Origin of the sequence: Clostridium sp. (assembly GCF_026168755.1) — a bacterium.
Lineage (GTDB): Bacteria > Bacillota > Clostridia > Clostridiales > Clostridiaceae > Clostridium.
Genome location: NZ_JAPFDR010000016.1, coordinates 1 through 57,671 on the forward strand (window position 1 = coordinate 1; position 57,671 = coordinate 57,671).

At 28.3% G+C, this 57,671-nt stretch carries 30 protein-coding genes, 1 other RNA gene and 1 pseudogene (1 of these 32 running past the window's edge); 25 read left to right on the forward strand and 7 right to left on the reverse strand.

From position 1 onward, the window contains the following. The first annotated feature begins 278 nt into the window (after positions 1 to 278). Complete coding sequence (gene smpB / locus Q0Y03_RS07905; RefSeq protein WP_297713295.1) at positions 279 to 749, forward strand: SsrA-binding protein SmpB; 471 nt, start codon at positions 279 to 281, stop codon at positions 747 to 749. A gap of 79 nt (positions 750 to 828) precedes the next feature. Here the strand turns inward: smpB and Q0Y03_RS07910 are convergent, their stop codons facing one another. Then, complete coding sequence (locus tag Q0Y03_RS07910; protein WP_297713296.1) at positions 829 to 1,740, reverse strand: hypothetical protein; 912 nt, start codon at positions 1,738 to 1,740, stop codon at positions 829 to 831. A 371-nt stretch (positions 1,741 to 2,111) separates the two neighbouring features. Here Q0Y03_RS07910 and Q0Y03_RS07915 point away from each other — a divergent pair, with 371 nt between their 5' ends. The 8 genes and pseudogenes from Q0Y03_RS07915 to mgtE all read left to right on the forward strand — a co-directional run bounded on the left by Q0Y03_RS07915 (position 2,112) and on the right by mgtE (position 16,726). Continuing rightward, on the forward strand, positions 2,112 to 3,107 hold the full coding sequence (locus Q0Y03_RS07915) for a LacI family DNA-binding transcriptional regulator (protein ID WP_297713297.1): 996 nt from the start codon (positions 2,112 to 2,114) through the stop codon (positions 3,105 to 3,107). Positions 3,108 to 3,234: 127 nt separating this feature from the next. Continuing rightward, on the forward strand, positions 3,235 to 3,912 hold the full coding sequence (locus Q0Y03_RS07920; protein ID WP_297713298.1) for a MarR family transcriptional regulator: 678 nt from the start codon (positions 3,235 to 3,237) through the stop codon (positions 3,910 to 3,912). 217 nt (positions 3,913 to 4,129) lie between these two features. Beyond that, entirely contained in the window at positions 4,130 to 5,101 is a 972-nt protein-coding gene (locus tag Q0Y03_RS07925) for a carbohydrate kinase (RefSeq protein ID WP_297713299.1), read from the forward strand. A gap of 2 nt (positions 5,102 to 5,103) precedes the next feature. Further along, positions 5,104 to 6,531, forward strand: a complete 1,428-nt coding sequence (locus Q0Y03_RS07930) for a glycoside hydrolase family 32 protein (RefSeq protein WP_297713300.1) — start codon at positions 5,104 to 5,106, stop codon at positions 6,529 to 6,531. A 360-nt stretch (positions 6,532 to 6,891) separates the two neighbouring features. Beyond that, entirely contained in the window at positions 6,892 to 12,912 is a 6,021-nt protein-coding gene (locus tag Q0Y03_RS07935) for a M60 family metallopeptidase (protein WP_297713301.1), read from the forward strand. An 80-nt stretch (positions 12,913 to 12,992) separates the two neighbouring features. Further along, positions 12,993 to 15,581: an immunoglobulin-like domain-containing protein gene (locus Q0Y03_RS07940; protein WP_297713302.1), complete on the forward strand. Its 2,589-nt coding sequence runs from the start codon at positions 12,993 to 12,995 to the stop codon at positions 15,579 to 15,581. Positions 15,582 to 15,991: 410 nt separating this feature from the next. Then, positions 15,992 to 16,132 (forward strand): annotated as a pseudogene (locus Q0Y03_RS07945) (magnesium transporter); the annotation flags it as partial. A 3-nt stretch (positions 16,133 to 16,135) separates the two neighbouring features. Next, positions 16,136 to 16,726, forward strand: a complete 591-nt coding sequence (gene mgtE, locus Q0Y03_RS07950) for a magnesium transporter (protein ID WP_297713328.1) — start codon at positions 16,136 to 16,138, stop codon at positions 16,724 to 16,726. A 35-nt stretch (positions 16,727 to 16,761) separates the two neighbouring features. On the opposite strand, the gene Q0Y03_RS07955 is transcribed toward mgtE, so the two are convergent. The 3 genes from Q0Y03_RS07955 to Q0Y03_RS07965 all read right to left on the reverse strand — a co-directional run bounded on the left by Q0Y03_RS07955 (position 16,762) and on the right by Q0Y03_RS07965 (position 19,824). Further along, entirely contained in the window at positions 16,762 to 17,562 is an 801-nt protein-coding gene (locus tag Q0Y03_RS07955) for a MurR/RpiR family transcriptional regulator (protein ID WP_297713303.1), read from the reverse strand. Positions 17,563 to 17,669: 107 nt separating this feature from the next. After that, a complete protein-coding gene (locus Q0Y03_RS07960) occupies positions 17,670 to 18,314 on the reverse strand; it encodes an N-acetylmannosamine-6-phosphate 2-epimerase (RefSeq protein WP_297713304.1) in 645 nt (214 codons plus the stop codon). A gap of 19 nt (positions 18,315 to 18,333) precedes the next feature. Next, positions 18,334 to 19,824: a PTS transporter subunit EIIC gene (locus Q0Y03_RS07965; RefSeq protein ID WP_297713305.1), complete on the reverse strand. Its 1,491-nt coding sequence runs from the start codon at positions 19,822 to 19,824 to the stop codon at positions 18,334 to 18,336. Between the two features lie 239 nt (positions 19,825 to 20,063). Here Q0Y03_RS07965 and Q0Y03_RS07970 point away from each other — a divergent pair, with 239 nt between their 5' ends. The 3 genes from Q0Y03_RS07970 (at position 20,064) to ssrA (ending at position 22,943) form a co-directional block, all read left to right on the forward strand. Beyond that, positions 20,064 to 20,741, forward strand: coding sequence for a response regulator transcription factor (locus Q0Y03_RS07970; protein ID WP_297713306.1), 678 nt, complete (start codon positions 20,064 to 20,066; stop codon positions 20,739 to 20,741). Beyond that, positions 20,731 to 22,140 (forward strand): HAMP domain-containing sensor histidine kinase, encoded by a 1,410-nt coding sequence (locus tag Q0Y03_RS07975; protein ID WP_297713307.1) that lies wholly within the window; start codon positions 20,731 to 20,733, stop codon positions 22,138 to 22,140. Before Q0Y03_RS07970 ends, Q0Y03_RS07975 begins: the two co-directional genes overlap by 11 nt. A gap of 469 nt (positions 22,141 to 22,609) precedes the next feature. Next, positions 22,610 to 22,943, forward strand: a transfer-messenger RNA (tmRNA) gene (ssrA, locus tag Q0Y03_RS07980). Between the two features lie 312 nt (positions 22,944 to 23,255). On the opposite strand, the gene Q0Y03_RS07985 is transcribed toward ssrA, so the two are convergent. Both Q0Y03_RS07985 and Q0Y03_RS07990 read right to left on the reverse strand, forming a co-directional pair. Beyond that, positions 23,256 to 23,666, reverse strand: a complete 411-nt coding sequence (locus tag Q0Y03_RS07985) for a hypothetical protein (RefSeq protein ID WP_297713308.1) — start codon at positions 23,664 to 23,666, stop codon at positions 23,256 to 23,258. 139 nt (positions 23,667 to 23,805) lie between these two features. Beyond that, the gene (locus Q0Y03_RS07990; RefSeq protein WP_297713309.1) at positions 23,806 to 24,078 is read right to left on the reverse strand and encodes a hypothetical protein; all 273 of its coding nucleotides are present in this window, start codon (positions 24,076 to 24,078) and stop codon (positions 23,806 to 23,808) included. Between the two features lie 44 nt (positions 24,079 to 24,122). Here Q0Y03_RS07990 and Q0Y03_RS07995 point away from each other — a divergent pair, with 44 nt between their 5' ends. Then, entirely contained in the window at positions 24,123 to 26,063 is a 1,941-nt protein-coding gene (locus tag Q0Y03_RS07995; protein WP_297713310.1) for an immunoglobulin-like domain-containing protein, read from the forward strand. 492 nt (positions 26,064 to 26,555) lie between these two features. Then, positions 26,556 to 36,497: an immunoglobulin-like domain-containing protein gene (locus Q0Y03_RS08000; protein WP_297713311.1), complete on the forward strand. Its 9,942-nt coding sequence runs from the start codon at positions 26,556 to 26,558 to the stop codon at positions 36,495 to 36,497. 331 nt (positions 36,498 to 36,828) lie between these two features. Here Q0Y03_RS08000 and Q0Y03_RS08005 read toward each other — a convergent pair whose 3' ends face one another. After that, positions 36,829 to 36,978 (reverse strand): hypothetical protein, encoded by a 150-nt coding sequence (locus tag Q0Y03_RS08005; RefSeq protein WP_297713313.1) that lies wholly within the window; start codon positions 36,976 to 36,978, stop codon positions 36,829 to 36,831. Between the two features lie 1,018 nt (positions 36,979 to 37,996). Here Q0Y03_RS08005 and Q0Y03_RS08010 point away from each other — a divergent pair. The 11 genes from Q0Y03_RS08010 to Q0Y03_RS08060 form a co-directional block, all read left to right on the forward strand. Beyond that, a complete protein-coding gene (locus tag Q0Y03_RS08010; protein WP_297713314.1) occupies positions 37,997 to 38,710 on the forward strand; it encodes a LytTR family DNA-binding domain-containing protein in 714 nt (237 codons plus the stop codon). 31 nt (positions 38,711 to 38,741) lie between these two features. Next, entirely contained in the window at positions 38,742 to 40,022 is a 1,281-nt protein-coding gene (locus tag Q0Y03_RS08015; RefSeq protein ID WP_297713315.1) for a sensor histidine kinase, read from the forward strand. A 390-nt stretch (positions 40,023 to 40,412) separates the two neighbouring features. Beyond that, complete coding sequence (locus Q0Y03_RS08020) at positions 40,413 to 41,030, forward strand: hypothetical protein (RefSeq protein WP_297713317.1); 618 nt, start codon at positions 40,413 to 40,415, stop codon at positions 41,028 to 41,030. Positions 41,031 to 41,135: 105 nt separating this feature from the next. Next, positions 41,136 to 41,660 carry a hypothetical protein gene (locus Q0Y03_RS08025; RefSeq protein WP_297713319.1) on the forward strand — a complete coding sequence of 175 codons (525 nt, stop codon included), beginning with the start codon at positions 41,136 to 41,138 and terminating at the stop codon, positions 41,658 to 41,660. Positions 41,661 to 41,701: 41 nt separating this feature from the next. Next, entirely contained in the window at positions 41,702 to 43,669 is a 1,968-nt protein-coding gene (locus Q0Y03_RS08030; RefSeq protein ID WP_297713320.1) for a hypothetical protein, read from the forward strand. 123 nt (positions 43,670 to 43,792) lie between these two features. Next, positions 43,793 to 45,982 carry a hypothetical protein gene (locus Q0Y03_RS08035; protein ID WP_297713321.1) on the forward strand — a complete coding sequence of 730 codons (2,190 nt, stop codon included), beginning with the start codon at positions 43,793 to 43,795 and terminating at the stop codon, positions 45,980 to 45,982. 49 nt (positions 45,983 to 46,031) lie between these two features. Then, positions 46,032 to 46,547 carry a hypothetical protein gene (locus Q0Y03_RS08040; protein WP_297713322.1) on the forward strand — a complete coding sequence of 172 codons (516 nt, stop codon included), beginning with the start codon at positions 46,032 to 46,034 and terminating at the stop codon, positions 46,545 to 46,547. Between the two features lie 25 nt (positions 46,548 to 46,572). Continuing rightward, entirely contained in the window at positions 46,573 to 47,487 is a 915-nt protein-coding gene (locus Q0Y03_RS08045; protein ID WP_297713324.1) for a hypothetical protein, read from the forward strand. A gap of 370 nt (positions 47,488 to 47,857) precedes the next feature. Further along, entirely contained in the window at positions 47,858 to 48,313 is a 456-nt protein-coding gene (locus Q0Y03_RS08050) for a hypothetical protein (protein ID WP_297713325.1), read from the forward strand. Positions 48,314 to 48,463: 150 nt separating this feature from the next. Beyond that, the gene (locus Q0Y03_RS08055; protein ID WP_297713326.1) at positions 48,464 to 54,484 is read left to right on the forward strand and encodes a M60 family metallopeptidase; all 6,021 of its coding nucleotides are present in this window, start codon (positions 48,464 to 48,466) and stop codon (positions 54,482 to 54,484) included. A 19-nt stretch (positions 54,485 to 54,503) separates the two neighbouring features. Beyond that, on the forward strand, positions 54,504 to 57,671 hold part of the coding region annotated (locus tag Q0Y03_RS08060) for an immunoglobulin-like domain-containing protein (RefSeq protein ID WP_297713327.1) (this coding region is incomplete at its 3' end). The annotated region continues 273 nt past the right edge of the window; 3,168 of 3,441 annotated nt are visible.

Genomic DNA, 57,671 nt, shown 5'->3' on the forward strand with positions numbered 1-57,671 from the left:
GAAGGAATATTGTAATTAAGTTTTAGAATTTAATTGTTTTTGGAAGAAAAAGAGCGTTAAGAAGCTGAGGGAACGAAGTGACTTTCGAAGCTTTAGCTCTTTTTCTGGAAAAAACAATATAAATTCTTAACGAAAATTACATAATTCATGGAGATAATATCATTAATTTTCGTCATCACGGCATTCAAGCTCTAACGAACAATTTAGTGATGTTGTGATTTTGAGGGGTTCTTGTTATAATTAAGAAAAATACGTAAATAAAAAGAGTGGGTGAGAATATGGCAAGAGTTAAAAATAGTAATTCTTTAGCTGAAAATAGAAAAGCTCGTCATGATTACTTTGTTGAAGAAACAATAGAGGCGGGAATTGCTTTAGTAGGAACGGAAGTTAAATCTATTAGAGGTGGTAAATGTAATCTAAAAGATTGTTATGCTGATATAAAAAATGGAGAGATATTCATTTTAAATATGCATATTAGCCCTTATGAACAAGGAAATATATTCAATGTTGATCCATTGAGAGAAAGAAAACTTTTACTTCACAAGGAGCAAATCGGTAGACTTGCAGGTTTAGTATCTAGAGATGGATATACACTAGTTCCATTATCTTTATACTTAAAAAATGGAAGAGTTAAGGTAGCTCTTGGAATATGTAAAGGTAAAAAGAACTATGATAAGAGAGATTCAATGTTAGAAAAGGCTCATAAGAGAGATATTGAACGACAAATGAAAGAAAGAAACCGTTATTAGTAAGAAATGACAAATTTAAAATGGCAAACTAAAACTAAAATTTAAAGTTAATTTACCATTAATAATTTGTCATTTTTGGTTAATAAGAAATTTTTATATTTTTTTCTTTCCATCCTAAATCAAATGGCATATTTGAAATATTAAATAAATTACTATCTATTAAAGGATAGCCATTTGAGTCAAATCCAGATATTATAGATTTGTGATCTGTAAAGAATGATTTATCAAATCTAATAATGTCATCTTTTTTATAGTTATTAGATACTTCATGGTCAGGGTTTAGTCTTTTAGTATAAGGCAAAAGTGTTTCTGATAATGTAAAGATATAGTCGTCTAAGTCATCGTTAAATATATCAGAATAATAATCCTTATCTATGTAAAAAGAGTTATTGGAATTATCATTAGTAGAATAAAGTGTTAATATATGAGGTATTGTTAGAGTAAACTTATTTACCGCAAATTGTTTATTATGAATATAGTTAAAAGTGTAATGTTCATCTAAATCAACAATTATTTTATTATTATTTTTAATAATCTTATTTATAATTACTATTGAATTAATAGAAGTAAAAATTATAGCTCTTTCTAAAGACCAATCACGTAAGTAAGAAATTCTTCTAAATTCATATCCCAATGAATATTCACTATTTGATGAAGAAGTATTATAATAATCATAAAGTTTAGAAACTTTTCCGCTTAAAAAACCATCATTTCTTGTATTAAAAGCAGAGGTTATAAATGTATTTAACTCATCTTCATATGGAGTTATAGAATTTTCGGTTATATCGTTATTATCAAAGTTACCAACGCTAGTACTTATATTAATATTATTTAACAAATAACTTTTAGAAACATAATCGTTTTTGGGAACTTTACCTATACAATAGAAAAAGTAAGCGAACAAACTTATTATTAATGTACAATAAACCATATTAAATATAATGTTTTTAATGCCTATCTTAGAATTGTCATATTTATCGTTTGTAATCATATCGTTACTCCTTTAATTGAAATTCCGTAAGTAAAATAGTTAAATTAATTCATAACTATTAAATAATAAATTCAAAACAAGTTATATTATAGAAAAAGTACTATATATAGTATTAACTATTTCTTTAGAATTATTTAGCAAAATTAGAATAATAGTTGTTTTAATATAAAAATATGATGGTAAATATTCTTATATAACTAAAAATTCAAATTTAAATTTGTTTAGTTTATGTTATAAATTCAATGTTTAGGGGAATGTGTATTACTAAATGATACATAAAAAATATTAAGAATTAACTGTGAAAATATTTAAAAAATGATAAAATAAAATAGGTAATTGATTTGGAAAAGCAATGGAGGGAGAAAGAGCTAATGGCATTAAACATAATTGATATAGCAAAGTTAGCAGGGGTGTCAAAATCTACTGTTTCTAGATACTTAAATAATGGATATGTTAGTGTTGAAGCTAGGGAAAAAATAAAAAAGGTGCTTGATGAAACTGGATTTACACCACAAAGGCAAGCAAAAGGTATGAGAACAAAAAAGACAAATTTAATAGGAGTGATAGTTCCTAAGATAAGTAGTGAGACTCCATCAAGAGTAGTTGAGGGTATTACAGAGGTTTTATCTCCTAATGGATATGATATTTTAATAGCAAATACAAATTTATCTATAGAAAAAGAATTAGAGTATCTTAATATATTTAAATCAAATCAAGTTGATGGCATAATATTTATGGCAACTAAGGTAATAGATGAACATATAGAAGTTATAAAAAACTTAGAGGTTCCAATGGTTGTTGTTGCACAAGATGTTAAAGGGTGTTCATCTGTATATTTTAATGAACTCCAAGCAACAGAAGATATAACTAATTATTTAATTAAAAAAGGTCATAAGAAAATTGGATATATTGGAGTTTATGAAGAAGATAAGGCTGTAGGACTTTATAGAAAGGAAGCTTATATAAATACATTAAAAAAGAATAATATTGAGATAAATTATGAGAATATCAAGATTGGTAATTTTGAAGAGAAAAGTGGTTATATATTAACTAAGGAGATAATGAAGGGGGGAGATATTCCAACTGCAATTGTTGCTGTAACTGATAATTTAGCTTTAGGAGCAATAGAATATTTGATGGAAAATAAATATAGAGTTCCGGAAGATATAGCAGTAGTTGGAATGGGAGATTCAAGGATAGCTAGAGTAATAACTCCAAAACTTACAACAATACATTATCATTATAAAACTGCAGGAAGAAAATCAGCAGAAATAATTTTAAGTAAATTAGAAAATGAAAAAAAAGAAGAGAAAATGGTGGAAAAAGTAAAATTGAATTGTTTACTGGTTGAAAGAAATAGTGTATAAATATGAAGAGGAAAGTGTGTGAAAGCAGTTTCTTCTTTTTTTATATTTTTTATTAGGTACCTTGATAATATTAAATTAATAATGTAAAATAACATGGTACCTAACTAAAATTAAGGAGAAGATAATTATGAATAATAAAGTTAAATATGAACAATGTCCATTGTGTGGAAAAAATTGCAGTATAAATGAAGTTAAATGTTGTAGAGGAAAAAAGTTTGTAAGGTTATTAAATGAGGGAGAAATTACAGAAGAGAAAATAATTGAATTAAAAGAGCAAGCAAGAAAGCGTGAAGAATTTAAGAGTTTACCTCAAGAAGAGCGTCTTATGATAATGCTAGGAAAGTGTGGAATCATATTAAATAATAAGCATTGTGGTCATCATGGAAGAGACCGTATATTGAAGATACTTTTAGAAAAGGGAACAATTACTCAAAGCGAATTACAAGATATAATTGATATTCGCTCAGGGTCTTTAAGTGAAATTCTAAGTAAAATGGAAGATAAAGAATTAATAATAAGACAAAAAGATGAAAATGATAAGAGAAAAGTAAGAATTGAGATAACCGAAAAGGGAAAAGAATCTATTGTATTAAAGGAGGAAGAGCATAAGAATAAGGCAAAAGAATTATTTAATGTAATAAATGAAGAAGAGCAAAAGCAGTTAGAATTAATATTATCAAAATTAATTAAGTCTTGGAAAATAAATCATACTCATCATCATGGACATATGAAAGGTCATGGTAAATGTACGCATAAAAAGTATATGACAGAGCATAGTATTGATAAAAAGAAAGACTGTGAATAATAATTTTAAATCTAACTCTAAGTATAAAATTGAGAAATAAAAAGCAGGATATTATAATAAAAAATATAGACTAACAAAGGATAAATGATATAATAAATTCATAAGCATAAATATTTTTATTTATGAAATTGTAAAGCGGGATAGTAATTCATTTTTGAAATATATTTTTTCAGGTATGAGGGAATATTCCCACAAATGGACTTAAGGAGGAGAAAATATGAAAAAGGTAATTTCAATTGGAGAAGCATTAATTGATTTCATTCCACATGAAAAGGGTGCAGCATTAAAAGATGTAAGTAATTTTTTAAGAGTTGCAGGTGGAGCGCCACTTAATGTTGCAGCAGCTGTTTCAAAGTTAGGTGGTAAATCTCAAATGCTTACTAAATTAGGGGTAGACGGATTTGGAGACCATATTTTAGAGGAAGTTAAGCCTTTAGGTGTAGATGTTTCAAAAGTATTAAGAACTAAAGAAGCAAATACTGCATTAGCATTTGTATCATTAAAGGAAGATGGGGAAAGAGATTTTTCATTCTATAGAAATCCAAGTGCAGATATGCTATTAAATGCATCAGAAATAGAAGAAGAAGTTTTTTCAGAGGGTGGAATATTACACTTCTGTTCAGTTAGCTTAATAGATGCTCCTATAAAGGATGCTCATAGAAAGGCTATAGAATTTGCTAAAAAACATAATTGCTTAATAAGCTTTGACCCAAATGTTAGATTACCATTATGGGAAACACCAGAAGCTTGTAGAGAAGCAATTTTAGAATTCTTACCTTTTGCAAACATAGTGAAAATAAGTGATGAAGAGTTAGAGTTTATAACTGGAATTGCAGATGAAACTGAAGCATTAAACTTCTTATTACAAGGAGATGTTGAAGTTATAATATACACTAAGGGAACTAATGGTGCAGAATTTATAACTAAGGAAAGAAAAGTATTCTCTCCATCATTTAAAGTGCAGGCTCAAGATACAACTGGAGCTGGAGATTCGTTTATAGGGTCATTCTTATACCAAGTTGCTGAAGGAGATAATACTTTAGAAAGTTTAGTTAATTTACCAGAAGAAAAGGTAAAGGAAATATTAACTTTTTCAAATGCAACAGCAGCTTTAACAGTATGCAAAAGAGGAGCTATAGGAGCTTTACCAACTAAAGATGAAGTTTTAGATTTAGCACAAGGGAGATAACTATGTCAAAAATTGATTTCGATAAGCAAATAAATGAATGTATGAACAAAAATTTAGATGCTGTGAATAGTGATAAATGGAGAAATAAATATCATATAATGGCTCCTATAGGATGGATAAATGACCCTAATGGATTATGTGAATTTAATGGAGAATATCATTGTTACTATCAATACTCACCATTAACGCCGATGGGAGGGTTAAAGTTTTGGGGACATGCTGTATCTAAAGATTTAGCTAACTGGGAGGATAAAGGTGTAGCTCTTTACCCGGATATAGCTGAAGATAAGGATGGAGTATATTCTGGATCAGCTTTTGTTAAAGATGATACTATATATTTCTTCTATACAGGTAATGTAAAACATCAAGGAAAACATGATTATATATTAACAGGAAGAGAGCAAAATGTTATTTTAGTAACTAGCAAAGACGGTATAAACTTCTCAGAAAAGAAGGTGCTTTTAAGAAATACAGACTTCCCAGAAGATATGTCTCTACATGTTAGAGATCCTAAAGTTTGGGAAGAAGATGGAGTTTATTATATGGTTCTAGGTGCTAGAACTACTGATGATAAGGGTTGTATTTTATTATATAAGTCAAGTGACCTTTATAATTGGGAATTCCATTCAGTACCGGCAGGTAAGCTAAATAATATGGGTTATATGTGGGAATGTCCAGATACATTTAAGTTAGGTAACAAGGATGTATTAATGTTTTCACCACAAGGGATGAAAGCTGAAGGATATAAGTATAATAATGTATATCAATGTGGATATGCAGTAGGAAACTTTGTTAATGATAAGAAAGAACTTAAACTTGGAGAGTTTGTTGAAATAGATAGAGGATTTGATTTCTATGCACCACAAACCTTTGAGGATTCTAAAGGTAGAAGAATAGTTATAGGTTGGATGGGAGTACCTGATGCAATAGACCATAAGAATCCAACTATAGATAATTTCTGGCAGCATCAATTAACAATTCCTAGAGAATTAATTCTAAAAAATAATAAGGTATATCAAGTACCTGTTGTTGAATTAGAAAAGCTAAGAAAAGGTAGCTCAATTAAAAAGGAAGTATCTTTAAATAAAGAGGCTACTTTAGATATATTTGAAAGTAATACTTTTGAATTAAATATGAGCTTCAAAGAATCTAATGAATTTGAAATTGAATTAAGAGAAGATTGTAAGCTTTCATTTAAGAATGAATTATTTAAATTAGAACTTGGAAAGTCAGGTTATGGAAGAGATATGAGAGCTGTTGAGATTGAAGCTGTTGATTCAATAAGAATATTCTCTGATAATTCTTCTTTAGAAATTTTCTTAAATAATGGTGAAGAGGTATTTACTACTAGAATTTACAATGATTCTATAGGCACTTTATTAAAGTTAAGAGGAAATGGAACTGCCATAATAGAAAAATGGAATTTATAAAATTAATTGTTGATACTACTAAATTAACATGTATAATTGAAATAAGGGAATTCTGAACTATTTTAGACTTTTACCACCATAGAAGTTTATTTGGGGATTCTTTAACATTTTCAACAATAATGAATAATATTAAAGATGGTAAGACTTATGAGGACATAGGTCTTATCATTTTTTATTTAATTATAAGATAGAGGATATAAAATTAATATTTTTGTCAAAAAACAAAGAAAAAATATTTCAAAATTATATTAAATTCATAAAAAAATAAAAATATATTTAATGATATTTAATAATTGTTGAAAAATAAAATAAAAATGTGCTATATTTTAGAGAGAAGAAGTATATATAAGGAGGATAAATATGAATCGAAGAAAAATATCAGCTATGTTAGCAGTAGCTTTGATTACAAGTCAAGTACAAGGTATTACATTTGCAGAAACTAAAGCTAGTAGTCAAGAGATTGATAAAGTTGTTTTGGAAAATTTAGATGATAATAATTCTGATTCAATAGTAGATGAAAAAACAGACACTCAAGAAGGTATATCTGAAGAAAATAGTGAGTCTATTACTGATGATTTTAGTAATGAAGAGAATGGTGAAATTTCTCAGGGTGATGTTATAAATGAAGAAGAAAAAGCTATCGAAAATGAATCGAACAAAAACGTTGAAACAACAGAAACAGAAAAGGAAAATATTGATGAATCACAACAAGGTTCAGAACAATATAAAGTAACGGGGAAATTAGAATTAGATATTAATTTCGATAGCCCTATAAAAGTTGCAAATTCAGAAAAAACAGATATATCTGTAAAAATAATTAAAGATGGAAAAAGTAATACTGTTAAGTTAGGTTCAAATGTTACAAGTGGAAAGTTAGATAATAGTAATATAACTTATAATTTAGAAGCTTTAGATTATAGTAGAAATAAATTAGCAGAAGGTGAAACAGAGTTAGATTTTTATCATTTAACTTTTGAAAATCTTGAATTAGGAACATACTCAGTTGAAATATCTGGCAAGGGATATCAAACTGCAACTATGAACAATATAGAAATCCAAAATTCATCTAAAAGAATTTTATTAGGTACTGATGAAAAGAGAATAGAATTAGAGGATGGTAGTGTTGAACATTATCCAGGTGTTCTAATATCAGGAGATTTTGATTCAGATGGTTCAGTAACTAAAGATGATTATGAAATTCTAAAGAATGCTATAAAAAGCAAATCTTCAGATGATAAATTTGATTTAAATAGAGATGGTAAAGTAGACATAACTGACTTAATCTATGTTCATCAAAATATAAATAAAACTAAGAATACCCCAATTATAGTTGACACAGATCCTATAATAAATCCAGATAATATTAGTATAAATGTAGATAGTAACAAGGTAACAGTAACTGGAGATATTAAGAATATATTAAAAAGTGAAAATTCTACAGTATCATTAGAATCTAAAAGTGAAATAAGTGAAGCTAATCCTATAGAAATACCTATGGATTTATCAGCTAAAACAAGAAATTCAAATAAAATTGAAGAAATTACTATACAAGCTCCAAGTGAAAATGCACCATCTAGTGGAGAAATTGTTATACCTGGAGCAGGTGAGAGTGGACAACCTTTAACTGTTAAGTTTAATGATTCTAATGTAACTAAATCTATAACAAGAACTGCTGATGGTAAAGAAATGGATACTATAAAGATAGATTTAGGAAAACAAGTTGCAGTAAGTCAAATCAGTATAAAAGTTACTGGTAGTAGAAGCAATAAGAACTTAACTGAAATAGCAAAAGTTGAGTTTTTAAATAATGTTTATAAAGAAATGCCAAAACCTAAAATGAATATACCAGTTATAAACCAATTTACAAGTACAACTCAAGTTGGACAAGAGTCTATGACAATAGGTTGGCAACATGAAACAAATGTATCTGGATATGAAATAAAGGTTGAAGAATTAAATAATAACAATCAAGTTGTAAATACAAGCACTTATAAAACAAATGATAATTCTTTAAAAATAGAAAAAGTAAATGCTTATGGGATTTATAGAGTTAGTATCCAATCAATTTCAGGGGAATGGAAGAGTGGATATAAAGATGAGCAAACAGGATATAGCGAAACTGCAACAGGAGATACTAACTTAACTAATAATTCAAATGATAAAGATGGAAAGCCAGATAATGTTGATTCAAACTATCAACCGCAAGCTTGGGATTCTAAGTCAGGAAAATTAAGTGAAAGTGCAGCAGGAGATAATGGTAGTAGCTTTGGAGCTGATTCTATAATAGAGGTTCAAGTAATACCAGAAACAGCACCAGAAGGGCCAGAAGGAATAAAAGTAAAAGGTGGATATAAACAACTTACAGTTTCATGGAAATCTCATGCAAAAGCAAAAGATTATGAATTATACTATAGAAAAGTTGGAACTAAAGAATGGTTAAAAGCAAATGATAATGGAGAAAAATATACAGATTCTAATTTAGATGATAATATTCCAACAGGAGTTTTTGATTTAGCAGCAGGGGCTACTGATAGTTCAGACTTTATAAGAGGTACATCATACACAATAACAGGATTAGAAGATACAACTAGTTATGAAATTATGATGACAGCAACAAATCACCATGGAACAGGTGGATTATCACAAGTTTATATTGGAGCTACTACTAAGTTAGTACCACCAGTAACAACTAACTATAAGCTTATAAATACAGCAAATGGGGTAGGTGCATTAACTAATAATATAGAAAAAGTTGAATTTAAGCAAGGTGATAGCGATAATGAAAATGCTGTTGTAGATAATGATTATAGTACAGCATGGACTTGGAATGGTTGGGATACATCTATTTATGGAAAAGGTGGTCCTGTAATAACATTTGATAAAGAGTATAAAATTGATACTGTAAGATTAATAACAAGATTAGATATAGATTCATGGCCATATGAGGGAAATATAGGCTTCTTAAATAAAGAAACAGGAAAATGGGAATATATAAATGCTTCATTAAGCACAAGTGGTAAAGTAGTAACATTAAAGTTATCTGAACCTATAACAGCTAAGCAAATACAAACAAATATATCTGTATATCCTGGATCAGGATCAGGTAAAGTAAGTATATCTGAAATCAAGTTCTATGAATATGATAGCTTAGAAAAAGATGTAGATAATTTATTTGCTGATGATTTGAAATTATCATTAAACAATGATGTTACGCAAACAATGGTAGATGAGCTTGTTAAGAGAGCAAATACAATAGACCCAATAAATTTAGAATATCATCCGAACAAAGAAGAAATATTAAAGAACTTACAAAGAGCTCAAGATTTATTAAATGATGTTTTATTACAAGATGAAATAATAACTTTAGATTCAACAATACATAATTTAGCTCCTCAAAATACTATAGGTCAAACAAATAATTATCAATCACTAGGTGTGGCAGTAAAACCTGGAGATAAAGTTACTCTGTATATAGGAAGCCCAAATAGAAGTGATACAAAATTTGATTTAGTATTAACTCAATTTAATGCTGAAAGTGGCACTGCATATAAAGTAATAAAGGAATTAAAGATAGGAAAAAATGAAATTGAAATACCTGAAACTGGTTTTGATATGAACTATGAAAAAGGTGGAAATTTATATATAGGTCTTAAGAGTGGATTTGCAGATAATAATACATTTAAAGTAAGAGTAAGTGGAGGAACGGAAATACCACATTTAAATGTAAATAATATTATAGATGATGAAACTAAAGAAGATGAAGTTAAAGAAGCTATAAGAGCTTATATTAGAGAGTTAAAAAGCTATGTAAGTTCTTTACCTAATAGATATCCTGATAGTGCTACTATAGAAGATAATTCTAACAATATTTATACCTATGATCCACAAACTTCTATATTAAATGCTACAGATATAGAAGGAGAAAGAATTACGCTTTCTCTTGCAGCAGACCAAGTACTTGCTGGAATACAAAGTGGGTTATCAGGAGATGAAGATGCCCAAGTAGATAGACTTTATAATACATTGCTTGCTTGGGAACAATTAATGAAGATTTCTTATTCACAACAAGGTTTACTTGAAGAAGCAATAGATTTTGATGGAGATGGAGAAATAACAGATACGAAATTAGATGTTCTTGGTGGAAAGAGTGAAATTCAATATTATAATGAAAATAGAGCACCTAAAAATCGTATTAATATTAAATATCAAAGAATGTTTACAGGGGCATTTATGTATGCATCATCACATCATGTTGGTATAGGTTATGGTTCTATTGCTGGAACTATGTCAGGTGTTCCATTTAAATTTGATTCAAATGGGAACTTAACAAATTCTGAAAGTGGACAATTGTTTGGATGGGGAATATCTCATGAAATTGGACATGTTCATGATAGACCAGGTTTAACATATGCTGAAACAACTAATAATATTCTAGCACTTATAACTCAAACATTTAATGATATAAATGAATCTAGATTAGAAGGCTCAGGATATAAAAAAGTTTATGATAAGGTAACTTCTAATAGTGTAGGATTAGCAAGTGATGGTCTTGCTAGATTAGGAATGTTCTGGCAATTACATTTAGCATATGACAATGATTATACTTATAATATGTTAGAGATTAATGCAGATAATAATTTAGAAAATGATACATTCTATGCTAAATTATATAGAGCTACTAGAATAAATGGAGTAGCTTCTTCAGAATCAGGATATGATTCAACAGCTCAAACATTTATAATGAGAGCTTCAGATGCTGCAGGAAAAGATTTAAGAGAATTCTTTGAAAAATGGGGATTAGTTGCTAGTCCTAAGACAAATGAATATTTAAATTCTAAAGCATATCCAAAGGAAGATAAGGCTATTTACTATCTAAATGATGAGACAAGAAGACTTAGATTAGCAGCAGGAGATGATGTTAGTTCAATAACTATGGCTTCAGATACTAAGGTAACAGCAAGCTTTGGTAGTGATGAAAATGGAAACAAACTAAGTGATAGATCATATTTAAATCAAAAGGAAGTTCCATTAACATTAAGTGTAACAAAAGATTCAGATAAGGTTTTAGGTTATGAAATAATAAGAAAAGAGGCAACAGCAACAGGAACTAAAGATGTAGTAGTTGGATTCGTTGAAAGAGATAAAGATGGAGAAAATGGATTAACTAATTACATAGATGTTATAGATGCTATAAATAATAGAGCATTTGAATATAAAGTAAGAGCTTATGATTATAATTTAAATGTTACTGAGGAAACTACTATCGGTAACATAAAAGTAAATCATGATGGAAGTATATCTGAAACTAATTGGGTATTTGATACTAATACAATAAGTGATAATGATGTTCATGATGAACATTCAGGACATGGGCAAGCTCAAGATGGAGAAATTAAAAAGATTAGTGATAATGATCCATCAACAATTTATACTGCATCAAAAGCAACTAATAGCAATGGTACAGTTGTTTCAGGAGATCCATACGTAACTATTGATTTAGGAGATTCTAAATCCGTTGTTGGATTAAAATACAATCCAGGACAAGCACCTACAAAGAAATTCTCACTAAAGAACTTATTTAGTAAAACTTCAGATACTACATATTCACCAATAAGTAAATATGAAGTTTGGGTAAGTAAAGATGGAAACACTTGGTCTAAAGCTCATTCAGGGAATTTTGATACTACGAAGGAAAATACAATTTATTTCAATGAGACAGGAAGCAATTTAAATACTCAATTATGGGCATATGATGCACAGTATGTTAAGTTAGTAGCTAAGGGAGCTAGTGCTATATCTATAGCAGAAATTGATATATTAGGACCAACTGGAGATAACATAGAAATAGGTATAGATAATGGTGATAAAGTTTATGAAAATGGTGTAGGTATTTTAAAGACAGATTATACTTATGCAGAAGGAAAAACTATACCAGCTGGATCTATAATAGTTACTGGTGAATATAAAGGTGATCCAGCATTTAACGTACCTCTAGTAATAAATGAGAATGATGAAAACTTTGCTTTAAATGCACAAGCAATTTTACTAGCGACATTACCAGATAATGCAGAATTAGGAGAAGTTGCTAAAGGAACTTGGTTATATTGGATAACTCCAGAGCAATACAAGGAAAGTGGAAATATTAAAGGAACTAAGATAAAGGCGGAACTTTATAGATATAATAAGTTAGATAGTAACAATGCACCAGTAGGTCAAAGATTAGTAAGTGATACATTCTTATATGATTTACCTGAAGATTTAGATCAACTACCATTAATAGAATTAAACAATTCAAAAGCAAAATTATTGTCAAGTTCTTTTGATGAGGTTGTAGAAGTGGGTAGCGATATTATTCAAGGTGTATTCAACAATAGAAAGTAAATTTATAGTGATAATATTTTGATTTAAAAGAGGTTATCTCTTTTGAGATAGCCTCAATAAAGTAAGAAAGGAGATAGATTATGAAAAAGAATAAGGTAAAGCCAACTGTAAAAACGGCTTTAGCATATACATTAGCAGTAACTTCAACTGCTGCAATAGCTTATGCAGCACCAAAAGTTATAACGAGTAATTCTGAAAGTACAGAAAACAACTTTATATTAGATGTAGAAAAAGTAGACTCTGATACAGTTAAAGTATCGTTAGATAATATAGAAGACATTCCAAAAGCTCTTCAATTTAGTTTAAAGTTAGATGGAGTAGTTTTAAAAGAGGAGAATGGTAATCCTATAATAAAAGATTTAATAAACATAAATAAATCAGATAAAATAATAACAGATTATACTTATAATAAAGAGACAAATACAATAGATATTTTAATAACAGCTCAAGATTCAATACCTAAGAATGGTAATGAAGTTGAAGTTTTTGAGTTAGATTTAGTTCCATCAGCTAATAATGAATCAAGAAAGTATACTATAACAAATGAAGAAAGTTCTGAATATAAATATGTAAGTAATACAAAGAAAGAGTATGTTAAAGGTGTAAGTGTTGCAAATTCAGAATTAACTTTAAACACAAATCCTACTATAGAAATGAATAGTAATTCTTACATAGAAATTACTGAAGGAGAAACCCTTCAATTAACAGCAGAGACCTTACAAGAAAAAGGATTAATAATAAAAGATCAAGAAAATGATAAAATAACTTTAGAAGTTAAAGATTCAAGTGATAAGATAATAAAAGAGTTTAAGGGAACTGAAGAAGGAATATATGATTTATATATTATAGCCAAGGATGATTTTGCAGGTGAATCAGAGACTTTAAAGGTACAAGTTAAAGTTAATGCAGTAATTGAAGGACCTACTATTACTAAAGATGGAAATGAACTTGAAAGTGTTATTATAAATGCAGGAGAAGCATTTGATTTAATGGCTGGAGTTAAGGCTGTAGATGTTAATGGAAATTCAGTAGAGGTTAAAGTTACGTCAGATAAAGAACTTAACTTAGACCCAGAAAAAGATACTCAATATACTATAACATATACAGCTAGTGATAGTCGTGGTAGAACAACAGTTAAAACTATAACATTAAGTGTAAAAGCAAATAAAGCACCAGTAATAAAAGGTGTTACAGATCATACTTTAACAGTAGGAGATAGTTTTGATCCAAAGAAAAATGTTACTGTAGAAGATGAAGATGATGATATAGAGTTACTTGTTGAGAGCAATGTAAATACAAATATAGCAGGTGTTTATAAAGTTATATATAGTGCTACAGATAGTGGAAATAAAACAACTAGAGTTCAAAGCATTGTTGTTGTAAATCCAAAGGCAGCTTCACTAAACAATATCCCAGTAATAAATGCTGAAGATAAAGTTATACAATTAGGAGAAGAATTTAAAGAACTTGATGGAGTAACAGCAAGTGATAAAGAAGAAGGAAATATAACTGAAAAGATACAAGTTATAAAAAATGAAGTTAACATAAATGTATCAGGAAAATATGAAGTTACATATAGTGTAACAGATACTGAGGGAGCAAGCTCTATAAAGACAATAGTAATAACAGTAAATGAGCCTCCAGTAATAAATGCTACAGATAAAGTTATAAAGGTTGGAGAAAGTTTTGATCCATTAAGTGGAGTAACTGCAACTGATAAAGAAGATGGAAGTATAACTAAAATAGAAGTTGTAGAAAATACTGTTGATGAAAAAACTCCAGGAGAATATAAAGTTACATATAAAGTAAAAGATAGTAATGGTGGAGAAGCTACAAAAACAATAAAAGTAACAGTAAAAAAAGATGTTGTATTAGCTGAAAGTATAACTATAAACAATAAAATTAATAGCTTATATGTAGGAAGTAATAAAATCTTAACTGCAACTATAAATGATGAAGCAGAAATAAAAGATATAAAGTGGACAACAAGTGATGAAAATATAGCAGCAATAGAAGTTATAGGAAATGATGTTAAAGTAATAGCGAAAGAAAAAGGGCAAGTAACTATAACAGCAACAACTACTGATGGAAGCAATAAATCTGATAGTGTTACTATAAATATAGAAAAATATGAAGAAAATGTAGTGAGTTTTGTTAAAGATATTATAGACACTACTATTGTTACACCTATATCAGGTTCTGGGGAAATTGATTCTCCATTAGAAATGGAAGTACAAGCTGTAACTTTAGAAAAGTTTAGTGAGTTCTTAAATAATATTAAAAAGTTAAATGGTGTATTAGAAAAGAAATATGTAGATGGAAACTTTACAGTTTATAAAATAAAAGTTAAAAATACATCTTTAATATCTAGATTTATAGAAGCTATTAAAAATGAGTCAAGTAATGAGGCTTATATAGAAATAAAGATACCGAATGATTTAGAAAATGCAAATGCATTAGGAAGTAAATTAGAAGAAGTTATATCTAAAAATGAAGGTGGAAATACACCAGAGGATGGAAATAAACCAGGAGATGAAAACACTTCAGGAAATTCAAATAATAATAAGTTACCTATCACAGGAAAAGAAAGTATAATAAGTTTAGTTGGTGTAGTTACTACAGCTGCTGGTATGTTATTAGTAGGTAAAAAAAAGAAAAATAAAAAATAGTTTTGTGAAAAGTAGATTTTATATTTACTAATTAGTATAAAAATTTTTAACAATAATGAATAATATATTAAAGATGGTAAGGCTTATGAGAGCATAGGTCTTATCATTTTTTGTTCTTAAATACAGTAAATAAACAAACTCATAATTTCTCCACAATTATTTTATATAATGAAAATGTAGACTGATTGAGGAGCGTGATTTATATGGATGATATACCCCTAGAAAATAATGAAATAAAGATATTTAATAGGATAAGTAGTTCATATATATAACAAATGAGTTTGCTTTCAATAATTCTTATGGATTAATTTGTGTGTATATGAACTCTAAAGGAGGAAATTATGGCACAAGAATTATTAAGAGTAATTAAACATAATACTATTAGTGAATTAAGTCAAGTATTACAAAGAATGAATACTGTTGATATTGCAAAGAGCATGGAAGAGTTAGATTATAAATCTTTAGTAGTAGTATTTAGATTATTAACTAAAGATACATCAGCAGAAGTTTTTTCATATTTAGATAAAGAATCTCAACAAAAGATAATTGAATTAATCACAGAAGATTTTCAAAAAATGGCTGCAATGGAGCCAAGTGAAGAACCATATTTAAAAACTCCAGTTTTGACATTAGCTAAAAAAAGAATAGTATGGCTTTTAGTATTAATGGTATCTGCTACTGTTACAGGATCAATAATTCAAGGATTTGAAGATGTTCTTCAATCTGTAGTAATATTAGCATCATTTATTCCTATGTTAATGGATACTGGTGGTAACTCAGGATCACAATCATCTACATTAGTTATAAGAGGATTAGCACTTGGGGAAATTACTACAAAGGACTTTTTAAAAGTAATATTTAAGGAATTTAGAGTGAGTATTGTAGTTGCGACTGTTTTAGCGATAGTAAACTTTTTAAGATTATATTTCTTTAATAGTGCAGATCTTATGATTTCTCTTACAGTATGTGCAAGCTTATTCTTGACTGTAGTATTAGCAAAGATTGTAGGTGGAGTTTTACCTATAATATCAAAGAAGCTAAATTTAGATCCTGCAATAATGGCAAGTCCACTTATTACCACAATAGTAGATGCTTTTGCATTAGTAGTTTACTTTGGTTTTGCAAAATTACTTTTAGGAATATAATATTAGTAAAAGGGATGATGTAAAACTCATCCCTTTTATGAATTTATTATGGCATCTATAGTTATTTGCATTTTTTCTTCTAAGGTTTTATCTTCTAATAATACAGTAGATATTAAATCGACAAGATACATAGTTGAGAATTGAGAGTTTATAAATTTATGTCTACCTATAAAACGAGTGTTATAAACTTTTAATATTATATCTGAATAAGCTGTTATTAAACTTTCATCAAAGCTTGTTATACAAGCAATTTTAGATCCATTTTTTTTAGAAACCTTTAAGGCATTTACAAGCTCTTTTGTTTCACCTGATATAGAGAATCCTATAACAAGATCTTCAGGAGATGTTATTGAGCTATTAATAATCATCATATGAGAATCTGAAATACAATGTACGTTAAACCCCATTCTTATTAATCTTTGCATCATTTCAGTAGCTGTTAAACCAGAACTACCAACTCCATATAGATAGATTTTATTGGCCTTTTTAATTTCTTCAACTATATTAAGTATAGCAGATTTATCTATAAGTGAATTTGTTCTTTCAATTACTTCATTATAATGGTTATATACGCTTGAAAAAATACTAGCGCTATCGATAGATTTGTTATCATTAGTGATTAAATTAATTTGCATTTTCATTTCAACAAAGCTATCGCAGCCAATTTTTTTTGAGAATCTGGTAATAGTAGAACTAGAAGTTCCTGTTATTTTAGCTAACTCTATTATGTTTATATTTTTAATCATATCAGGTTGATGTAAGATATAATTAGCAATAGATTTTTCTTTATCCGAAAAGTTATTATATTTTTGTTGTATCTCGCATATAATATTCAATTAAAGCCCTCCATAGTAAAATGATATATTTAATAATACCATAATTCTTTTTTTTATAAAATAAGAGATAGAGTCATAATAGTCTCCATCTCTTATATATAAATATCTTATAATGCTTTTTGAACTTCTTCGCTGAATTTTTTTGTTATAAGTTGAGGTCTAGTAATAGCGCTACCAACTACAACTGAATAAGCTCCCATTTCTAAAGCTTTTCTAGCTTTTTCAGGAGTATCAAAATTACCTTCAGCTATAACTGGAACTTTACACTTTTCAATTAGTGTAGAAAGAACTTGGAAGTTATTCAAACCCTTAGATTGTTTAGTATAGCCAATTAATGTTGTTCCTACAAAGTGGAATCCCAATTTTTCAGCTCTTAAACCTTCTTCAACTGTTGAAATATCAGCCATAAACTTTTGATTAGGATACTTAGAGATAACCTCCTTAAGGAAGTCTTCATCTTGATTTATAGTTGCATCTAAAGCTACTACATCTATACCTTCTTCAACTAATGCATCAACTTCCTTCATTGTAGGAGTAATATATGGAATCATATTATCATAATCCTGTTTTATTATTCCAATTATAGGTAAATCAACCTCTGCTTTTATTTCTTTAATATCATCTACAGTGTTAGCACGTATACCAATTGCGCCACCTTCCTTAGCAGCTAAAGCCATTTTACCCATTATGAAGGAGCTATGTAGTGGTTCATTTGGTAGTGCTTGACATGATACAATTAATCCTTTATTCATTACTTTCACTCCTTATAAACTATTCTTTATCGATTATTTCATTAATTTTTTGTTTTAGAGGATCTGCTTTTGCTCCAAATATAGCTTGAATTCCACCTTTAACTTCAAGGACAGCAGTAGCCCCTAGAGCTTTTATCTTATCTTTATCTACTTTGCTTACATCCTTAACAGCGACTCTTAATCTTGTAATACAAGCATCAACATCATCTAAGTTTTCTTTTCCACCTAGTGCAGCTAAGATTTCAGCAGCAATTTCACTCATAGAATCTTTAGTAATAACTTTAACTTCTTCATTGTTATCTTCTCTACCTGGAGTAGGAACATTGAATTTAGTGATTAAGACTCTAAATGTTACATAGTATAATATAGCCCATACAATACCTATTAATATTACATAAATCCAGTTTGTTTTTTCGTTACCTTGTAATATACCAAATAGTGAGAAATCAATTAACCCACCAGAGAATGTATTTCCAATTGATACATTCAATATATCTGTTAATAAGAAGGCTAATCCATCAAAGAAAGCATGTACTACATATAGCCAAGGAGCTACGAATAAGAACATGAATTCAATTGGTTCTGTAATACCAGTTATAAATGATGTAATTGCAGCACCTAAGAATAAACCAGCAACAGTTTTTTTCTTATTTTTTTGAACACAGTGATACATTGCTAAGCAAGCAGCAGGTAGACCAAACATCATTGTTACAAAACGTCCAGCAAAAAATCTAGTACCTTCTGTAAATAAACCTACGTGATTTGGGTCAGCTAATTCAGCAAAGAATATATTTTGTGCACCAATTACAGTTTGGCCAGCAACTTGAGCAACTCCACCTAGTTCTGTATACCAGAATAATGGGTAAATCATGTGATGCAATCCAACGGCACCAGTTAATCTTAATAAGAATCCGTAAAGGAAAGTTCCTATAGGACCTAAGTTAGCAATAGCATTTCCGGCATTAACTAACCAACCTTGGAAAGTAGGCCAGATTAAGAAAAATATTGCAGCAACACCAATAGCTGAAAATGAAGAAACTATTGGAACAAATCTTGATCCACCAAAGAATCCTAGTACTGCAGGCAATTGAATGTTGTGATATTTATTATGTAAGTATGCAACTAATGAACCTATAACTATAGAACCAACAACACCTGTATCGATTGATTCAACTGCAGGATTGAAAGCGCTAATCATTCCTTTAATAGAGGCGTTCATTACAAGAAATGAAACAGCACCAGCCAGTGCGGCAGTACCTTTATCTTTTTTTGCAAGACCAACTGAAAGACCTATACACATGATAAGTGCTAGATTACTAAATACTACGTCTCCAGCAGACGACATTATTTTAAATATACCTTGTAACCAAGAAATATCTAAGAATGGATAAGCTTGTATAGTGTTAGGATTTGATAGTGCTCCACCAATTCCTAATAATAAACCAGCTGCAGGCAATATTGCAATTGGTAACATAAATGATTTTCCGATTTTTTGAAGCTGTTTAAACATAATATCCTCCCTTATTTTATAAAATTATTTTCATGATTGCAATAAAAGTGAAAAAAATTTTCGTGAATATGTTTACAATATACCATAAAATTTTTTTCATTTCAACACAAAAAGTGAAAATAATTTTAAAAGTTTATTAAAAACTTTTTATTAGATATTTATATCTAAATATTAAAACTTTAAATATTATAAGAAGCAAGGTTATAATATTAAAGAGAAAAATTTTTTTGGAGGTTACTATGATTAACATATTAATAGTTGATGATGAAAAGAAAATATGTGAATTTATAAAAGCATTCTTAGATAGTGAAGGTTATTATACAGAAGTTGCTTATGATGGAAATAGTGCTATAGATAAGATAAATTCAAAAAAATATGACTTAATAATATTAGATAGAATGATTCCATATATAAGTGGAGAGGAAATATGTGAATATATAAGAAAAAAGTCGGAAGTTCCTATAATTATGCTAACTGCTAGAATAGAAGATGAAGATAGGATAGATGGCTTTAAGCTAGGTTGTGATGATTATATTTGCAAGCCTTTTAATATAAATGAATTAGTATTAAGAGTTAAAGCTATTTTAAAGAGAAGTAGTGGTTCTTATGATAAGGAAATAATAAGTTATGGTGAAGAATTAGAAGTAAATACTGCAATTCATGAAGTTAAGGTTAGAGGTGAAGAAGTAATTTTAACTAATACAGAGTATAAAATATTACTTACATTAATAAATAATCCTAAGAAGATATATTCAAGAGAGAAATTGTTAGAAAGTACTATTGAAGGATATTATGAAAAAGGTGATAGAGCTATAGATAGTCATATAAAGAATTTACGTCAAAAGATAGAAGTTGATTCACGAAGTCCTAGAATAATTCAAACAGTATATGGGGTAGGATATAGATTTGGATTATAGAAATAAATTAAAATCAATAAATAGTAAACTTATAATATCTTTCACTTTTATCATGATTGTAACAATTATAGCTATAAGATTTTTTGTAAATACAAATTTTAAAAATTCTTTTGCAAAATATGTTGATGATAGTAATAAAGCAGAAATAAATCATTTAATTGAATTTGATTTAAAGAGTATATATTTAAATGGTAATTGGCATATTGAACTTATAGAAAATTTAGGAGTAGACTCTATAAGAAAAGGAATTGCAATTGAAATATATGATGAAAATACTAATAAAGTATGGAGTGTATTTGAAGATGAGAAGGTATTATCAGATAATACTTTAAATGAAGTAAGTAAAAATATGCAGAGTATAGAAAAGAAATGGAATAGCTATTTTGAGGAGTTTAAAGTTGATATTAGAGATATTAGTGGAAATTTAGTTGGATATGCTTATATAGGTCATTATGCTTCTACTTATTATATGGAAAATGATGTTCAATTTTTTAATGCTGCTAATAAAATTATAGCTGTAATAGGTGTTATTTCTATAGGTAGTATTATAATAATTTCAATAATAATATCTAAATCAATAGCTAATCCAATTTCTAAGGTTTCAAAGATGACGAAATTTATAGGTGAGGGGAATTATAAAAAGGAAGTAACTTATAAGAGTAATATAAGTGAAATTGATGATCTAATAAACTCTATAAATAAATTATCTAATGAATTAAATGAACAGGAAAATTTAAGAAAACAACTAACTGCTGATATAGCCCATGAGCTTAGAACACCACTTACAAGTATAAAGGGACATTTGGATACAATTATTGCTGGAATTTGGGAACCTACTAATGAAAGACTTAATAGTATAAATGAAGAAGTAACAAGAATTGCAAATCTTGTTGATGACTTAAGAAAGTTAGCTAAATTTGATACTGGAAAAAATAATTTAAATAAAGAAATAGTTAATTTAAGAAGTTATATAAAAACTATTGCTTATAATTATGAAGGGAAAGCACTTGAAAAGGATATAGTAATTAAATATCAATTAGAAGATTTAGAGGTGTTAATTGATAAAGAGAAGTTTGCACAAGTAATTATAAATATATTATCTAATGCTATTAAATATAATAATGGAAATAGTGAAATATATGTTAAAGCTTTTATGAAAGATAACAATGTTAATATAAGTATTAAAGATAGTGGAATTGGTATACCTGAAAGTGAACTTAAAAATATATTTGAACGTTTTTATAGAGTAGATAAATCCAGAGGGGCTAATGAAAAAGGAATGGGTGTGGGACTTACAATATCTAAATCTATCGCAAATTCACATGGTGGAAAAATAAAAGTTTTCAGTGAAATTAATAAAGGCTCAGAATTTATAATTATTTTGCCTAATGAAAATTAAGTTATGCACTTATAAACAAGTATTTGGAAAAAATGTGGATTAAAGTGTGGATTATTCTTTAGTTTGTGTGGATAACTTTTAAATTTTTATCTTAAAAATAAAGTAGAGTCTAGCATCCGGCGAAGGACAAACTAGACTCTACAGGTAATTAGCACTTTAACGTACCAACTGCTTGTTTATAATAACATCTTTCCAAGATGATTTCAATAGTTTTTGTTTTAAAGTAAATATCATAGATATTATTAATTTAAAATTACATAAAAATTTATGGTTTATTTAGAAAGATTGTTTAATATAAGAGTAAAATTTCTTTTAAAAGAATAATATTAATAGTTTACCAAGGTTTTAATAGCGGAGTTAAGTTGACAGTTGAAACTGTATGTTTTATAATAAAGTCACGATGTTAAACATCAATTGAAAATTGAATAGGTAAAAGCGTTTATGACCTATTAAGCTAACATGGGGGCGTTTTGGCTTCGACGGGGGTAAGATGGGTTTGATAAGCGGGCCGAGTAAAGCATGGACGACTCGTTAATAAGCTATGCACTAAATATAAACGCAGAAGACAATTTTGCATTAGCAGCTTAATATAGATTGCTCATCAGTCCAGGATGCCTACGTCTTGGGTAGCTGGTGTCATTAAAGTAGGGAACGAAGTCTAGCAAAGCTTTGAGATAGAGGGGTATTTATGAAGCTAGGGAATTAGGAGTTTGTTTGTGAGCGAACTAAGGACCGAAATTTTAGTCACAAACTACGCTCGTAGAAAGTCAGGCTGGTCTGCTTTCGGACAGGGGTTCGATTTTGAAAGAAAGTCGCCTTAAGCAGTGATGTTTAAGTGATAACTTGGCTTTATCGGTGAAACCGTAACAGAGTATGCTGATGGCAATACCGAGAGGTATGTGAAGAAATTCAACAGCCTCGTATCGACTTATAGGTTCCTAAAGTGAAAACTATGGAATACTAGGATAGAAGACATAAACTATACTGAGCTTCTATAATATGCCAGGCTGCTATTTTGATAATAGTAGAAGATATAGTCAGTGCCATATAGAAATAATGGATGCACATGACCCCTCGCCTCCACCATGAAACCCATGATAAACTATCATGGGTTTTCACTTTATATTCATAAATTCATTAAAAAATGCTCGTTTCTCAATTAACATCTCTTCAGTGTATCTTCCATTTCTAGATGTAAGAGATTTATATTTTCTTATAATTAATTCAGCTCTTTTTTTCTTAATATTAATTACTAGATAAGGTTGTATATCTATCAATAAAGAAATAGCATCATTTCTTCTTAAAACATAACTGTAGCAATCTTTATGTATGTCTGAATTGTAATTTTTCTTTTTAGTGATAGTACCTTTTCCTATAACTTTCTTAATCCATTCAAGTAATTCTAAAGTAGTTGAAGCAATTGAAATGCAGGGAGCAGGATGTTCATTTTTATGTATTTTTTGTAGCATAATACTTCCTTCACCATCAATAATTCCAGCAATATAAGCTTTTTCTGTTTCTGTCATAAGTTCACCTTTTCTAAAAAAATATTATCTATTTAAATATAGTATGTGATTTTAAAAGGATAATATTTATAGCAATCCATTGATATATAATCCTATGGCCAAAAAATTCTTATGTTGTTAGCATAAAGTAGTGGACACGTTAAGATAAATGTATTTGCTGAAGAAATAAAAAATGTTGATGAGAGTGATTTGAAAACATAGTACAAGCTAAGGAAATCATAGATAGAAATGTTAAAAGTAATAGTTTATATTCAGTATATTTAGATGCCTCTAAAGAATCATCAGGTTCAGGAGCATCCGAAAATGATCCTGTTAAAACTTTTAGTGAAGCTTTTGATTTAGTTGCATATGATGGAGTTATATATGTTACTGGTGAAGTAATTATACATGATGATGTATATATGCCTGACAAATTAATAGTTATTAAAAAACAAAAAGATAATGGTAAACTTAAGTTTGAAAAAAATTATATTTAAAAAATATGCTATACATAGAATTGAATCATCATCATTATATTTATATGGAGTTAATATAGAAGGGATAGTAGATGGGAAAAATGTTAAAGATCAATCCGTTGTAGATATAGTAGGTTTATCAATGATAAATAAGATTAATAATATAAAAAAGTTGGGTGTTTATGCAGAGGCTGAACTAAATATTAAAGAAGATTTAGAAGAAGTAAGAGAATTATACGCTGAAGGTGAAATTAAAATAAAAAATGGGGCTAAGATTAATGTAGAACATTTATATGGAACTTTTGCATTCGATGTTGAAGTCGCTGATAATGAAACTTTAATAGAAGGTAATTATATTAAAAGTAAAATATTTGTAGGAGATATATATTTAAGTGATAAATTAATAAGAGAAGGATATAGACTTAACACAATCTGTGGAGCAGAGTCAATAGTTGTTGATTTGTTTAATCCACAGTCAACTAATATATCTACTAATTATGCACCTGTTATAAAAAATTTAAGAGAAATAATTATAAGAGAAGGAAATACTATAGATTTAACAGAAGGTGTTGAAGCATGGGATTTTGAAGATGGTGATATAACAGAAAAAATAGTATTTCCAAATATTGATTTAGAATCTCTACCTGTAGGAAAACATGAAGTATCCTATGAAGTAACTGATAGTGATGGAAACAAAACTATTATGAATAGAACAATATATGTAATAAAAAATGCATCTCCAATAATAAAAGGAGCAAAAGATATTACAATTAAAATAGGCGATGTAGATAATTTTGATTTACTTAATGGGATAATAGTAACAGACGATAAGGATAATGATTTAAAACCTGAAGTTATAGGAAAAATAGAAAAACCATCTCCAGGTACTAATAAAGACTCTACAATAACTTATACAGTAACAGATAGTGATGGAAATTCTACTACAGTAACTAGAGTTATAACAGTAACTAACCAACTTCCAGTAATAAAAGGCCTTGATGAAATAGTTATAAAACAAGGAGAAGAATTAGATTTATTATCAGGAGTAACTGCATCTGATGAAGAAGATGGTGATATAACAAAAGATTTAGTAATAACAGGAGCTATTGATATAAATGAAGAAGGTTCACATATATTACTTTATAAAGTAACAGATAGTGATGGAAATACTACAGAGATGCAGAGAATAGTAGTGGTTGAAAAAGATAATGAAGTTATACCTCCAACTGAAGAATTAGAATCTTTATTACCTCCTGTAATAGCTGAAGCTATAACTAATAATTTAGTAAGTTTAATTTCTGGTACAGGAATTATAGATGATCCAGTAGAAATAGAATTTAATAACATTAGTAATGATAATGTTGATAGTTTATTATCTGATATAAAGAATCTCAATATAAAAGTAAATAGTTTAGAAAATAAGAATGGATATACATTTGTAAAAATTTCAATATTAAAAGAAAGTAATTCTAATACTTTTAAAGTATCTGAATTTAGCAATTTAAAAGAAGAAATTCACATAGTATTAAAAGTTAAAGATGAGTATGTAAACATCGCTGATAAACTTAGAGAATTTGCTGAAAATAATATTGAAGATTCTAATGATGACAACACAAATAGTGATGTAGATAATAACACAGATAACAATACTAATAATAATGTAGATAACAATACAGATAATAATATAAGTAACAATGTGAATAAAGATGATATTATAAATGATAATATAACTAACAATAATGTAAATAATGATAGTATAAACTTTGATAATCATAAGCCTATAAAAGAGCTTCCAAAGACAGGGGATAACTCAAGTATAGTAATGTTAGCTTCAGTAGCATTACTAAGTTTATTATTTATGATATTAAACATTTTTGGAATAAAGAAAAAAATAAACCTGTATAAGGTTGGTATGAGTGATAATATGAGAGAAATTAAATAAATTTACATGTGAAATAAATAAAGTTCCTACTAAAATAATAAACAAGCTATATCCTAAGGCAATATTATAATGGTCAAACCTTAAAATATTAAGGTTTGACCATTATATTTTTAATAATCTATTACTTCCTATAGGTTACAGTATCTGCTATTATGTTATTTAAGTTTGTTTTTGTTAACAGAAACTTACCTTATAAATTAGTTTTGATAGCAAATTATTATAATATAAAACTATATTAGCAATTCAAAAATAAAAACCGACATTTAACGATAAAAAAAGACAAATATAATTTAATTAAGTTAAAATATAACGAGAAATGAATACACCAATGATTGGGGTAAAGAATTTTCAGAGAGGTTAACATAAATATAATTTTAATTTAATTTAATTTAAATCAAACGTACTAAGAATTTTAATTTGGCATATTAAAGCTTCTATAATATTTGATATGCCAAAAAATAAAAAATCATGAAAGGAGGATATAAAATTCTTATGAAAAGAAAAATAATTTCTTACATTTGTTTGATTGCTATGTTAACAGACTATGTTCCAGTATATGCATTGCCTAATGCTACTACTAATGTTATATCATCAGAAATAAAAGAAGAAGGTACAGAATCTAATTCAGAAAAAGATGAAAACAAAGAAACTGTTTCAGAAGAATCTACTTTAGAAGAAACAGAAAACAAAAAAAATACTTCAGAAGACCTTGCCTTAGAAGAAATAGAAAGTAAAGAAAATACTTCACAAGAACCTACCTTAGAAGAAACAGAGAATAAAACAGTATTAAAAGATTACATGTTTAATATGTATATATTAAATGAAGAGAAAGTAGTAAATAATGAAGAAGAATTGGGATTTTCAATTAGTTTTGACGAGGAAGAAAGCCAATTTATTGTAAGCAATCAATCTGAAAAACAATTATCAAAAGAAAATCTAAATACTATAATCTATAAAATTAATATATACGATAAAGAAAACAAAGAAAAATTAAATATAGAGCTTCTTGGTAGCGATACAGGTAATTCTGAAAAACTAAATATACTTAAAGAAACTAAGTATGAAATTGGTGATTCTATAAAAATAAGTTCTCTTGATCCTAAGAATGGATTAAAAATATTAGGTGATATACAAGGGAATATAAACAAAGAAAAAGAAGATTATTCTGATGGAGTTGATGATCTAGATTATATTCAAAACGTAAGATTTGAAATAACAGGGGAAGGTCTTAAAACTGTATACAATGAAGCACCAGTTATACATGGTCTTACAGATCTTAAAGATGTGAAAGATAAAAATATAGATATCTTTGAAGGAATAACAGTAACAGATGACCATGACAAAGAAATAGACACTTCTAGTATAGAAGTTAAATTAAAAGAAATTGATGAGCTTGTAACAGAAGTAACATATATAGTTACAGATAGTTGGGGAAGAACAACTTCTGGAAGTAGAACTATATCAGGAATTAAGTTAAATGATAATAGCAAAAAATGGTCATTAAATAAAAATTCTTCAGCTTCTAGCTTAAAAAATGTTCTTATTACTGTAGGTGGTATAACTTACGCAGGAGGAGAAGATACAAGATTTAAGCTAAAGTTTGACATTCCATCATCATCGATTAAGGTTACAGACGTAGATAGTAGGGTTATGAATAACCAGGTAGATGGAGAGTACTTTAAGTTTGAACTATATGATAAAGAGATGAACTTGAAAAGGTCAGTAACTTTATTAGGTAAAGATAAAAGTAACTCTGATAAGTTAAAAGCGTTAAACAACTTAAAGTATATAATTGGTGACCACATATACATTTGGCATAAAGAATCAAGTGAAAAGCTAAAAATAGATGGACCTATTGAAGATACTACTACTGAAAATGTTGAAAACAGTACTGTTAATAATGTTCTTGATTATTCGAATGGTGTTGATGAAGAAAAACTTATTAATCACAGGTTTGAAATAACACCAACTGGTTTAAAAAGCATAAAAAATACAGCTCCAGTAATAACTAATTTACCAGAAATTACTGTACCAAGAGGTGGTGAAATAAACTACTGGAATGGTGTTATAATTGATGATGATAAGGATAAATTTACAGATGATACTATAAAATCAGGTAAAGTATCTGTAGAACATACTAAAGTTGATACATCTATACTTGGAAATCATACGGTAGTTTATACAGCTACAGACTCTTGGGGACTTTCAGGAACAGCAAAAAGAACTGTAATTGTATCAGGTACAAATCCAATAGAAAGTAAGTTTATTGAAGTTTACAATAAGCAAAACGATTTAGCATTTAAAATTGGATTTGACTCTGTATCTAAAAAATATATTGTTACTAGTCCAAATGAAACTCAATTAGATACTACTACAGATAATATTGTATTTAAGTTTAGAGTATTTTCTGAAAATGGAATGTTGAAAAAAACAGTAAACATAAAAGGTAAAGACACGATAAATCAAAGGTTATTATCTAAGATAAATGGGTTTAAGTACGAAGAAGGAGACTATATAGAATTATGGTCAGAAGATCATAAAAATGGAATTAAGATTACTGGAGAAATAGCTAATACAAAACCTGAAAATTCAGGGTCTGGGGATTCAGGGTCTGGGGACTCAGGAGCTGGGAATAAAGAATCTGGAAATACGCAACCTGAGAATACAGAACCTATAAATGTAGAAAATGAAAATGTAGACAATAATCAAAATGTAGATATAAGTAATGGTATACCGGAAAGTTATGAGGATGGTATTGATAATCCTGACTACATGGACAATGTTAGATTTAAAATACTGTCAGAGGGTCTAGAGGCTGTTTACAATAAAGCTCCTGAGATTAACTTTGAAGAAATGACAGTTAAAAGAGGAGATAAAGTCGATTATCTACAGGGTGTAACTGTAAGGGATGACCATGATAGTGATGACAATGTTAGTGATGATGAAAAATTAAAAGCCAAACTTATCTATAAAAATATTGACACAAGTACAATAGGAACTAAGAGTGTTGAGTATAGACTGACTGATAGTTGGGGAAGAACAACTATAAAAAATAGAAATATAACTGTTACTGATAAAACTGCTCTAGAAGCAAATAAAATAAATGTAAAAGGTAAGAATGGAGTTATATTCTCGTTAGGTTTTGACTCAATTACTAAGAAATACATTGTAAGAGACATTAATTTGAATAATTTACCTGAAGATGTAAGTGGTAATGTGTTTAAGATGACTATATACACTAAAAATACTACTAAGACTAATGGTGATTTCACAAAAGTACAGGAAGTTATTATAACAGCAGATGATTTAAAAAATAAGAAATTTGTAAGTAAGTTTGAAGAATTACCATTTGCAGATGACGAGTATATTTCATTATGGAGTTATAATACTCGAGATGGTATAGAGGTTAAACTAAATGGAAATACCACTTATACATTTGAAGATGATGAACATATGATTAATACTCGTTTTAAAATAAATGAATCTTCTGGTTTAGAGAAGATATATAATGCTGCACCTGAAATCAATATAGATACTGATTTTTATATACTTAAAGGTAGTGACATTGATTTAGAAAATGTTGCTACTGCAACTGATGAGATTGATGGAACAATAACAAATAAGCTAATAGAAACAGGACTAGATGAAGTAGATAAAAATACAGTAGGAACATATAAAGTACACTATGAAGTATCAGATTCATGGGGAAGAACAACATCTAAAGATGTAAATATGCATGTAGTATCTAACTCAGTATCTAATGATATTGAATTCTATGGTGCTAATAATCAAAAGATATTCTCATTAATATATAACCCTATGAGAAATAGATTTGATGTTCATAAAACAGATACTGCAACTACAGTAGCAACAGGTAATGATGGTACAATCACTGATGATACAGGTAATAACGGTACAGTTACTAATGATAAAGTATTTGGACTTACTGTATTTAATAAAAACTCAGAAGAAATTCATAAAATTGAGTTAAATGAGTCTCAAGTACAAGATATTAATGAATTAAATAAAATACTAGAATTCGACGTACAAGATGGATATTACTTTAGTCTTTGGAGTGATAATCCTAAAAGAATTATGATTAAAGGAAACATGATAGGCAATATAAGTGCTAATAAAGAAGATTACACTGATGGTATAGATGATAGAGACCAGATGATAAACGTAAGATTCAAAATAACTGAAACTGGTTTACGACATATATATAATGAAGCACCGATTATACATGGTATAAAAGAACTAGAAGCTTATGCAGGAGATCCAATTAACTATTTAGAGGGGATTACTGTGTCAGATTATACCGATGGTGATATTGCCAATAGTAAAATAAAAATTACTGATAGTAATGATGAACCTTTAGATAATGTAAATGATGAAGATAAGTTAAGGATAGGTGAAAATACTATCAAATACACAGTAGAAGACAGTTGGGGTAGAAAAACTACAGAAACAACAAAGCTTACTATAAACGAAGGTATGCTAAAAAATAAAATTAGACTTCAAGGTGGGCCAGATTTAGATACTCACGAGGATATAGTGACTATTACTTTTGATACAGAAAATATGAAAATTAAACTTGACCAAGTAGATAAACCTTTTAACGAGGCAATAGGTCAGGGAACAAAGTATTATGGAATCAAGTTAATTGCCAAAGGTGGAAGTAATAAATTGCCGGAAGGTGATGATAGTATTAATAGTATTAGAGGTACTGATAGAGGGACTTCAGAAAGATTTATACCATTAAATGATTTAACTTTTGAATATGGTGATAAGTTTGAACTATTTGCATGGCATCCACATAGACTTGAAATAGATGGTAAAGTTATAGATGCAAGGGAAGATTATACTGATGGATTTGATATCCCTATGAACTTAACAAATGCACAATTTGAAATAACTCGTAGTGGATTAAAATCGATATATACTGAAAAAGTAAAACCAACAGGTAATCGAAAAAATATATTTGCAGCAATTGCACCAGAAGGATATGTTTTCCAATATTCCATTGAACCAGGACATGACGTCGAAGATGGAGGAAAAATAAAAACGATTAAAAAAACTAGCTATTCTATGTGGTATGAAAAGGGTGCTAAGAATGTTGCCAAAATAGCTATATATGATAAACATGGAAATGTTAAGAAAGAGCATACTTATAACGGAAGTGTTAATGGTAATACTATTGGGGAGAACTTTCATAATTTTGTGTATAAAAATGGAGACTATTTATTTTTACAACATATGGATCCAAAAAGATTTGCAATATATGGAAATGTAAAAGGTCAAAAAGAAGATTATAGTGATGGATTTGAAGAAGAAATAGATATGCGAAATACAATATTTAGATTTACTTCGGAAGGTCTAGAAGCTGTATATAATGAGGCTCCAAAGATTAATGGTATAGAAGATACAGTAGCATATTTAGGAGAAGCCTTTAAACCATTAGAAGGTGTTAGTATAACTGATGAAGATAAGTGGCTAAGAATACCTGAGGTTGTTAATACAAACGTAGATATAACCCAAATAGGAGAGTATAAAGTTGGATATAGATCAAGAGATAGCTGGGGAAGAGAAACTACAGCAACAAGAAAAGTAACTGTAGTTCCAAGAATTTATGACAATAGATTTAAAATTTACTCAGATAGTGAATCAGAGAGTCAACCAGATGGTGAATCAGACGGTCAATCAGATAACAACTCAGGCAGTGATTCTGAAATAATTAATGCTGTTGATGGTGAGAATTCTAATGGTGCTCCTAGTGATACTGAAAATCCTACTAAAGAACCTATTTTTGAAATTGGTTTTGATCCTCTTACAAAAAAATATAAAGTATATAACCCAAAGCCTGATAAGTTATCAGAACAATATTCAGACGATACAGCATTTTATATAGAAATAAGGGATGAAGGAGGAGGAACAAAAGCTAAGGTTACTCTAACAGGTAATGATAGAGGTACTTCTCCTAAATTAGAGGGGATAAATAAGATTACCTATGAAACTGATGATACTATTCAAGTTTATAGAAGAGATTACCAAAATGGTATAAAAATAACAGGAACAATAAATGGAAATGTAAATGTTGATCAAGAAGATTATAGTGATGGTATTAATGACCCAGATTATATGAACAATGTTAGATTTACAGTTAAAGAAGATAAGTTAGAAACTGTATATAATGAGGCAGCTGAAATAACTGGTAGTTCAGAAGATACTATTATAAATAATACTACTATAACGAAGGGGAGTTTAGTTAATTTACTAAAAAACATTCAAGTAAGTGATGATAACAGTGATTTAACACATGAAAATATAGACATTTATTTAGATGGAAATCCAATTGAAAAAGACCATACATTTGATCAAGTAGGTAAATATAAATTGAGCTTTATGCTTGTTGATAGCTGGGGAAGAGTAACTTTAAAAGAAGTTGATATATCAGTTGAATCAAAAGTTAAATTAAATGATATAAATGTTTATGATAATAGTGGAAACATAGGATTAACAATAGGGTTTGATACAGCACAAGATAAGATTATTGTAAAAAAAGCATCAATTACGGCTACTAATACAGTTAAATCTTCTAATAACGACACAAGTCATTTTACAATGACTGTTAGAGGTAAAAAAGGTGAGGAAAAATACTCTATTGCTTTAAATGGTAATCGAGAACATGATAGATTAGAATTAGCAAAAATCCATCAACAAAACTATAGTATATATGACACTATAAGTTTAAATGCGACTGATGAGAATGGTGTAAAGATAACTGGAACAGTTGTTGGTACTGATTTTAATTATGATGAAGGATTTGGAACTACCGAAAAATATAACGAAGTTAGATTTATGATAACTGATGATGGATTAAAGGAACTAAAAACTGATGTTCCTATGTTATCTGGAATAGGTGAAGTAACCATAAAAAGAGGTGAAGAGATAAACTTCATGGATGGTGTACATGCAGAGACAGACGATGTACATGATGAAGACTATACTATAACTGTTAACCCAAATGGATTTAACAACATGGTAGAAGGTGATTATACTGTAAAATATAATGTAACAACTAACCGTGGAGTTAAAGCAACATATGATAGAAAAGTTATAGTTGAACCTAGAACTGAATTAGAATCATTTAAATTAAAAATAAATAAAGGATCTAATGAAAATAAGAAAAACATATTAACAATAGGATTCGATACAATTACCAATAAGTTAAGGGTAATAAATCATTCTGAAACTGATGTTATGCCAGGAAGTCCATCTGAGGTATCACTTAAATTAAGTGCATACAATGAATCAGGTTCAAACATTGCTAATATAGAATTAAAAGGAAATGACCCTATTAGTCAAGAGTTTGTAGGTAAAATTAATAATTTTGCCTATCAAGAAGGCTATAGTTTATCTATATGGTATGAAGAAACTGAAAATGTGATTATAGATGGTAATATACAAGATAACTCAGGAAGTAATACAGAAGGTAACACAACGAACTATAATCAAGGTACAACTAATACTATCGATATACAGAATTCAAGATTTACTATAAAAGAAGATGGATTAGAATATGTATATAATGCAGCCCCAGTAATAACAGGTAATGATAATGATCTTGTTTATTACAAAGGTCAAATTTTAGATCCATTTAAAGATATTAGTATAACAGATGATCATGATAAGAATATAACTACTTATGATATAACATATGATGATACAAATGTAGACTTAGATCAACCTGGTAATTATACAATGAAATATATTGCTGAAGATAGCTGGGGAAGAAAATTAGAAGTTACACGTACTATTGTTGTAAAATCAGGATTAGGTTTAAATAAGATAGAATTTTATGCTTTAAATAATTCAACTACTTCGCAAAGAAATACTACAGAAAGTACTACAAATAATAAAGTATTTGATATTGGTTTTGAAGATGGTACAGTAAAAATAAGCAACATATCTGACTTACAACTTGACTCAAGTAAACCAAGTGAGAAAGTAGTAACTATAAAAATATATAATAAGTATATGGAAGTTGTAAAGGAAGCTACATTGACAGGTAATGCTAATGGAAGACATGAAGAGTTGGATAATCTAGCAGAGTATAATATAAAAGCTGATGATTTTATATCCATAGAGGGTGTTTCAAAAGAGTTTGCGCAAAATGGTATAAAAATCACAGGAACTGTACTTGATGAAAGAGAACCTTATTCTGATGGTATAAATAATATGGACAATATCAACAATGTAAGATTTAAATCTACAGAGTTTGGATTACAATCTGTATATAATGAAGCTCCAACTATAACTTTTGAAGGAGATTATTTAGATGCACTTTTAGGTGATGGAAAAGACATTGATTTTACGAAAGGTGCAACTATAAAAGATGACCATGATATATTAGATGGAGATAATATAGAAGTAAAAGGTTTAGAAAATGCAGACCATATTGGAGAGTATGAAGCTACCTATATAGTTACAGACTTATGGGGAAGAGAAACTAAAGCAGAAAGAAAGGTATATTTATACAATGCATTAGATTATGATACACTAGAATTTATGGGACATCGTGACCCTAGCGATCATGAAAATGTAGAAGTAGCCTTAAAGATGAAATTTGATACAAAGAATATGAAAATTAGAGTATCACATGGAGAAGATGTATGGTTTAGAAAAGGTAATAACTCAAATACCCAATATAAAGTTATATTACTGGATGAACATGGCAGTGAAGTAATCTCTAGACATGTAATAGGTTCTGATAAAGCTAATGATGATAATATTGGTTTTAGAGAATTAGATAATGTTGATTTTAAATATGGATATAAGATTAAACTATTTGCATGGCATCAAGATTTATTAAGAATACAAGGTCCTGTAAGAAATGCTAGAGAAGATTATTCTGATGGTGCTCAACTAGGAGATAGTTATACAAACGTAGAATTTAAAATAACTGAATCTGGTCTAGAATCTATTTATACTCAAGATAATTTATTAGATCGAGAGAAGACTAATATCATAGCACCTAGTTCTAGAGAAGGACATCCATTTAAACTTAAGATTGATACTAATGATAGAACTATTAAAGGATATGAAGGTAAAAAGTATAGTATAGAATATGGAACAACTGAAAAAGCAATAGAGATTATTTTATATGATGGAAATACTTATGAAGAAAAGGGTAAAATAAGCATGAGAGGTAATGAGCATGGTAGCTCACAAACAGCAAATAACTTAAATAGAAGCTTTGAATATGGAGACTATATAACAGTATGGCATAGAACACCTAAGAATCTCTCTATAAAAGGAAAAATTATAAATCAAAAAGAAGATTATTCTGATGGTATAGATGATGAAGAGTACATGACACATGTAGCATTTAAATTAACCGAAGAAGGAATGCAATCTATCTATATGGCACCTCCAACAATAAGCGGTGCAGAAGATAAAGTATTCATTAAAGGTGATGATATTAATGATGAGGATTTAAAACAAAATGTAAGTGCAATAGATGTGGAAGGAAATGATTTAACAAATAATATAGCGATGACTCACAATATAGATACAAAATATGCTGGACTTTATGATATTAGATACTCAGTTACAGATAGTAATGATGTATCAACTTCTGTTACATCAACAGTACAGGTTCAAGCAAAGCCTGAAATAAATGTTAACAGAGGTAGAGAGACTATAGAATTAAACAGTTTAACTGGTCTTACTCAAGAAGAGATAGTGAATCGTCTTAAAGATATAGTTACTGTTATAGATGAAGAAGATGATGCATTAAATAAGCCTGTTAAGTTAGAAGTTACGGCTGTTAATGGTGTTCTTAATTCAACTGAACTGGATTCAACTAAACTAGAAGGAACTAGCACTGTAACATATAAAGCAACAGACTCAGATGGTAATATAAGTGAAAGAGATGTTAAAGTAACAATTATTAGAACTATAAATGTTTCAGTCCCTACAGTTATACCATTCCAATTGGTTACTAACTTAAAGGATAAAAACGCAGAGTCGTTTGTTTCAGGAGTTCTTAAACTTAAGAATAACAATACAAGTCCAGTTCAAGTATCGCTTAAGTCCTTTAATAAACGAGCTGACTCAGGTGAGCTTGAATTAGTAAATCCAAATGGTATTGATTGGAATGAGTTATCTAGTGATGAAACTATGAGAAAGATGGCTTTAGGAATGTATCACAAATCAGGACTTGATGATACTCAAAGTGCAATAGAATCTAAAGAGAATCCTTTATGGTTAACAGATAATATGAATACTGAAAAATTATTAGGAACACTACCAAGAGCGACAAAAATTAGTGAGCCTTCAGAAGTAAAGCTAAGCTTTACAAGTAAGCATGGTAAAAACTTCAAAGGAGGAACAGCTACAGGTAAGTTTGATTTAGTGTTCAAATTTGAATAAAGTATTAAAATTAGTCTATCTAAAAATAAAAAGATAGTTCAAGATACTAAACTGTCCCCTTTGTCAAGGACATTAAAAAAGTAGACTAATTTAAAAGATGATTTCTGTATTAAACAGGAGTCATCTTTTTCTATTGCATTAGGCACTAGAATATATTCAATATAAAATAGATTAAAAATATAAAATAAAAAGACAATCACTACTGCAAAAGAGTGATTGTCTTTTTGTTGGTAAAATATATAATAAGATAAAATGTTAATTTGAAGTGAATTAGTTCACTTCAAATTTAGTAAATCATAATAATTATAAAATTTCAATTATATACAAGTAATTAAAAACTAACTAAATATTCATCATTTCCAATACCTTTAATATTTATATTATTGGTCTTTAAGAAATCAATAAACTTATCTAAAGTTTCCAAAGAAGAAAAGTCTACTTTTAATATTAGTTCATTTTTATTAATTTCGCTTGTATTCACGTATATCCCCCCTAAAAATAAATTAATCAATATTATTATAAATTTATATAAATATTAATTTCAAATGTAATTATTGGATGTGAAAATTATCCAATACTGTAAAAAGACAATCATATATTTTAAAATATGATTGTCTTTTGAAAGGGTCGTAGTGTGTAAAGTTTGATTTTAATAAAGTTATTACAATAACAGATTATCATATAATTTAATAAAATTTTTTAAAATAAGTTTAATTGTATAAAAAATAGCGTAAAAAGATTAATATATAATTATTACTTTAGTAAAAAATATATACAGTTAAATATTTAAATAAAGTAAAAAATTTCATTTTACAAAAAGATTAATTTATAGTAAACTTTAAAGCGTTCCGGAAACTTTCACATGGCTTAAAAGTGTGATGAAGTGCTTAAGAAAACATAAAAAACTACGTAGAATTTTCTATGTAGTTTTTTTATATGAATATTAAAATTTGCCTATTTATAGTTAAAAAATTACTTTACTAATAATGTATAATTGATTAAAATTGTATATAACTGTGTTGTTTATTAATCCTAAAATTAGATAAAATTCGACAAATGTTAAAAGGAAATAATTATATTATAAAGAGTAGCGTTGATAGAAAAGTAAAAAATTAAAAAAAAATACATATAAAAGAATGTTTTAAGGGTAAAATTAGTAGTTTAAAGACAAAAATAATTAATTTTAAGAAAATAAAGTTATAATAAACATGATTATGCAATGATTATATAATAATCAATATCAATCCATGTGTTGTAAAATTATAATTAGAGATTTTGCTTAGGAGCATTATTAATAACAATGTAAATTTAATCTAGATTTACAAATGGATTGATTTACAAAAAAGAGGTCAACAATGAAAACTATTCTATTCACCCTTTAGAGTAGTTTTTATTTTATATAAAATTATTTAATGGTGTTGAAAAATATTAAATAATTTGATTTAATCTAAATAATAAAATAGTTAAAGTGTTGTTTTGTTAAAGGAGAGTTATTACAAATGAAAATAGCTGTATGTGATGATAATGAAATACAATTAGATTTAATGAATAAGTATATTAAAGAATGGGCTAAAAAGGGGAAAGTAGATATATATATTGATACATTTAAAAGTGCAGAAGAATTTTTATTTAAATGGGAAGATTATCAAAAATACGACATTATATTTTTAGATATAGAAATGCAAATGATGTCAGGGGTTGAATTATCTAATATAATTAGAAAACGAAATAAAATTGTAGATATAGTATTTGCCACAGGTATATTTAAATATGCTCTCCATGGATATAAAGTAGGGGCATTACAATATTTACTGAAACCTATAAAAAAAGAGGATATAGCTGAGTGTTTAGATAATACTAAAAATAGAATAAAAGATGAAAATGATATTTCTAAGTATATAACTATAGAGATGCCTAAAAAAAGTATGAAATTAAACTATGATAATATTCAATATTGTATTATGTTTTCTCCATACATAGATATTCACACTACTTCAGATAAAATTACACTTAGAAAAAAAATAAGTGATATAGAGGCCTTGTTACCAAAGGAAACATTTATAAGATGTCATAGATCTTATTTGGTAAATTTAAAATATATAAAAACAGTAACTAAAGATAATATTATATTAGATAGTGGAGTAAAAATACCTATAAGTAGGGGGAAATATAATGAAGTTAATGATGCATTTATAAATTATTTCTGTGAATAAGCATATAAAAACTTTATATAGGAGAAGACAAATGGAGAAAAATATAATATATGAGATTATAAACAGTTTTATAGGGGTATTTATGCCAGTATATTTTATCAATAAAATGATACCCAGTAATAATAAAACTAAATACATATTATATAGTTGTTTAACGTTTATATTATATATATTAATATTAATATCAAGCTATAATTACTCTATAAATATTTATTTACAATACTCGACATGTATAATACCTTTATCATATTTGATATTATCTAAAGAAGGTAGTTTATGGGAAAAAATATTTTGTATATCTTTTTATATATCTGGAATGTCTATAATATTAGCTATTTGTATAACAGAAATTGAATTGATGAAAAAATTTGGAGTTGTCCTTTCTGTTAAAAATATTTTTATACAAAGCTTTTGGTTTATGATGTTAGTTAGAAGTTTAGATTTAATATTTATATATATAGTTTCTAAAAGTATGGATTTTTTAAAATATATAAGTGGAAAAATGTTGTTAATGCTAAGTATTGTCTTTATAGGAAATGCAATGATAGCAGATTTTATTGTAGAATATACAGTAAAGGGTTTACAACCTTCAGGATATTTTTTTATTGTTATTAGTTTAGGGTTATTATTTATTCAAATTGCAACTTTTTACATATTAAATACTATTTCTAAGATTATAGAAGAAAAATTTATTTTAGAAGTCAAGTTAAAAAGTAAGCAAAATGATGAAGATATAATGAGGATGCATAAAGAAATAAGAGGGTGGAGACATGATATGAGGAATCATGTTAACACAGTTTTAGGGTTGCTTGAAAGAAATCAACTTAATAAGGCTATTGAATATATACATGAAATAGATAAAGTAACTAGTGAGTTTGAGAAATTGAGATATACTGACAATATAGCAGTTGATTCCATTTTATCAAGCAAAATTAATTTGGCTAAAGAAAAGGGTGTAGAAATTGGGTTAGAATTAAATGTATCTTCTGAGATAAAGTTATCTAACGTAGAGATATGCACTTTGCTTGGAAATTTATTGGATAACTCTATTGAAGCCTGTGAGAAGGTTGAAAAAAATAAATTTATAACTTTGAAAATATTAGGTATAGATGATAAGTTAATTATCAGAATTAGAAATAGTACTAATGGAAGCTTGAAGGAAGTTGGTGGGATTTTTAAAACTACTAAGATTCGTGGTATGCATGGAATTGGTCTTTCTCAAATAGATAGTGTTGTAGAAAAGTATGGGGGATATATAAAAAGAGTTCATGAAAATAATATCTTTGATACAGCTATAATGATAAACTATTAAAATAAATTTAAATAAGTATTGATTAAACATTTAGTATCTAGTAATTATAGGAGATTAAGATGATTGTTAGATATTAGATGTTTTTATATTTATGTGTAGTTTTGTTCTTACTATAAGCAGTATATATGGTGAAATGGCAGTTATGAATATTCTTGTTTAGAAGTAAAAATATAGATTTAATGACAGTTTTGTGAAAAGAATTAGTAAATATTAAAGAGTTAGATTTATAGATAAGCTATTTGATATAAAAATACGACAATTTACGACAAAATGTATTAAAATAAAAAAATATATATTATTATAATGTCATGATGAATATTGCTGTGCGCGCAGTGATATAAAATAAATGATTAAATAATGAATTATTAAATAATGGAGGGAATTTTTATTATGAAAAAGAAATTATTATCAGTATTAATGGCAGGAGCTTTAGTAGCAACAAGTTCAGTAAATGCATTTGCTACAGGTAAAGATTATGTAGTTTCAGAGGGAGAAGGACAAGATGCACAAATAGAAGTAATAGGGAATATTGCAGATGAACAAAACCAAGTAGTGCCAGGTACTATAAGTGTTACAGTTCCAACAACTACAGCTTTTACAGTTGATAAAGATGGGAAGTTAACAGCTCCAGACATAAACATTAAAAGTGATGGAGAAGAAGCTGTTGAGGTAATTGCATATAGTTTTAAAGATACTACAAAGGGTAGTAAAATAACAGTTGTAAGTGAAAGCGATGCTAGACAGTCAAATGCAGAGAGAACAAAAGTTTCTTTAAATCTTCAAGGGAATGAGAATACTGTTGCTTTAATGTCAGAAGAAGGATCTTCAAAAGGGATATATAATCTAGATGGTAGTGCTGCTCAAGAAAATGCTGTAATAGGAACTGTAAAAGCTAGTCAACCATTAAGTTTAAAGTTAACAGGATATGCAGGAACTGCAAATGATTCTCTTACAGAAGCGGTAAGTGATAATTTTACATTAGTATTAAAACTTAAAAAATCAAGATAAATTTAAAAATAAATAAAAACATTAAAATTCCATAATAATGTAAATTATTATGGAATTTTAATAGATATGGATCAAAGTAAATTCTAAAAGAAAGGAAGTATCATTATGAGTAATAAAATAGTAAAAAAAATTAATGTTAAAATTATAATAATAATATTGTTACTTTTAGCTGTTGCGTCTGTAGGAACATATTATGTATATAATAAAAATAAAAGTAAAAATACAACTTCTGAAAATGGTGCAGCAATTTCAGGTTATGTTCTTTCAGATGGAGCAGAACCAGGTTTATCTGATGAAGAAATAAGAGAATTATTACAAAAACAAGTAGATGAATCAAGCATTTCTTTTAGTATTTCTTCAGATCCTGTATTTAAAAATAAAAGAGCTTTCATTGTTATGGCTAATCCAAGATATAATGCATATGACATAGATTATGTTATAACTGTTAATGGAAAAGAAATAATAAGAACAGCTAAAATAGCACCTAACCAATATATTGAAGAGGTTGAATTAAGAGAAGCTTTACCTAAGGGGACTCATAGTGGTGAAGCGCTTGTAACTGGTTATAATAGAGAAACAGGTGAAAAAGTAGGAGAAACTATAGTAGAAGTTACAATAACATCTCAATAATTTTGTATTTATATAAAAATAAAAAATGAAGGAGGTGGAGTATGAAAAGAAATAAGATTTTGAAAATTTTATTTAGTAAGGGGTTATATTCTATATTATCAATTTCAATTACTGTAACTATGCTTAGTGGAATTACTGTAATTTTAAGAAATGATATAAAAGAGATTAAAGCATATGTCAGATCGATTATAGAGGGTGATCCTAATTATAAAAAAGTACAGGAATCCGTAAGTGAAAGTATGCATAGAGGGGTTATTGATATTGAAGCTTTTGCTGAGGACACAAGTGAAGAAAAAACTATAACTTCTAGTGGAGTTCAGAATGGTTATGACAATTTTACTCCAAGTAATAATAGTAGTACTTCAAATAACTCATCTAGTACAAATAATAGTAGTTTAAATAGTACATCAAGTAGTAATTCCAATAATAGCGCCAATAAAGAAGAAAGCTTTGTTGATAAATCAGCTTTCTCTGGCCAAGATGTAATCATTTCTGAAGGACAACCTTTTAATCCTATGAATGCATTACAACTTTCAGCTACAGACATAGATGGTAAAAACATAACTAATTCAATAGTTATAGAAGAAAATAATGTAGATATATATAAACCAGGAGTTTATAATGTAAAAGCATACATAGAACTAAAAAATAATGTGAGATTAAACAAAAAGTTTGTAGTAAGAGTAGAACCAACAGTATTAGATTTAGCAGTTAACAATGTTGAAACTTCAAAAATAGAGTTGCAAAAAAATGAAAAGTATAACATGAACTTTGATGTTTACTCATCAAAAAGCTATTTAGATGTAGAAAAAGTTGTTATAAATAAAGAAGAATATGAAGTTAACAGAATATCTCAAGAAAATATAGAAAGATATGAAGTTAACTTAGAAGCAAGTTCTAAAGCAGGAACTACTACTTTAAAATTACAAAAAGTAATTATGTCAGATGGTACTGTAGTTGATACTGACAAAAAAGTCAATGTAGAAGTTTTAAAAGAGGATGCATATTTAACTAATGTTGTTGTGGAAGATAGAAGTAGTGATACAGGAAAGATTAAAGTAGCCTTTCAGCTGATGGATATTGACGATACTATAAAAGATCCTAAAATTCATATATATAATGAAAAAAATGAATTAGTAGTAGAAAAAGAATTTAAGGAAAGTACTACTTTACCGTATACGAAGCTTTCTACTACGATCAATGTGGATAAAGCTGGAGATTATATAGTTAAGGTTGTTGCTAGTAGAAATATTTTAGAAAATGAAGATAAGATTTACGATAATTCAAAGATAGTTGAGTTGCTTTCTAAAGAGATTTCAGTAAATTTAGAAAAATCAGAAGTGGATAATAAAGATGAAACTTTAGAACAGTCAGATAGCACTGAAGATTTACCACTTGAGGAAAGTGAAGGCTATTCTTTAAAAGCTAGAAGGGCAAGAAATTCAGCTACAGATGTAAGTATAAATGATTCAACTTCTCATAATCATCAAATTGCTATAACAGGAAATATTGCTGATTATAAAAATGAAATAAAACCTGGAACAGTACAAGTTGTAGTACCAACAACTGCTTCGTTTAAGGTTGATAATAATGGAAACTTTACAGCACCATCTATTATAATTAAAAATAATGGAGAGGAAGCAGTAGATGTTTATGCATATAAATTTATAGATGTAAATGGAACAAGTGGCATAAATATTAAAAGTGAACAAAATGTTACCGAAAATCCAGAGGTTACAGCAAGAAATAATATATCATTAAATATTTCAGGAAGATTTTCAACAGCTTATTTTAAGAGTGAAGATACAAATTCAGGCAAGAATGGCGTTTATGAAGATTCTAATTTAACAAAAATTTCTGAAAATGGTATAAAAATATCGACAGTACATGCGAATTCAAGTGATAAATTAACTTTAAATGGAAAAGCAGGAAAAGAAAGCTCAGGAATTGATACAGCTATAAAAGATACATTTACTTTAATATTAAAAATTAAAAAATCCACAAATTAATAATGTTAAAAATCAACTTAATAAATGTATAGCTGTATATATTTTTAAGTTGATTTTTTTGCAACAGAAAATTTTAGCAAAGCATAAAATTTTTAGAAAATATGATTTGTGGGGATGTGAGATATGAAAAAGGATAAGATTATAAATAACTTAAAAGAAGTACTTACTAATAAAAAGAAACGTTCAATGTTATTAATTATAAGTGCTGTTGGAATTATTTTCACAGTTTTAATATTTAAAGCGGACTACATAAAGTCTGTAATTGATGGTGATCCTAACTATGAAAAGCTAAAAGAAAAGATGGCTGTTTATGCTTATAGAAAGACTATTAGTTTAGAAGAGTTTGAAGAAGGTGGAAAGCTAGTTGAAGATAGCTCAGATAAACCGAAAGGTCCTATAACGGCAGCAAATGTTTTAGGAGGATTTGATCAATATACTCCAACTTCAGTTACAAATGATGATTCGGATGAGAATAGCAATAGTAATTGGAGTGGCACTAATATAAATAATACAAATACAAGTAATGATGTAAATAACACTAATTCTAATAGCACAACTAATAACACACAAGGACAATCTAATGTTAATAAAGAAGAAGCTATCATTGATAAATCATCATTTACAGGGAAAGACGTAATTGTTTTAGAAGGAGAGAAATTTGATCCATTTGAAATATTACAATTATCTGCTAGAGATATAGATGGAAAAAACATAACTAATAAAATAGTTATATCAGAAAATAATGTAAATATATATAAACCTGGATTGTATGATGTAAAAGCTAATGTTGAGTTAAGTGATGGTAGAAAGCTTTATAAGGAGTTTTTAGTAAGGGTAGAACCAGTAAAACTGCAATTAGCAGTAAAAGATATTGAAGTTTCAAAAGGGATTTTACAAAAAAAAGAAATGTATAATATGAGCTTTAAAGTAAATTCATCGAAAAATTACTTAGATATAGCTACAGTTAATATTAATGGAAAAGAGTATTATCCTAATAAAGTTGCTACAAGAGGCTTCTTTAATAAGTATGATACATATTCAATTCAATTAGTAGCAAGTGATAAAGCTGGAATTGAAAATATTAATTTCAATACTATAACTATGTCAGATGGAACAGTAATTGATATTAATGAATTTACAAGTATAGAAGTTTTAAAAGATAAAGCAACTATAAGTGATGTACTTATAGAAAAAGTAGAAAGTAATAGCGGAGAAGTTAAAATATCATTTGAAATTAAAGATGTTGATGATACTATAAAACAATCTAAAATTTATGTGTATGATGAAGATGGAAATATAATAATTGAAGAAGAAGTTGAAAAAAATAAAGCTATAAACTCTATATTAAATGTAGCTGAAAATGGAATATATACAATAAAAATTATTGCAGATGAAAAAATTGAACTTGTAACTGAAACTACTAAAGATGCAAAGAAAATAGAACTATATTCAACATCACTAGAAATTGATGCTGTAGAGATTTCATCTGAAAGGCCTAAAGAGAATAATTTAGAAATAAAAACATATACGGGCGCTACAGATGAAAGTGAAGGTCAAAATGGAAGCGGTGATTCTCCTGGAGATGGAAGTCAAGGTCCAAATGATGGAAGTGATACTCCTTCAGAAGGAGATCAAGATCAAAATACTGATAATGATTCATCATCAGGTGGAAGTGAAGATCCAAATGATGGAAGTGGTTCTCAGTCAGATGGAAATCAAGAACAAAATGGTGGTAATGACTCTTCTACAAATGAAAACACTAGTGGATATGAACAAAAATATAGTACTGGTGACAAATTGACTGCTGAAATAATGACAAAAGGTAAAATGACTAATGATGCAGGAGAAACTCCTAAGAAAACTATTAGTGTAACAGTTCCAACTATGGCTAATTTTACTGTAGATAAGGATGCGAATTTTATTGGAACAACATTAAATATCACTAATAATGGTGAAGTTCCTGTAAGTATAAGTGTAGGAAATTTTATAGATGTTAATGGAGATTCTGGAATAAAGTTAGTAACTGATTCATCAGTTAAAAGTAATGCTTCAAGAACAAGCTATAAAAGAAATGAAATTAATTTATATGTTGAAGGGCAAAATAATAAGCGTATCTATCTAGGAGATAGAAACTTATATCCTAAATTAGGTCAGACTGTTGTAACTGAAGAACAAAAAGAAATAAGTAAGGTTTTGACTGGCAAAAGTTGTCAAATAAAATTATCTGGAGAAGCTGGAACAAGTGCCTTAGATAGCAATGAACCAATCCAAGATAGGTTTACATTGATTTTAAAAATTAAAAAAAGTTCATAAATTTTAAGTCTTATTATATTTAGTAAATATATAGAAGGGATAATAAAAAATGAAATTTAATTTAATGAAAAAAAATATTAAGCTTTTTGTAGGGGTTTTTATTCTTATAGGAGTAGGTATTGCTTGTGGATTAGGCTTAAATGTATATAAAAATAATTTTGGACAAGTAACTGGAGCAATAATAGAAGAAGGAGTTATACCTGGATATACAGCGGAACAAATTCAAGAGATTATGCAAAGAAAAGCAGATGAATCAACATTTTCTTTTGAAATTAACTCAAGACCTATATTTGAAGATGGAAAGTCTGAAGGTAATTTAAGAATTTATAATCCTGCATATAATAGTTACATAATAGATGTAGAAATAAAATTAGACTCAAATAACCAAACAATATTTAAAAGTGCTAAACTTAAACCAAATCAATATATAGAAAATGCAAAATTAAGTAAAAAGCTTAAAAAAGGTGAGTATGAAGCAACAGCGACTATAAATGCTTATGCTGATGATGGTGAAACCTTATTAGGAGTATCAGCAGCTAAGCTAGTTATATCTATTGAAAATTAAAATTAGTGAAGGGGGGAAATGTTAGATGATAAAAAAGAAAAGCTTAATCTTGAGTTTGGTAGTTATTTTATTAAATTTTCCTACACAAAGTTTTTCATATTCACTAAATAATTTTCAACAACTTGCTACTTTAAATCAAGAATCAGGTGAAGGTTCCAGTGGAAGTTCTAGTGAAAATTCAAGTGGAGAATCAAGTGGAGAATCAAGTGAAGATTCTACTGGAGGAGAAGATGGAAATTTACATGTAACTGAACCTGTGAGTGATAGTGTAGAACTAGATGGAGCGATAGGGCAATGGGAGCCTGGTAATAATCAGTTACCGAATTTTAATGCTGATGATTTAGAGGTTAGTGAAAATAAGCCAGAAAATGGACAGTATTTTACAATATCAGCTACTGTTCCATTACAAATGGATTTTTTAATAAAAAATGAAAATGAAAATGGAAGTTCTCCTAACGGTAAATTTATCACAGCTTATTACAAGGTTAAAAATAATGGATCATATCCACTATATATTGAAGTTGAGTCATTTGAGACTGCTCAAGGCACTAGAACTTCTGATTTAGTAGATAAACCATTGGAAAAATTATATGTTGAAGAACCTATAAAAGGAAATAACAAAGTTGAAATGAGATTACATTTAACATATGATAGACCTTCCAATTCATATTTAAACAGAGTTGATTTGCATAATTTAAATAAAAATGCAAAAGCATCAATAAGAACTTTAGGGACAATAGATCCAAATGAAGAAGCTAGATTATATTATGGAAGTGATTTATGGGAAACGCCTAAAAGTGAAGATATTACAACAGGAGTTGAATCAACATTTAAACTTAAGTTAGCTTTTTCTCTAAAAAAAGATACTAACGATAATACTAATAGTGAAGGTAACACTGATACTGGTACTGAAGGTAATAGTGATACTATTACACAATAGGATAATTTAATCTTCTATACCAACCTATAGCTCAAAAAGAAATAATGCCCTTATGGAAACGGAAATAATAAATGAGCTAAAAGTAAATAAGCAGAATTTTCACTTTTTAAGTAAATTCTAGACATATATTTGCATATGGAAAGTCAGAAGATTATGGAACAAGAGTGACAATAACTTCATATGATATAGAAACAAAAAAGTTTTAATGTAGTATTTAAGTTTGACTAAAAATTTTAAAGTTGGCTATGAGAAGATAGTATTTCATAGCCAACTTTTTTGAAGTAAGTATTATTTTTATGTATTAAATTATTTATATTGAAAAAAATAAGGTGTGGAAAATAATAAAAATATTTTACAGAGAGGTGAAAATATGAAAATAGATAAGAAATATAAAGTATCAGTAATAGCTTTATTAGGAATAGTTTTATGTGTATTTATATTTTTTATAATTAGTAAAAAGGGAGTTAAAAACCAAGATTTAAATAGTCCTGTTAAGGAATTGCCATTAAAAGTAGAGTCAACTCCATTAAGTTTTAGTATAGTAAATACACCAGAAGGTAATATATTGGAATGTGTTTATAAAAATGATTCTGAAGAAGATATATCTAGGATTGTTTTAGAAGTTAAACTTAAAGATACTGGAGAAATAGTAGAACTTAAATATAATGACATTGTAAAGGCTGGAAAAGAATCAGCTAAATTTACTGGAAAAGGGCCAGCAAGTGGTAACGTAGAGGATGTAGAAGTATTAAAATATAAAATATCCACAAGAAATGGTACATATATGGAGTATGATACAGAATTAAAACAATATAATTGGTCGTAAAGATAATTATTGCAATTTAAATCAAAAATTACGCAAATTAAATCAAAAATTATGCAATTTAAGTATAATATTAATATAAAAATACACTTAGTGATAGAATATAAGCTATATACTAAGTGTATTTTATTTTATATTTTAGGGGGAATATATATGAACAGAAGAAAGTTATCATGTATTTTGACAGTAACCATGATAGCAACTCAACTAAATTCTGTAGCCTTTGCACAGAAGAATTATGATCAAATAAATGATATTTCTAGTTTTGTTACAGATGAAGTTCAAAATGACACTAAACAAGAAGAAAATGAAAGTTATAATGAAGAAGCTATAGTGAAAGAAGATGAAAGTAGTGAAACTATAATTGAAAAAAATGAAAATAGCCAATCTACAGTAGTTGAAGAGAATACTTCACATATAAATGCAAAAGCAGTTGGTAAGCTTGAAGTTGATATGAATTTTCATATGCCAATAAAGAATGTAGGGAAAGATGCTACTAATATATCTGTTAAGTTGCTTAAAGACAATCAAGAGATTGGGGTAGTTCAATTAGGAAATGATAATAAGCAAGGGGATATAAAAGGTAAAACATATAATTTTCAAGCAATGGATGGAAAAAGAATAGCTATTTCTGATAATGCAGAAGAGTTAAGTTTTTATCATTTAACATTTAATGATTTAGAGATAGGAACTTATTCTGTTGAAATTGAGGGAAAAGGATATACTAAAACAGTAATTAACGACATTAAAATAGATAACTCATCTAAAAGGATTAAAGTTGGGACAAGCGATAATAAAATAGTATTATCAGATAATGGAACTCCTGATAATGAAAATGATGATATAGTTGAATACTATCCTGGTGTATTTTTAGCAGGACAAGTCAATGAAGGTGATACAGTAACAAAAGAAGATTATGAAGCTGTAAAAGATGCAATAAAAAATAAAAGCAATGACTTAAAATATGATATAAATAAAGACTCTAAAGTTGATATAACAGATTTAACTTATATACATAAAAATATAGATAAAGAAAAGAAAAGTGCTGTAATAGTTGAAACAGATGCAATTATAGACCCTAATAAGGTTAGTATTGATTTAAATACAGATAAAGTTACTATTGGAGAAGGACAAAATATAAAGAATATTTTAGTAGGAGATGGCTCAAAAATATCATTATCAACTAAAGGAGCTGATGGAGCTGATGCACCAGAAATCTCAGAAGAAAATCCAATAAGGATTCCAATAAATTTATCATCTACATCAAGTTATAGTTCAAATGGTAATAACACTTCTATGGAAAAGGTAGTAATAAAAGCACCAAGTGCAACAAGACCAACTTCAGGAAGCGTTGTTATTAATAATGAAACATATAATTATGATGAAAGTAACGTTAATAAATCAGTTGCAAGAACTACAGCAGGTGAAGAAATAGATGAAATAGTTATAGATTTAGGCAAACAAGTTGCAGTAAGTGAAATAACTATAAATGTTACTGGTAGTAGAGGAAGTAAAAACTTAGCTGAAATTACAAAGGTTGAGTTTTTAAATAATGTATATAAAGAAATGCCAAAGCCAAATATGAATATACCTGTAATTAATAATTTTACAAGTACAACTAGTGTTGGAAATGAATCAATGACTATAGGTTGGGATCATGAGGCAAATGTAACTGGTTATGAAATAAAGGTTGAGACTTTAAAGGATGATGGAACTGTTGAATCAACTAAATTGTATAGAACAAGTGAAAATACATTAAAGATAACTCAAGTTAAACCATATGCAGTTTATAGATTTAGTATTCAATCTATAAATGGTAGTGAGTGGTCAAGTGGTTATAAAGATCAGCAAGATGACTATGTGGCATCAGATGTTGGAGAAAGTAACTTAAAAACTAATGTTAACGATAAAGATGGTAAGGCAGATAATGTTGATACTAATTATATACCAAAAGCATGGAACTCAACTTCTGGAGTGCTAGATTCAACTTCAAATGAAGAAATAGAAAATTCAAATTACTTTGGGGCAGATTCAATAATTGAACTTCAAGTTGTTCCTGAAACAAAACCAGAAGGGCCAGAGGGAATAATAGTATCAGGGGTGTATAAAGGATTAAAAGTTAGCTGGAAGGCACACCAAAAAGCAAAAGACTATGATTTATATTATAGAAAAGTTGGCGATGGAGCATGGATAAAAGCTAACGATCCAAATGAACCTAAATATAGTGATTCAAATCCTGATAATGATATTCCAGATGGAGTTGAAAACTTAGATCCAACAGATAAAACTGATTCAAATGAGTTAATAAGAGCAACTTCGTATGAGATTGCTGGACTAGAAGATGGAGCAGCATATGAGATTAAGATGACGGCAACTAATCATCATGGTACAGGAGGGTTGTCTAAAACTTATTTAGGAGAGACAGCTGCCTTAGTTCCACCGGATATGACAAATTATAAGTTGATAAATACACCGAAGGAAGATGGTGGTGTTAATCATATTGAAAAAGTTACTGTAAAGGAAAGTGGAATATTAGAGCTTTCTAATAATGATCCAATGAGTATAGTAGATAACGATTATGATACTACTTGGGTATTAAAGGATTGGGATGCTGGGGTAAATTATGGGCAAAGATCTCCAATAGTAACTTTTGACAAAGAATATACATTTGATACAATTAGATTTACTACGAAATTAGAAAATATGTCAGCATATCCATTGCCACATGAAGCAAAACTAAGGGTATATGCAGATGATGATACAGAGTATAATAATCCGATTAAAGTAATAGAAAGAACTAATATAAGATTTAGTACTAAAACAGCACCTAATGGAGTTAAATATTTAGAAGTAAAATTACCAGAAGCCATAACAGCTAAGCAGGTAGAACTTAATATTGCTGGTTCTAAAAATTTAAGTATATCAGAAATGAAGTTCTATCATTATGATAGTTTAGAAGGTGATGTTGAAGGATTATTTGCAGATGATTTAAGATTAGTTCTTAATGATGAAGTAACTCAAGAAACTATTGATGAACTTATGACTCGTGCAAAAACTATAGATCCAGTGAGCTTAGAATACCATCCAAGTCAAGAAAGTATTTTAGAAGATTTAGAAATGGCACAAAATCTTCTAAATGATGCAAACTTAGATAAAGATGTAATAACTCTTGATGCGAGTATACTTGATTACTCACCAAATTTAGGGCAGGCAAACTCATGGCAATCACTAGGGGTAGCAGTAAAACCAGGTGATAATATAAGTATTTATGTTGGAACTGAAGCTGGAAGAGAGCATAGTCAGTTTGAAGTATTATTTACTCAAAACTATGCTGAAAGTGGAAGTTGGAATTCTGGAATTGTAAGAATAGGTGTTGGGAAAAATGATATACAAGTTCCAGAAGGTAGATTCAACATGGATGTTGAAAAAGGAGGAAATGTATATATAAGACCAGTTAGTGGGTTCTATGAAAAGCAAAAAATTAATGTGCGTGTAAGTGGGGGAACTAAGATTCCACATTTAAATGTTAATAATATAATTACTGATAGAAGTAAAGAAACTGAAGTAAAAGCTATGATAAGAGAATATATAAGAGATCTTAAGCTTTATGTAGCTGACTTACCAAGTCTTTACCCAAGCGTAGAAGATAAGGTAAATAATCAATATAAGTATGATGCAAAGACTTCTATATTAAATAGTACAGAAATTGAAAGTGAAAGAGTTATGTTAACTCTTACTGCAACAGAAGTTTTAACTGGAATTACATCAGGACTTAATGGAGATGAAAATGCTGAAGTTGATAGATTATATGAATCACTTTTAGCCTGGGAACAACTTATGGAAATTTCATATTCATTAAAGGGTGTAATTGAAACTGCTATTGACTTTAATGGTAATGGTAAGATAGATAATAATAAAAATGACACTGCAAGTTTAATTGATGGTTTAACAGAACAAGAATATTTTAATAAACATAGAGCTCCAAGAAGTCGTATAAATGTTAAGTATCAAAGAATGTTTACAGGAGCATTTATGTATGCATCTTCTCATCACGTTGGAATAGATGTAGGTTCAGGTATTGGATTAGTTCAAGGAGTTCCATTTAATTTTGATAGTGAAGGAAATATAACTAATCCTAATGAAGGAAGTTTATATGGATGGGGAATATCTCATGAGGTTGGACATGTTCAAGACCAAGCAAACTTAACTCAAGCAGAAGTTACAAATAATATTTTAGCTCTTATTACTCAAACATTTAATGGAACATCAGAATCAAGACTTGAAGGTGGAACTTATTTAAAGATGTATGATAAGGTAACATCAGGAAGTATTGGTTCAACTAGTGATATAGCTGCAAAGCTAGGAATGTACTGGCAATTACATTTAGCATATGAAGAAAATGAAACTTATGAAATGTTACAAAATAATAAGGATATTGATCCTAATAATGATTCATTCTATGCTAAACTTTATAAGTTTAATAGGATTAAAATTGCAGCACCTAAGGAAGATGGTTATAATCAAGTTGAGCAAACATTCATTATGAGAGCATCAGATGCTGCTGGAAAAGATTTAAGAGAATTCTTTGAAAAGTGGGGAATAGTATCAAGTCCAAATACTAATAAGTATTTAGATGAAATGAAGTATCCGAAAGAAACAAGAGCTATATACTACTTAAATGATGAAGCTAGAAGAAGAAGATTAGACACTTCTAATAGCGAAACTATGGCAAAAGATACTGAAGTAATTGCTAACTTTGGAACTGATAACAATGGAAATAAGATTACTAATAAAACTTATTTAAATCAAAAAGAAATTCCATTAAATTTAAGTGTTACAAAAGATTCAGATAAGATTTTAGGATATGAAATCATAAGAAAAGAATCAACATCAACAGGTATTAAGGAAGTGCCAGTAGGATTTGTTGAAATAGATAGAAGCACTGAAAATGGAATAACAAGTTATGTAGATACTATAGATGCTATAAATAATAGAGTTTTAGGATATAAAGTTGTTGCTTATGATTATGATTTAAATAAAACAGAAGAAACAGTAATTGGTGAAATTAAGGTAACTCACAATGGAAGCATAGGAGAATCATCTTGGATATTAAGTACTAATACAACTAATGATGAAGATGAAAGAGATGAACATACTGGACATGGAACAGTTCAAAATGGAGTTATAACAAGAATTAATGATAATAACCCAGATACTGTATTCCAAGGTATGAAAGATGGAAATCAAGATCCTTATGTAATAATTGATTTAAGCAGTAATAAATCTTTAGTAGGATTAACTTATACTGCACCCAAGACAACTACTAAAAAATTATCTTTAAAGAACTTATTTAGTCGTAGCGATGAAAAAGTTTATAAGCCAATTTCAGATTACGAAATTTATACAAGCTTAGATGGAGAAAAGTGGACACTATCAAGTAGTGGAAAGTTTGATAATAGTAAAACTACTCAAACTGTATATTTCAGTGAAGATGGAAAAACAGATGCAAAACAGCTTTGGGCTTATAATGCAAGATATGTTAAATTAGTTGCTAAGAGAAATACCGAAATATCAATTGCAGAACTAGATTTATTGACTGCAGCTGGTGATAACATTGAAATTGGAATAGATAATGATGATCAAGTATATAAAAATGGTGTTGGTAGATTAAAATCAGATTATAAATATGCTGAAGGAAAGGTTATTCCAAAAGGTTCTATAATTGTTACAGGTGAATATAGAGGAAATCCAGCATTTAACGTACCATTATTATTAAATGAAAATGATAAAAACTTTGCTTTAAAATCAAAAGCTGTATTATTAGCTACTTTACCAGAGAACTCAGAACTTACAGAAGTTGCAGAAGGTAATTGGATTTACTGGATAGAACCACAAGATCAAGGCAAAGTAGATGTTGGTAATGGATTAGAACAAAATCTAGAAGGAACAGCAATTAAGGCAGAGTTATATAGATACAATAAGTTAAATGAAGCAGGAGCTCCAGTTGGACAAAGATTAGTAAGTGATACTTTCTTAGTTCAATTACCAAGTGATTTAAATACTTTACCGGAAATAGAATTAAATAGTAGCTCAGCTAGAGCAATTAGTAGCGAAGATAAAACTGTAATTGAAATTACAAATGATTTAATAAATAAAACCTTTGAAAATAGATAAAAAATAGGGGGATTAGCTTATGAAGAGAGCAAAAACAAGCGTCAAGGTAGCAATTGCATCGGCATTAGCTGTATCTTCGACAGCGGCAGTTATATATGCCGCTCCGAAGATAATGGAAGCAACTAATTCTGAAAGTTCAAAAGAAAAAATATATCTTGATGTTAAAAAAGTAGATAGCGATACAGTAAAAGTATCTTTAGATAATATTGAAGATATAGCTAAGTCACTGCAATTTAGTATTAAGTTAGATGATAATGTTAAATTAAAAAAGAATGAAAATGGGGAATATTTAATAAATGATTTATTATCTAAAGAGGTAAACACAAGATTAGGTAATAATGAATATTTATCAAGTAATAGTATATTTACTGATTATACATATAATGAGGATAGTAATACTATAGATGTACTTATTACATCAGAGGATTCTTTACCTAGAACTGAAAATAAAATAGAAATATTTGAGTTAGATATTGAAGCAAAATCAGATGATAATAAGAGTTTTAATATAGTTCCAATTATAGATTCATATAAGTATTTATCGAAAGATAATAAGGAGTATGACAATTTATCAGTTGAGTATGATGATAGTTTAATTAACTTAAATACAGTACCAACTATTGAATATACTGGTGATGTAATTAATATTTATGATGGTGATAAGTTAGTATTTAATAAAATTGAAGGACTTATAGCAAATGATGATGATACTAGTGATACTGTTAAATTAGAGGTAAGAAATATTACTAATATAGATGATGAAAGCAAAGAAGATTCTCAGCCACTTATAAGTGAATTTAGTTCAGAAGAAATAGGAACATATACATTTAAGATAAATGCAATTGATAGTGTTGGAGAAAAGTCAGAGTCTATTAAGGTATTAGTTAATGTACAATATAATCTAGGTCTTGCTCCTCCAACAATTGAGGGTGCTGAAGATATTGAAATCCAAAGTGGAAGTTTATTTAAGCCATTAGATGGAGTATCAGCAAAAGATGCTAAGGATAGAAATATTACTGTAAGTGTAAGTGGTGATTTAGATCTAAATCCAGAACAAGATACAAAATATGTATTAACTTACACTGCCGTTGATAAGTATGGAAAGACAACTACTAAAGAGAGAAATATAACTGTTAAAGCAAATAAGGCACCTGTGATTACAGGAGTAGAAAATACTGTAGTAAATATAGGTGATAACTTTGATCCAAAGGCAAATGTAAAAGTTGAGGACGATATAGATAAGGACTTAATTTCAAGTTTAGCTATAGAAGGAGAAGTAAAGACTTCAATAGCAGGAGAATATAAATTAATTTACTCTGTTACAGATTCAGGTAATAAGACGACTAGAGCACAAAGAGTTGTAAGAGTAAATAGAGCACCAGTTGTAACAGGTAATGATAGTACTTTAGTGGTTAAGACAGGAACAGAAATAACTGAGGCAATGATTTTAGGTGGAATTAATATAACTGATGAAACAGAATATAATGTAGATGTAAAAATTCCAGAAATAAACGGAGCAGGTAGATATGGAGCTGAAATAAAAGTAACAGATAAGGATAATGGAGTAACGGTTGTTACAAGAAATATTGTTGTTACTGATGGTAGCATAGCAAATTTACCAAATAGTGGACAAGGTGAATCTCAAGAAGATGCAAAAGTTATTCAAGTTTTAGATGATGCTGGAATAGAGCAATTAAATGAAAAGTTAAGCGCTGCTACAAAAGAATATACAGTAGCTACAACAAAGAAAAAATTTACTGAATATGTTCAGTATAGCTTTATAATTTCTAAGAAAGAAGCGGTATTTAGAAATACAGATAAGATATACCTTGAAGTAAGAGTACCAAATGAAGTTGAAACAAGTACAGGTGGTATTGTTATTACAGAATATGTAGAGATATTAGCTACAGAAGTAAAAATAGATGATAAAGAAAGTTTAAATCATTATATTACTAAAGGTGATGAAATAGATTTAACAGCTACAATTAAGCCAGATAATACAACTAATAAAGAATTAGAATGGGCTAGTACAAATGAAGATGTACTTGAAGTTGTTGTAAGCGATACTGGAGTTAAAGTAATAGCAAAGCAATATGGAGTTGCTACAATTAAGGTAGGAGCAAAAGATGGTAGTGAAAAATATGATGAGTTTACATTTAATGTAGCACACGGTTTTAATGAATTACCAGAAGATGTTACTGTAGTTAGTGGAGATGCAACAGAAGAGTCGCCACTTACTTATGAAACAGAAAATATTGAATCACTAAATAAACTAATATCTAATGCAAAAGATGAATTTAAAGTATTATTACAAGATAAAAAGGTTTTAAGTGAAAATAAAGTTGAATATTACATAAAGCTAGAGGAAAAAGGAATTCTAGCAAGAGTATTTGGAAGAAGTAATAGCTATTATATAGCCTTTAGGCTACCAAATAGTAGTGACTTTGAAGATGTAATGTATAGCCTTGAAAAGAATGATACTAAAGCACCTACATTACTTTACAATGGAGAAATGGAAATTGTTTTAGAAAATGGAGCTGAGTTTGAAGTTCCTGTAGTAACGGCTAAAGATAATTTAGATAAGGATATTACTGTAAATCATGTAATAAAGAATAGTGAAAATAAGCAAATTAACTCAATAGATACAGCTGTTGCAGGAAAATATACAATAACATATAGTGCAAGCGACATGAGTGGAAATAAGGCTGATGAATTAGTTATTAAAGTTACGGTATTAGAAGCAGATAAAGAAGCACCGATCTTTGAGTATACTGGAGAAAAAATAATTATTTTAGATAATGGTTCTAAATATGAAATACCAAATATAACAGCTAATGATAATGTTGATGGTAATGTAGAGGTTAGTAGTGTAATAACTAAAAATGGATCAATTGTTGATTCGATAGATACTACTATATCAGGAGAGTATGTAATTACATATTCTGCAGTAGATAAAGTTGGAAATAAATCAACATTAGAAATAAAAGTAATTGTAAAAGAAGTAGAAATTCCAGAAGAACCAGAAACACCGGAGGAACCAAAGGATACAGAAGCGCCAGTCTTTGATTATAATGGTGACTTAGATGTAGTGTTAGAGTATGGAGAAAAATATGATATACCTGTAATAGGAGCTATAGATAATATTGATGATGAAGTTGAAGTGGTAACAACAATAAGAAAAGATTCT

What these genes read in the sequence shown, in the direction of transcription:
- Q0Y03_RS08020 (WP_297713317.1), top strand. Translation starts at nt 40,413, where the DNA reads ATGAAAAAGAAATTATTATCAGTATTAATGGCAGGAGCTTTAGTAGCA.
- Q0Y03_RS08015 (WP_297713315.1), top strand. Translation starts at nt 38,742, where the DNA reads ATGGAGAAAAATATAATATATGAGATTATAAACAGTTTTATAGGGGTA.
- Q0Y03_RS07940 (WP_297713302.1), top strand. Translation starts at nt 12,993, where the DNA reads ATGAAAAAGAATAAGGTAAAGCCAACTGTAAAAACGGCTTTAGCATAT.
- Q0Y03_RS07930 (WP_297713300.1), top strand. Translation starts at nt 5,104, where the DNA reads ATGTCAAAAATTGATTTCGATAAGCAAATAAATGAATGTATGAACAAA.
- Q0Y03_RS08030 (WP_297713320.1), top strand. Translation starts at nt 41,702, where the DNA reads ATGAAAAGAAATAAGATTTTGAAAATTTTATTTAGTAAGGGGTTATAT.
- Q0Y03_RS07965 (WP_297713305.1), bottom strand. Translation starts at nt 19,824, where the DNA reads ATGTTTAAACAGCTTCAAAAAATCGGAAAATCATTTATGTTACCAATT.
- Q0Y03_RS07920 (WP_297713298.1), top strand. Translation starts at nt 3,235, where the DNA reads ATGAATAATAAAGTTAAATATGAACAATGTCCATTGTGTGGAAAAAAT.
- Q0Y03_RS07935 (WP_297713301.1), top strand. Translation starts at nt 6,892, where the DNA reads ATGAATCGAAGAAAAATATCAGCTATGTTAGCAGTAGCTTTGATTACA.
- smpB (WP_297713295.1), top strand. Translation starts at nt 279, where the DNA reads ATGGCAAGAGTTAAAAATAGTAATTCTTTAGCTGAAAATAGAAAAGCT.
- Q0Y03_RS08050 (WP_297713325.1), top strand. Translation starts at nt 47,858, where the DNA reads ATGAAAATAGATAAGAAATATAAAGTATCAGTAATAGCTTTATTAGGA.
- Q0Y03_RS08055 (WP_297713326.1), top strand. Translation starts at nt 48,464, where the DNA reads ATGAACAGAAGAAAGTTATCATGTATTTTGACAGTAACCATGATAGCA.
- Q0Y03_RS08025 (WP_297713319.1), top strand. Translation starts at nt 41,136, where the DNA reads ATGAGTAATAAAATAGTAAAAAAAATTAATGTTAAAATTATAATAATA.
- Q0Y03_RS07960 (WP_297713304.1), bottom strand. Translation starts at nt 18,314, where the DNA reads ATGAATAAAGGATTAATTGTATCATGTCAAGCACTACCAAATGAACCA.
- Q0Y03_RS08000 (WP_297713311.1), top strand. Translation starts at nt 26,556, where the DNA reads ATGAAAAGAAAAATAATTTCTTACATTTGTTTGATTGCTATGTTAACA.
- Q0Y03_RS08045 (WP_297713324.1), top strand. Translation starts at nt 46,573, where the DNA reads ATGATAAAAAAGAAAAGCTTAATCTTGAGTTTGGTAGTTATTTTATTA.
- Q0Y03_RS07915 (WP_297713297.1), top strand. Translation starts at nt 2,112, where the DNA reads ATGGCATTAAACATAATTGATATAGCAAAGTTAGCAGGGGTGTCAAAA.
- Q0Y03_RS07925 (WP_297713299.1), top strand. Translation starts at nt 4,130, where the DNA reads ATGAAAAAGGTAATTTCAATTGGAGAAGCATTAATTGATTTCATTCCA.
- Q0Y03_RS08010 (WP_297713314.1), top strand. Translation starts at nt 37,997, where the DNA reads ATGAAAATAGCTGTATGTGATGATAATGAAATACAATTAGATTTAATG.
- Q0Y03_RS08040 (WP_297713322.1), top strand. Translation starts at nt 46,032, where the DNA reads ATGAAATTTAATTTAATGAAAAAAAATATTAAGCTTTTTGTAGGGGTT.
- Q0Y03_RS07970 (WP_297713306.1), top strand. Translation starts at nt 20,064, where the DNA reads ATGATTAACATATTAATAGTTGATGATGAAAAGAAAATATGTGAATTT.
- Q0Y03_RS07910 (WP_297713296.1), bottom strand. Translation starts at nt 1,740, where the DNA reads ATGATTACAAACGATAAATATGACAATTCTAAGATAGGCATTAAAAAC.
- Q0Y03_RS07985 (WP_297713308.1), bottom strand. Translation starts at nt 23,666, where the DNA reads ATGACAGAAACAGAAAAAGCTTATATTGCTGGAATTATTGATGGTGAA.
- Q0Y03_RS08035 (WP_297713321.1), top strand. Translation starts at nt 43,793, where the DNA reads ATGAAAAAGGATAAGATTATAAATAACTTAAAAGAAGTACTTACTAAT.